We start from the raw sequence: 57,671 nt of genomic DNA on the forward strand, positions 1-57,671 counted from the left end.
GCAGGGTTAAGTATGCGCTAAATTAATTCCGCCAACGGGTTCGGTTAATCCATTCCGCAATGTCCTGCATTACTTCCGGTGCGAGCGTTTCCTCTATCTGATAATATTCGTAAAAAATCCTGGTTTCTCCAAGAGGAAAACCTTTTTTTTCTTGAAAAAGCCATGCACCCAAGTTGCTGGAACTATGGATACATGGCTTTCCTTGTTTTGAATTTATAAACCTAACCACCTATTCTAAAGTATATCACATAAGGCAAGCAGTTGAGCTCCTGCCTGATAGTTGATATCCAGACGGACAACTTCTGAAAGGAATTTCCTTGCCAGTTCCTTGTTTCCCAATCCCAGATATCCGATGCCCATGACCAGATTACAATGAATCAGATTGCGTACATTCAAGTCATCATCCCAAATCAGCAAGTCGGGCAGGGATACGGCAAAGTAATCTATTTTCACTTTGTCGAACAGATGCTTTTCTCCGTGTTTGATGAGTTTGTTGAAGCAGCTGCGTGCTTTTTCCTCTTTTCCCAGTTTGCGCCAGGCCAGTCCCTGGTAGAAAATTTTGTCCGGCTGCTGGTCGTTATAGAAAAAGGCTATGGCCGGTTCGGCAGAACCTTGGGTTGCTTTTTCAAAATACTCCCGGGCCAGCGTTGTTTCTTGAAGGCCCTCGTATGCACAAGCCATCCAATAGTGAATGTCGTTCTCTTCGGCCATCGAAAGCTTGCCTTCGCCCAGATTTTCCGGATATTTCTCTGTTTCTTTCAGCAGGCGCACGGCATCGGCATACCGCTTTTCCTTTAAAGCCTGTTTGGCCAATTCCACGCGGCAGAACACATATTGGCTTGTAATTTTTCCTTCACCGCCTTCCCACGGATGGAATTTGCGGGTGTTGATCAGATCGTATGCCGTCTGATAGTCACCAATCTGGTTGTAGAGTGTGATGCGTTCAATGCACAAATCATCCCGTTGTTCTACAACAGCAGCATGTGCGTTCAGGAAGTCCAGGCGCTGCCGGTGCGGATAACGGAGTTTTTTGTACAGCTGGTCCAGTTCCATCAGGATGCGGGCATCCGATTCATCCAGTTTATAGGCTTTTTCCAGCATGGTCCGTGCTTTTTCCGGATTATTCTGTTTGTTGTAGTAAGCCAGTGACAGATTACGCAGTACTGTCGGGTATGTGTCGTCGAGCGAAGCAGATTTTTCCCAGCAGGCAATGGCTTCGTCATATATGCGGGCTGCGTAATGGAAGTTTCCGAGATAATAGGGAGCCTTGGCCCCTTCCGGATTCAGTTTCATGGCATCCTGAAGCATCAGTACCTCTTCGAGCTTGTTCGGGAAGCAATAGTCCGGGCATACGGTTTCTGCCTTTTGGTAGAGCGAAACAGCCTCGTCTTGTTTTTCCATTCTGGAGGCGAAGTATCCCAGGGCATAATAGACCATTGGATAAGCAGCTTCTTTCTCTTCGGTCAGGAAGGAGAGCAGTTGCGTGGCCTCTTCATACATGCCTGCGGCAGCATAGTCAATGGCATACTCCAGATAACTGTGCACGGAGCCGTGTATCAGAGATTTCATTTCTGCCTTGACGGCCGATGCGGCCTCGGTATTTCCTTGCAGGCTGTTGATGAGATAAGCTTCGAAACGGCAACCCATATTGAACCGGTCCATACTCAGGGATTCCCGAATCAGTGCTTCGGCCTTGTCGTAGGCGCCGGTCTTGCGCAAGAAAGATGTTTTCAGTTGCCGTCCCTTATGATTCAGCCAGTTGCGGAACAAGGAACGGTCTATATGATCGAGTCCGTTGGCATAATCCTTGCGGATCATGTCAATCTGTGCCAGTCCCATATAGCCGGAATCCTGCCATGCCGCGTTCCAGGTTGCCTTGAAGAAAGCATCATACGCTCCATCAATATCCCCTTGCATTTTCTTGCTCCATCCCAGATTATAATACGGTTCTCCGTCGTACGGATTTGGGTTGCGTTCGGTTTGGGTTGCGATGGCACGGTCAAAATACTTCTGCGCTTCGGCAAAGCGTCCGCGGCGCATCAATAACAGACCCACGGCATTGTTGCAGCGGATGTCGCCTTCGTCGCGACTAAGTGCCTCCATATAGTAATCCATAGGGTGATAAGTGGCGTGGCGATATTGTTCCAGATGATGTCCGGTGAGGAACAGTTGCTCCATGCTGGCAATCTTTTTCGGATCGAGCGCGGCTTTAGCCGGTTCCGGAATCGGTCGGATTTCCGGTTTCTCAGCCTGGTAGCTTACCAGAACCTTTCCGTTTTCATCGAGTACCGTCAGTTTCAGTTCTTCCGTTTTCTGTGTGTCACAGGCCACGGTGTTCGTATAAGCATTGTCCGGAGCCACGGCGATATGGTCATCCAGATAAATCTTTCCGTTAATGGCATGAGTGAGCATGACGCGCACTTCGCGGTGTGCTGCGGTGGTATACAGAATCACTTTCATCTGATCCTTGCCGTCGGGAAGGAGATTGATCAGGGCGTCGCGCGTGGCGTTCTTCACCATTCCCACTTTCTGATAAGGCATGAAATACTGCACCCATGATTTCTCTTCATAAGGTTGCAGCCATGCAAAATCGGGCTGGTTGTCGCAATACATACCGGTCATCAGTTCGATATACGGTCCGTCTTCGTCTGTCAGATTGCGGTCCCAGGCCTGTCCGAAGTCCCCGTGCCCCCAGGTCCACTGTTTTTTGCCGGCATTTACGTGATGATCAGCCACATGGAGCAGTCCGGCTTCAATATGTTCCTCATATCCGCCCACAAAGTCAAACTTGGAATTTATGGCCATATAAGACGTAGGAACAGGAATGTTTTTATATCTGGAAATGTCCACTCCGGCAGAATAGTCCACCTTATAATATTCTCCTGTAGCAATCGGGAAGCTGGATACGGCCCGTTTTCCATGATCGAACACGGCATTGACATCAGGCGGGAATACCGAATAATAATCCTTGTTCACCACCACTGCCGGATTGGCCCACCACAGGAAAGTCTGCGGGAACGGAGTGCGGTTGTAAACCTTTGCTTTGATTTCGATATATGCTTTTCCGGGATAGAGCGTGAATCCGGCCATACCTTTGGTGCGGAACATGCGTTCCACTTCGCTGCACCAGATGGTTTTGCTTCCGTCGGGGAATTCTTCTATGGTGCAGTCGGTAGGCAGATAAGTGCTCGGACGGTGATGTTGCGGCCAGTTAAACTCGATACCTCCGGAAATCCAGGGACCGGTGAGTCCCACCAGAGCCGGTTTGATGACCTGGTTATAATAAACAAAGTGGCGCTTTTTTACTTTGTCGTAGGCCATCTGGATACGTCCGCCCAGTTCCGGGAGAATCATGACCTTGATATATTCATTCTCTATAAAGAAAGCTCTCCAGGGATGGTCGTGTTTTTCATCTTCTATTTTTTCAACTACGGGATAAGGATATACCGAACCGGTGCTGCCCTGATAAACCCGTTTTTCAAGAAAAACCGGATTCTTTTCCTCTTTTCCAATACCATAAGTAGGCAGCATGACGATTTCCTCCCAAGCTCTTACCTCGGAGGTGTGTACCGTACTTTGAATCAGATATTCGGTTATTTTTTCCATGATTGGGTAAAATGTTAATGGGTTATTTTATAAGTTCCTTTTCTATATTTTCCAGTGATTTGCCTTTGGTTTCCGGAATTCTTCGGAGCACGAAGATGAATCCGAAGAAACAGATTGCCGCATAGAGCATGAAGGTGCCGCCTGTGCCCAGTCCGGAATTCAGGAACGGGAAGGTGTAGGTAAGCAGGAATGAGGCTATCCATAAGGCTGCGGTGCAGACCGCCATAGCCACGCCGCGCACTTTATTCGGGAATATTTCCGAGAGCAGAACCCAAGTGATCGGTCCGAGCGACATGGCATAGAATCCGATGGCCAGAACAACAAATACAATCATGATGAAGCCCTTGAACTCAAAGAAATAGCTCAGTCCGAGCAGGGTATAGATACCGGCCAGCCCCAGGGAGCCGATGAGCATCAGGGTTTTTCGTCCCAGACGTTCCACCGTATAGATGGCAACGAAGGTAAATATCAGGTTGGCAATTCCTGTCACCACGATATTCATCAGAACATCCGAGATGCCATATCCTGCGGCCTGGAATATTTCCTGTGCGTAGTTGAAGATCACGTTCGTGCCGCTCCATTGCTGGAACATGGCGATGACGATACCGATGACCAGCACGTTTCTCATTTTAGAGGAGAAGAGCAGAGACAAGGCTCCCTTTTCGGACTGTGCGGAGGTATTCGCCTTTGCGTAGCTTTCCAGTTCGGATTTGGCATATTCCGTGCCTCCTATTGAGGTCAGAACCTTCTGTGCCTGTTCATTCTGTCCGGCGCCGACCAGCCAGCGAGGACTTTCGGGGATGAACATCGACAGCAGGAAAAAGATTCCCGAGGGGATACATACAGCCCAAAACATCCATCTCCAGCCGCTCTGTCCGTTCCATGAATTTAAAATATCGGCAGCCGTTGCTTCAGCGGCAACCGGTTCGGCTATGAGCATATTGACAATCTGTGCCCCCAAAATGCCGATGACTATGGTGAGCTGGTTCAGGGTGACCAGTTTGCCGCGGATGTGTGTTGGGGCAACCTCGGCGATATACATGGGTGAAAGGTCGGCCGCCAGTCCGATGGCAATGCCTCCGACCAGCCGGGCCAGAATAAATGTCGGAATGTTATTTGAAGCCCCTGTTCCCCAGGAAGAGACGAAAAAAACGAATGCCGAGAAGATAAGCAGCTTCTTGCGTCCGTATTTGTCGGCCAGAAATCCGGCCATTGTCGCTCCCAGAAGGCATCCCAGCAGGGCGATGCTCATGGCCAGTGCCTGCATGCCTTCATTGCCGGAGATATCGAAAAAGGCTTCATAAAATGGTTTTGCGCCACCGATAACCACCCAGTCATATCCAAAAAGCAGTCCTCCCATGGCGGATACCAGGCAGATAAAATAGATAAATATCTGATTGAACTTTTCCATGATAAAAATATTTAGGTTAATTCTTTGTTTCCGTTTCTCTTAATTTAAGGTCTTATGCTCATCCGGTTTTGCCAGATTGATACCGTTTTATACGGTCCGTCGGTTCGTTCCTGAAAGCAAAATAACAAAAATGCCCTGTCGCGTAAAATGTAATAAACAACTATAATGATGTAGAATTATATGATGCTATTGATTTTTGTTACTTTCCGTAAGCCTTCCTGTTTTCTGCTTTTGACATTCTGTCATTTTGCTTTTGATACTTCTGGAGAATCCGGTTTTTCTGACCTAAAGGACGGTTGGCTGGAAAATCGCCAGTCTCAGGAATGGCTTTTGGAAATAAAATGTTGATTGGTAGAATTTTATATGGAAAATAAGTATTTTCCCAAGCTTTCATTTAGCCGAAAAGAAGGCAAGAAAATAGGGATTTTTACCGTTTCTTGAAAACACTTTGATGTTTTGGGAGAGTTACCGTGATGCTTTTCGGCAACCACTGTGGTGTTTTCTGATGCTCACCGCATCTTCATGCTTTGAGGTTTGCGTCCTTCTTTTGCATAAATGCTGCATATATACTGTTTTTATGCTTGTTTTGTATGCATATATATGCAAGAATCTCTCTAGAATGATATGATGGTTTAAAAGGTCTGTTTCGTGAAAATGATTCTTATCAAGCAAATGGAAACTGAAAGCTTTGTATGGTTTCCATTTTGTTATGGTCAGTCCTGTACTTTAAATCAGCCTCTTTTCAGATGAAAAAAAGGCGTATACTCTCTTTTTAGGTATACTTTAGTATACTTTTCCTCAAAAACTGCCCTCAATTTTTTGGGGTGTCCTATGAATTGTTTACATTTAGGAGCATCATTTGTATGAAAGCGAGCAACTTATGTTGTTCGCCATGTTTCATCTTTAAAAGATACAGCCATGAAGAAAACAAGTCTGATGCTGCTTTTGCTTGCCGGTAGTTTCTGTCTGCCAGCTGCAGCTGAAAATAAGCAAGATGCCTGCAAGATACTGGATTTAAAGAGAGTTTCTTCGCAATTGAATCTCAATCCACAGTCAAAAGAAAAACAAATGGCTTTTCTGGAGGCTTTCCCGAATTCATGGGAAGAGTTTATAGCCGTTTACCATCATTATGATCCTTTGACCGGCTCGTATGACCGGCTGTATCAACAGGCGCCGAAGCATATCGAATCTTTGAAGTCTTTGGATCAGGTGGACGATGCGCGGCTGATACCACATTTGGTGGATCTGACTTACGGCAGTAGTTGGGATGCTGATGCTCCCAATTACTTGCAGGAGGTATTGCACGAACTGATGGCCGGGAAAAAGGACGCTTTCTTTGCGGAACTGTCTAAAAGAAGCAAGGCGGCACAGTTTGATTTCTGGGCTTTTTATTGGTCAAGCCCGGCAAAGAACGGAACGGACTCTCCTTATGAAAAAGAAAAGAAAGCACTTGAGTCTGCCATGAAAGACAAGTATCCGCAGATCGTGCGTGCCCTGTCACTGGCCTATGAATATTATTATGGGGAGGCCATGCCTCTTTAAAGGATATATGTTTTTTGAAGCAACTCCGGAAGCCGTTTGAAGATTTTTCGGGGTTGCTTTTACTTTACGCAACATGATGAAAAAGACAGTTCTTTTATTTGGGTTACTGAATTTTATACCGGCTTTGAGTAGTATCACTTTGGGAAATCCAAAACTTTCCAAAGACACTTTGTTCTTTCAGAACGATACGATTTCCCAGACTCTGATTTGGGAGAAAGTAAATGATCTGAAAATATCATTCTGGTTGTCTTCAAAAGATGCGCACCAGCAGAAAGCGTGTATCTTTCAAGGAGAAGCGGAGCGGCCGGATGGTTGGGACTTAGGTGATGAAACTGATATGGATGCGGATGGAAGCATTTATCCGGCTTCAGAATATTGGTATCACGGAAAAGATGTGGAGTTTTCCGTAAGAATCAGCCATGATCTTCAGAAAGCACGGATCTATTCCTTGAAAAACCCCTCCTTGCCGTTTATCTATACCTTGCGCAAGAAGTCTGCGCCGGCTTGTCCTCCTGCTTCGGCCTTAACGCTCTACGAATCTGTCCGGAACGTAGCTTATCAGCATTACAAATCCGGCTTTGAACCGTGGAAGGGCAAGGAGTTTTCCTTAGATCTGTTTGGCAAGGGAGGAATCAATGAGACGAATGTAGCAAGCGGTTTCGATACGCTGTTTTTGCCCAAGATGATTGATGAGGATTACGAAGGTGCCACTATCGTGCACCTGAAAGGTTCAGTCATTCCTTACAAAAATCTGGATGTAGCCTTTTTCCGTATAGATTGTGAACTGAACCACAAGGGCTGGAATTTTACGGACTACGTGATGGCCACTTATACTCCAACCGGTTTCCCGCTGGATTATCGGGTATTGGGACGCAAAGGCGTCGTCCCTTATATGGGTGGTGTATCTGATTTCCGTATGAAAGGCAACCTGGACAGCATGGTCTTTGTGTCCGATCAGGCTTCTTGTCTGAATGAACAGCAGTTGGCTGACTTTGGAAATCAGGATTTTGAAGTGCGCCGCATGCGTTATGAGATCCGTGGCGACGGCCAGATTACCGGCGTACAGACTCAGAAAGTCTGGAAGGAAATAAAGGAACGCGATGCGGAGGACGTGTCTGTTTCCTTTGCCGATTATCTGTCTCTGTTCCGTCCTTTCGGTGATCGGGACGATGTGAAGAATCTGTTTTCTTTAGAGAGCCGGAAGAAAGCATCTGCAGCAGAAGGCGGACTTTCTTCGGCCTCGGAGGAGCCGTTGAGTGTGGGTTACGTCCGTCGCTTCATTCCCGACGGAATAGACCCGACCTGTGAGAAACGAACCATTGGGTGGTATCCATTATATACTTTCCGTGCCGGTAAATATGTGGTTTGTTCCCTATACAAGTTCGGTGACGTGCCGAAATCCTATAATTATCCGAATCGGGAAGGTCTTTTGGTGGTCTATACTCCCGAAGGTAAGATTGTAGATGCCTGTCCTTTGGCACGTGAAGGAGATTTATGGTCGTATTATATTCTCCAAGGTGCCGTCCGTCCTTTCTGTCTGCAAGTACGTCAGGATTTTCGTACCGTTCTAGAAAGTTCATATAATAGCGTGTGGAGTGAATATACCTTGGATCAGGACGGACACATTCAGGTTCGTCTGATTCGGGCAGATTAGCGGATGCGCTTTATGAGAATATGATTTGATCCGTATCATTATAATGACTATTTTATTGGTTTAAGCTCTGTTTTTTTAGAAAGAACAGAGCTTTTTTGTGTAAAAATTACGATATTTGCTTGAAAAGCCGCACGAGCATAATATAGACATAGAATGAAAGAAAATTATACGATACCTTTGCTGCCTCTGAACTTTGATTTGGAATCAAAGATTGTTTTAAAGCAGTTGAACAAATCACATAGACGGCTCGCGGAATTGAAAGGAATAGCCCGAACAATTCCTAACGAACGAATCCTTATCAGTACATTGACACTACAGGAAGCAAAAGACAGTTCTGAGCTAGAGAACATAGTGACTACACAAGATGATCTTTATAAAGCCGGGCTTAATCTTCAACAGAATATAATTAATGCGTCTGCAAAGGAAGTGCTTGACTATCGTGAAGCGATAGAAAAGGGATTTTCTCTGGTTCGGGAGAACAAACTGCTGACCAATAATGTCATCAAGCAAATTCAGTTAGAATTGGAACAAAACAGTGCCGGTTTTCGGACGGTGCCAGGTACGAAACTAAAAAGGAATGACGGTGAAGTGGTATACACTCCTCCTCAGGATGGTAATCAGATTCTGAGTTATATGCAGAATCTGGAGAGGTTCATCAATGATGAGGACATGAGTGACTTAGACCCCTTGATAAAAATGGCTATTATCCATCATCAGTTTGAGAGTATTCATCCTTTTTATGATGGGAATGGACGGACCGGAAGAATCATTAATGTGTTGTATCTGGTGATATCCGGTTTATTGGATTTGCCGATATTGTATTTAAGCAGATACATAACCCATCATAAGGCTGAATATTATTATCTGATTCAGGCAATTCGTGAAAAAGGAGAGGACAATGCAGTGGAGTGGGAGAACTGGATTCTGTTTATTTTAAAAGGAGTTGAGGAAACCGCCATAGAAACAATAAGGCTTGTAAAAGGAATATCAGACTTGATGAATCAATATAAAGCGATATTAAGGCCTTTGTTCGAAAAACAATATAAGCATGAATTGCTGAATAATCTTTTTTTTCATCCCTATACGAAGATAGAATATATGGAAAGGGATATGATGGTTGAGCGACGGACGGCTTCCAAGTATTTGGATAAAATCGTCAAAGCCGGATTATTGCATAAAGAGAAAATCGGTAATTCCAATTATTATATCAATATCGGACTGGTCCATCTGTTTATGAATCATTCCGAATCGGCAAGTGAAACACCGACCATTGAATCCATAAGGGAATAGAATGTACATAAAATCATATTTTCATGCACATAGCCTAAGAGGTGTGTACATGAAAATGCTCTTTTGTGCACATACTTTGGTCTGTTTGCATATTGGAAATATAAAGTAAGGTGAATAATAACATAATGATCAATTCAAATTTATAGAAATCAATGATACGTACTTTTCATGCCAAGATAGATCCGGTCCTGTTGATCGGATGCCTGTTGCCCAGCACCGTGCTGGCCGTTGTCTTCTTTTGGATCAAGCAGCCCATTCCAGCACTGGTTTTCCTGGTGCTGATGGTTTTGATTGTAGAACGACTGATTCACACCTCGTATGTACTGACCGATGACGGTGTGCTGTGGATAGACAAGGGCCGTTTTGTCCGCAAAAAGGCCGTGCGTCTGGAAGAGATTGATCGGGTAGAGCTGTTTCAGTTGCGCTCCTTCTTTCTGATACGTCGCCGCGATGCCGTGATGCTGACACTGAAGGACGGTTCCCAACTGGTGGTCAATCCTTTTCCGGCCGAAGAGTTCTGTCATGTCTTACTGAAAAGGATGGGAAAATGAAACAGCACGTAAACCGATATCTGTTCCGTCTGTTCGGAATGCTGTGGTTGCTTGCCGTCTGTCCGCTTTCTGCGGTAGCGGCCGATGAGGAAACCGAAGAGCAGGAATGGCGCGAGGAACTGTGTCAGGAACTGGACCGCCTTTGTGCCTCTTCCTTGTTTGAGACTACCCAGCTGGGACTGTGCGTTTACGACCTTACGGCCGACACGATGCTGTATACTGTAAATGCCCGCCAGCGCATGCGTCCGGCTTCGACCATGAAACTGCTGACTTCCATTACTGCCCTGTCGGTGCTGGGAGGTTCGCATACGTTTCAGACCACGTTGTATCACACCGGAGCCGTAAATAACCGGGTGCTGCAAGGCGACCTTTATGTGGTGGGAGGCTTCGACCCCCGTTTCGGTAAGGATGACTTATATGCTTTTGCCGAGGAAGTCAAGTTGCTGGGTGTGGATTCCATAGCCGGAACCCTCTATGCCGATGTCAGTTTCAAGGACACGCTCCGTTGGGGCGAAGGCTGGTGCTGGGATGATGAGGCCGAGCGCCTGACTCCGTTGCTCTATCAGGGGAAAGACTGCTTTATGGAACAGTTTGTGCGTGCCCTCGGCGAGCAGGGTATTGCTTCGGCTGGTGTGACCGGACAGGCCGTATGTCCGGCTGATGCCTTTTATATCACCAAGCGGGCGCATGCCATAGATCAGATTCTGATGCCCATGATGAAGGAAAGCGACAATCTCTATGCCGAATCCATGTTCTACCAGCTGGCGGCCCGAAGTGGTGTGCCCTATGCTTCTGCCCGTCAGGCAGTAAACTATATCCGTACCTTGATCCGTGAATTGGGGTATGATGCCGACCTGTATCGCATTGCCGACGGTAGCGGCCTTTCCCTGTATACTTATCTCACTCCGGAGCTTGAGGTAGCTTTCCTGCGCTATGCCTATCAGCATAATCCTATTTTTACGCATCTGTATACCTCGCTCCCCATAGCCGGTCGCGACGGTACGTTGAAATCGCGCATGAAGCGAGGAAAAGCCTATAAGAACGTACGTGCCAAGACGGGTTCTGTTAGTGCCGTGGCTTCTTTGGCCGGATATGCGCAGGCTTCGAACGACCACATGCTGGCATTTTGTATCATCAACCAGGGGTTGGTCAAGCTCAAGTCGGGCCGCGACTTTCAGGATGCTGTATGCGAGGCGCTTTGCCGATGAAAACCATTCGGATGTTCTTTTGAAGAAAGAAAAAAGTAGCCGGAGCAGTCTGTTTTTCATTTTCTATTTCTTATATTTGTGAAATATAGGACACGGTTCGCCAAAGTCAAATTCTGAAAACATGTTTTGGACTTGACTTTGCGCTTGCCTTTTACTATATTTGTAAACGACAACTTTTAAAAAGAATAGGCTATGAAGTACAAATTATTGGTTCTCGATGTGGATGGAACCTTGCTGAACAAGGCAGGCGAAATCACGAAACGCACCCTGACCACTCTGCGCAAAGTACAGCAGATGGGAGTACGCATCATGTTGGCATCGGGCAGACCGACGTATGGTTTGTTACCGTTGGCCAAAATGTTGGAACTGGGCACTTACGAAGGCTATATCCTCTCTTATAACGGCGGGCAGATTATCAGTGCCCAGAACGGAGAGGTTCTGTTTGAGCGCCGCATTAACCCCGAAATGTTGCCTTATCTGGAAAAAAAGGCCAAGAAGAACGGGTTCTCTATTTTTACTTATAACGAAAACCGCATCATAACGAATAATGCCAGTGACCCTCATATTGTGGATGAAGCTTTCATCAATGATATGGAGATTCAGCAGGACGAGGAATTTTCGCTTGCCGTGGACTATCCGCCTTGCAAGGTGGTATTGGTGAGCGATGACGAGGAGTCGCTCGTGAGCCTGGAACACCATTGGAAGCGTCGCCTGAACGGTGTGCTCGATGTGTTCCGTACCGAGGATTTCTTCCTGGAAGTGGTCGGTTGTGGTATTGACAAGGCGAGTGCCTTGGCTGCTTTCATGGATAAGGCAGGTATCCGTACTGAAGAAGTGATTGCCATCGGTAATGGAGTGGCCGACGTGACGATGTTGCAGATGGCCGGACTGGGTATCGCAATGGGAAACGCTCCCGACTCCGTGAAACGATGTGTGGATTACGCCACCTTATCCAACGAAGAGGACGGTGTGGCTGTAGCTGTGGAAAAAGCCATTATTTCAGAAGTTCACTTATCAGAGATTCCGCTTGATGCCTTGAACGAACAGGCCAAGTCGACGCTGATGGGTAATCTGGGCATTCAGTATACCTTTGCATCACCCGAGCGGGTGGAGGCCACGATGCCGGTAGATCACCGCAACCGTCAGCCGTTTGGTATTCTGCATGGCGGAGCGACACTGGCTCTGGCTGAGACCGTTGCCGGACTGGGTTCCATGATTGCCGCCAAACCCGATGAATTTGTCGTGGGAATGCAGGTCAGCGGAAACCATATCTCTTCTGCTCATGAAGGAGATACCGTGCGGGCCGTGGCGACAAGTGTGCATCTGGGCCGTTCGTCTCACGTTTGGAATGTGGATGTATTTACTTCTACCGGCAAATTGGTTTCTTCCGTGCGGGTGGTCAACAGTGTGATGAAAAGAAAATGATTGAAGAAAACGAAAAAGAATGGAGTAATATAGAAAGGTGGCTGGCGCAGGGCGCTTCCTTTGCCCTGTACCGCATGCCTCAGGATGATGTCTGTCACGGACTGATGCAAAACGGGGCTGTGGAGCAGCTGGAAAATATTTCCCTACTGAATGGAAAAGCCGGATTTGTGTTTGCCCCCTTTCGAATAGATTTCCAAAATCCTTTATTATTATTGAAACCTGAGGAGCGGATCTGCTTCTCTCTGAAAGCCGAACAAGACTTCGACCGGACGATTACTGAGGAAGTATCTCCGTTATCGGAGTCTTATTCGGCTTGCTTTGCATCGTTTCTGCAGGAGCTCTGTGAAGGCGAATGCCGAAAACTGGTCCTTTCGCGTCGAGCCCGTATCGGGCGGGAGGAAGGATTTTCCGTGCTGCGCGCTTTCCGGGCGGCCTGTTGCCGTTTTGAGTTCTCTTATGTGTATTTGTTCTACACCCCCGAAACCGGTTTCTGGTTGGGCTGCACACCCGAGATTCTTCTCTCTGGCGGGCAGGGAGCTTATCATACGGTGGCACTGGCCGGAACACAGAGTCTGCAACAGGGCAAGCTGCCGCAACAGTGGGATGACAAGAACCGTGCGGAGCAGAATTATGTGACCGAATATATTCTGTCGCAATTGGCCCGAAAGGGAATCTGTGCCGAAAAGAACGGTCCTTATCCGGTACGTGCCGGAGCATTGGCGCATCTGAAAACCGATGTGCACTTTGCGTTGGCAGCAGGTGAGGGACTGGGTGATTTGCTGAAACTGCTGCATCCCACACCGGCCGTGTGCGGAGTGCCCAAGGAAAAGGCCTTTCAGTTCATCCTGGAGCATGAAACGACTCCCCGTACCTATTACACCGGCTTTTTGGGCTGGCTGGATCCGCAGGGACAGACCGATCTGTATGTGAATCTGCGCTGTATGCAGATGCTGCCGGATGCGTTTGTGCTTTATGCCGGAGGGGGAATCCTTTCTTCTTCGCAGGTGGAAGATGAATGGCAGGAAACAGAAAAGAAGATGGGAACGATGCGCTTTGTGGTGCATCATGGTTATGCAAAATAATTTATGTACTCAGAAAAAAAGAATATCCTACAGTTAGTGTCTCTGCTCGAACTGCATGGGGTGCGCACGGTAGTGCTTTGCCCTGGAAGCAGGAACACGCCGCTGATTCATACTTTTGTCACTCATAAAGCCTTTGAGTGCTTTTCGGTGACCGATGAGCGGAGCGCGGGTTTTGTGGCGCTTGGTCTGGCTCAGGAGCGGAACACTCCGGTGGTGGTTTGCTGTACCTCGGGCACCGCTTTGTTGAATATCCATCCTGCCGTGTGCGAGGCCTTTTATCAGCATCTTCCGCTGATTGTGGTTTCGGCCGACCGTCCGCAGGCCTGGATCGGACAGATGGACGGACAGACGCTGCCGCAACCGGGCGTGTTTGGTCCGTTGGTAAAGAAAAGTGTGCATCTGCCCGAAATCCTTTCCGAAGAAGACGAATGGTATTGCAACCGCATGGTGAACGAAGCGATATTGGAATGCACGCATCGCGAGTGCGGACCGGTACAGATTAATATCGCTCTGTCGGAGCCTTTGTTTCAATATGGAGCAACTGCCATGCCTGAAGTACGCTGCATCCGTCGGGTAGAAGCAGAACGGGTTTCCGATTTGACCACTGCATTTCGTACAGCCGAGCGCCGCATGCTGATTTGCGGACAGCTTACTCCGGCTCAGGCTGCCCGTCTGCAACCTTTGTTGCAGCAGTTTGACGGTGTGGTGCTCTCGGAACATCTGAGCAATTTGCATCTGAAGGACGAGAAAAGCAGTCTGCGCTATTTTGACGCTGCTCTCTCTACTTTGGGGGAGGCACAACAGAAGGAGTTTGCGCCCGATCTGCTGATTACAATGGGCGGACACATTGTGTCCAAACGGTTGAAGAAGATGTTGCGTAAATATCTGCCTCGTGAGCACTGGCATATTACACCTCAGGGCGAAGTGGTGGATCTGTTCTGTGCGCTGACTCATGTGGTGGAAATGAAGCCCGAGGACTTTCTTTGTGCCGTTTCTACAACTGCAAGTGATGAAACCTCCGCTTTCCTGAAGCAATGGGCCGACCTATGTCGGGTGTCGCAACCGGCTCCGGAAACTTTTTCCAGTCTGATGGCCGTGGGCCACTTATTGGGAGCTTTGCCCAAATCCTCCTGTCTGCATCTGGCCAACAGTTCGGCCGTGCGTCTGGCCGCTCTGTATCCGATTGCATCCGGCATCTGGGTGTTCTGCAACCGGGGTACCAGCGGAATAGAAGGGTCTCTGTCTACGGCCATCGGTTACGCTTCGGTTTCCAAGGAGCTGAACTTCGTACTGATTGGGGATTTGAGCTTCTTCTATGATATGAATGCTCTTTGGAACGGAGCCATTCGTTCGAACCTGCGCATTCTGTTGCTCAACAATCAGGGAGGTGGTATATTCCATACTTTGCCCGGTATGGATCTGGAGAGTCCGTCGTGCCGGTATGTCGAAGCTGTGCACGGAGCTACGGCCCGTGGTTGGGTCAAGGACTGCGGACTGGTTTATTTCAAGGCCGAAACCCGGGAGCAGCTGGCAGAAGGCATCCGTCTGCTTACGGACCCGCATCTGGATGCTCCGGTGCTTGTAGAGGTCTTTACGGATATTGAGCACGATACAGAGGCGTTTAAAGCCTTTTTTGATTCACTGAAAAATTAAAAACAAAATAGATTATGGCAAATAGAGAATGGAAAGTCTTGAAGACTTATGAAGACATTATTTTTGATTTCTATAACGGAATAGCCCGTATCACCATCAACCGTCCGCAGGTGCGTAACGCTTTCACACCGCTTACTACGGCCGAAATCAGTGATGCTTTGCTGGAGTGCCGTGAGCGTCAGGACGTGCGTGTAGTGGTTCTTACGGGAGCCGGTGACAAAGCCTTCTGCTCGGGAGGAGATATGCATGTAAAAGGTCGCGGTGGATACGTAGGTCGTGACGGTGTTCCTCGCCTGAACGTGCTTGATGTTCAGAAGCAGATCCGTTCGCTGCCGAAGCCGGTTATTGCCGCTGTAAACGGTTTTGCCATTGGTGGTGGTCACGTGCTTCATGTAGTGTGCGACCTGACGATTGCTTCCGACAATGCCATCTTCGGACAGACCGGTCCGCGTGTGGGTAGTTTCGATGCCGGATTCGGTTCTTCTTATCTGGCCCGTGTGGTAGGACAGAAGAAGGCGCGCGAAATCTGGTTCCTTTGTCGCAAATACAATGCTCAGGAGGCATTGGAAATGGGATTGGTCAATAAGGTCGTGCCGTTCGATCAGCTGGAAGACGAATATGTGGCCTGGAGCGAAGAGATGATGACGTTGAGTCCGCTGGCTTTGCGTATGATCAAGGCCGGATTGAATGCCGAACTCGATGGACAAGCCGGTATTCAGGAATTGGCCGGTGATGCCACCATGCTGTACTATATGACCGATGAGGCTCAGGAGGGTGGACGCGCCTTTTTGGAGAAGCGCAAGCCTAACTGGGACGATTGTCCGCAGATGCCGTAAGAGTATATACGATAATTTCGTAATAAACACATCAAAAATATGGAAAAACTTACCGTACAAGAAGAAGATGCTATGGTGCTGATCTGGCAGCACGCTCCTTGCGTGGTGCGCGATGTGCTGGCTTTTTATCCCGAACCGCGGCCTCCATACACCACTTTGGCCTCTGTTTTCAAGAATCTGGAGCGTAAAGGATATATCGAAGCCCGCAAAGTGGGTATCGTTTACGAATACACTCCTTTGTTGAGTATGCGCGAATATAAAAGTGCGTTTCTCGAAGACTGGGTACAGACTTATTGTGAGGGTTCTTACAAGCAACTGCTTGCTTTTCTGGTAAACGACCAGCGCCTGTCGCGCAAGGAACTGAAGGAGACCTATAAAATGATGGAGAAAGATGGTAAGAAATCGTAATGTTGCATCTGTACTCTCTGTGAAATACGCTTTTAAGGTTTGCCTGCTTTTCTTGTTGCTTTTCGGTGGTGGTTTTTCCGGATTATGTGCTCAGACCTCGGTAAAGGCAGAGCTTCAGTTGGAAAAGATGGATCAGGCTCCGGAATATAAAGGAGGAGAGCAACAGTTTGTAGAGTTTCTGCAAAAGGAGATTCATTATCCCGCAGATGCCCGTGCGTATGGAGTGGAAACTCAGGTTACGGTTCATTTCATCATTGATGAGTCTGGAAAAGTTCAGAATCCCGAAGCCAAGGTAGACCGTTTGAAACTGCATAAGCAACATACCGAGGTGGACGGTTATACCGGAGCTACTCAAAAGCAAGAATCTGAGCGCTGGTGGGCTCAAATCCGTAAAGAAATCGGTAGTCAGATGGAGCACGAAGTGTTGCGTGCTCTGTATAAAACCCGGAAATGGAAGCCCGGCAAGAAAGATGGAAAGAAAGTTGCGGTAAAGGCTGTCTTGAAGGTTTCTTTTCTCTATGCGGAAAACGGTAAAGAATAGATCTACTTATTTAGAAATTAGGAACTCAGAATATGAGTTCCTAATTTTATTTTTATCCCTTTGAAACAAGATTTTTCTTTGACAAAACAACCTTGTTTTCTATAAAAAGCCTTCGTTTAATCTATACCTTTGCAAAGCAGAGAATAAGAATTGAACAATTGTTTGTGAAGTAAGAATCTTTAATAAAAACCCAAAATGATGAAAGTAAGTTTAGTTTCAAAGTGGACCATGGTCCTGTGTTGTTTATTGATGCTTAGTGCTTGTTCCTTGTTTGAAAAAGAGGAGGAGGCAACAGAAGGGTCAATTTACGGAATGATAACGGATGCCGTTGATAACAAACCTATTGTAGGAGCACAAGTACAGATTACACCGACGGGTAGAACCGTTACGACAGGTTCTGACGGTAGTTATACAATAACTGATCTTCCTGTTGGTTCCTATAAGATGCAGGTTTCTGCTGTGGGATATGTCAGAGACTCAAGAAATATTGAAGTTATAGCTGGTCAGCAGGCTTCTGGTGATATGACTTTGCAGAGAACATCGGTAAATACGAAAATAGGAATAGATAAAAGTGAATTGAATTTTACTTCTGATAATCAGGAACAGATTCTGAATATTAGTAATCTGGGTAATATCGGAGCATTAAATTGGAAATTTAATAGTATTCCCGAATGGCTTGTTGTTTCTGAAACATCAGGATCTATTGCAATAGGAAAAACTAAAGCTGTAGTAGTGGCAGTTGATTATACAAAGATTACTCAGAGCATCTCTACGTATCTGATCTTGAGTAGTGATGATGAGTCTGTATCTATTAAGATAAATGTGAGCAAATCTGGTTCTTCTGAAGGTGGAAATGATGGTGGCTCTGATACAGATGGAGATGGCAATGATTCTGGTGATGGTTCTGGCAACGACGGAAATGATCCTATTTATGGAAGTGAAGAAACGGGCTTCTGCGGACCTATTTCATTTGATTCCAATTATAAGGTAGACTTTGTAAGTTGTAAAAGAAACTTAAACGAGGTTTTAATTCAATTGAAAGTGACCAGTATCGGGGCAGATCGTACTTTTAGATATTATCCTTCAATTCCTATTGCTTATGATGATATGGGATTTGATTATCGTCCAAAAGTAAAAGTGGGTAGTGATAATAGCTATTATGAAGGTTATTATACTTCTTTTACCTTTCCGAAGGATATTCCTTTGAACATGTATATTAAGGTTGAGGATCTTAATGAGGAAAGTACAAAATTCCCACGTATGATTCTGAAGTTTAACGATGAAGTTGTAATGACCCTGGAGAATCTTATTTGGGCTAAATAAAATAAATCTATAAGATTAATAGGTAAAAGTATTTGTTTTAAGCCACACTCTTAAAAGTCTAAAAGTCTTTGAGAGTGTGGCTTTTTATTTTTAAAAAGATTATCTTTTTCCAGTTTCTTTGATACTTTCTTCAAATCCTTCGATGGTATCCAGGAAGGAAATACCCATTTGGGCTGCTTTTTGATTATCAATCATCAGATTGCGAGGATGCTCCGGAAAGCGCTCCTCATCGGCCAGAATCCAGGAAGATGGCTCAGGCAGTTGCATCAGTTCGGCAAAACGGATGAAAGTTTCATAACTGTTCCGGCCATTCATGCTGCCAAAGTTATAGGCTCCTCCGGGAATATCGAGGCAAGCCTCCATGTTGCGTACTACCTCCCACACGTTGGTTATGCCCCGGTATTCGCGTACCGCTGCCTTTAGTTTTTCTCCTTTCTGGAAGGTCTGAAGCAGGTTTACTGGCAGGTTCCGGTTCAGTTTCCACGGGCTGTCCGGCAAGTCATACATCCACGTGAGCCGCAGTCCCACCGCTTCCGGAAGGATTTCTGTAATGCGCTTCTCGGCTTCCAGCTTGTCACGTCCGTAAACGCTCTGTGGGTTCACTTCATCAGTTTCTTTCCAAGGTTGCAGTCCCACATTTCCGTTATATACCTGATCCGAACTCATATAAACCAGTTGGGTCTGCTGTTCCCGACAGGCCAGAGCGATATGCACGCTGCCTAACGTATTTACCAGATAGGATTCTTCGGGATGGTTTTGAGAATAGCCCGTATCAGAGATGGCGGCTGTGTGGAACACAATGTCCGGACGTACCTCCCGGAACAGATTCTGTACGGCATCCTCCCGGCAGATGTCCAGATCCTGATGTCCCACGGCGATGACGTCATATTTTTCTTTATAGTGAGCGCACAGGCGTTGTCCGAGAAAGCCGTTGCAGCCCGTAATAAGCAGTTTTTTCATATTCGTTTATTTTTTTGAGAGTGAGGGATTCTGATTCATTTGTTTCTTCTGATAGGCTTCCATCTCCTTTCGGCTTCGGCTTACAGTAACCAGATATACTCCGCCGAAGATCAGGCAGATGGCCAAAGCCTTTGTCAGGTTAAAGGAGTCCATGCCCCAGCTTATAGCTACGATGCAGGCCACGATGGGCTGGATATAGTTATACATGCCGGCTACAGTAGGACGCAGGTTCTTCTGTCCGATTACCGTGAGCAGATAACTGCCGAAAGTGGCACCGATCACGATAAAGGCCAGCCCCAGAACCTCCATCAGTCCCAATCCCGTCCATTGCGTCTGTATCAGATCTCCGGCTGAGAACGGCAGTGTGCAGATAAAGGCGTAGGTAAACATCCACTTCATGATGGTGACGAGGGAATATTTGCTCACAAAATCCTTGTAGAGAACAATGTAGAGCGCATAGCAGAACTGTGCGGTGAGCACTAACAGATCGCCCCAGATGGCTGTATCCTTGCTAGGGCCTGCTGTGCCCGACTGACTGCTTCCCAATATCAGGAGCAAGGCGCCCGAAGCACCTGCCGCGATACCGAGCACTTTCTTTCCGGTGATCGGTTCCTTCAGAATGAAAGCCGCCAGAATCATGGCCCACAGCGGCATGCTGGTAGTAATGATCGAAGCGTCTGCCGGCGAGGTCAGGCTTACACCGAAGATGAAGCATCCCTGGTTCAGGATAATGGCCAGCAGGGCGGCAAAGAACAGATGCACCATGTCCTTATGATGTACATGCTCCGGCTTTTGGAAGAAGGAGGTAATCCAGAACAGAATCATGGCACCGCCGATGCGCAGATCGGTTACTACAAGGGGAGTGACGGCTCCCGTCAGCATAATGACTTTGGATATGGGCGACATCAGTCCCCACATGATATTGGCTCCCAGCATGGATGCGTGGCCTTTCCAATGTATTTCTTTCATTTTCTTTTTGTATTATGGAATTTGCTCTTTCGTTAAGCCTCGTTTTTTATCGGGCAGTATGTTTTCTCATAGATGCAATGCAGCAGATGCCGTCCGGTTTCTGTCCGGAAGATCTTCTCTCGTATGATTTCAAGATGCTCTTTGGGAATCCGGTCTTCGTCGATATTGACCAGAAAGTCGGCCTCAATCAGAATCTGGTGATCTGCTTCAGTGATGTTCTTGAAGGTATGATGATGTCCTACCAGCCAGCAGACGCGTTCGATTTGTGCCGGAGTATATTCGCCAATCTGTTCCAGTAGTTTTCGGGCTTCGGCCGGCCCCTCTTGTTCCTGATGCTTTCCGTCGCTCGAACCATATTTCTGTTCGGAGATGTGAATGCCGATATCGTGTACAATGGCCGCTGATTCCAAAATAAAGAGATCTTCTTCGTCCATTTTTTCCAGAGTGCCGATAGTTGCTGCCAGATTGTGCACTTTCAGCAGATGCTGGATGCGTTGTACGTCGCCGGCATCATATTCAATCATGGCACGGAGCAGTTTTGCGTGTTGTCGTTTCATGTGTTCTTTGTTTGTTTCAGTCTTGTCAGACAAAATTACGGTTTTCAGGAATAAAACGGTGTGTAAATAGCAGAAAATACATTGCTGGAAGTCAAAAAGCCTAATTCTTGTTTTATCTGTTGTCTTTTTCAGACTCCTTGGCCGAAATCTTTGTAATTTTGCAGTATCATTTTTCAGATGAACAGAATTATGGAGAGTTTACATTTTGAGATTTGTCCGCATGTGTTGCATTTCAAGCGTCCGGCGGGCACCTCGCGCGGTGTCTATACCACGCGTAAAAGCTGGTTTCTGCATCTTACAGATCCGGCCAATCCGGAGAAGGAGGCATGGGGAGAATGTGCTCCGCTGCCGAACTTGAGTTGCGATGATATTGAGGATTATGAGCGCGTTCTGGCCGATTTCTGTCAGGATGTGGCGCAGAAGGGATATATTGACTGTCCGCTTTGGCGGAATTACCCTTCCATGGTGTTTGGCATGGAGACAGCCTTGCAGCACTGGAAAACCGGTTCGTTGGCTTTCTGGAATACCCCTTTCTCACGTGGCGAACAGGGTATTCAGATTAATGGACTGATTTGGATGGGCGACTATGATTATATGTACGAACAGATTCTGAAGAAGATGGAGCTGGGCTTCCGTTGCATCAAGCTCAAGATCGGTGCCATAGACTTTGAACAGGAACTGGATTTGCTGCGCTTTATCCGTTCGCGTTTTCCGGTAGGAACCATCGAATTGCGTGTAGATGCCAACGGAGCCTTCAAGCCCGAAGATGCTTTGGACAAACTGAATCGGTTGGCTGAAATCGGTCTGCATTCCATTGAGCAACCGATACGTGCCGGACAACGCGGTGAAATGGCGCGCCTGACAGCCGAAAGCCGTCTGCCCATCGCTTTTGACGAGGAACTGATCGGTATCAACGACCGTGCGGAGAAAGCCCGCCTGCTGGACGAAACCAAACCGGCTTATATTGTGCTCAAACCTTCCCTGCACGGAGGAATGGAAGGCTCTAAGGAATGGATTGAAGAGGCCGAGAAACGCAATATCGGATGGTGGATCACTTCTGCTTTGGAATCCAATGTGGGATTGAATGCCATCGGTCAGTGGTGTGCCACTCTGAATACCACTCTTCCTCAGGGACTGGGCACCGGCCAGCTTTTCGTAGACAACGTGGATATTCCGCTCGAAGTACGTCAGGATGCCCTTTGGTTTTCCGCTCCGGAGCAGGCTAAAAAGAAAATTGTACTGAAATGATGGACCGGAGCTTTCAGTGTGACATTCGCAAACAGGTGTTGCGTGTGTCCGACCGTTGCTTTGATACCACCTCGCTGTCGGAACTTCTGGAACTGAAGAATCAGGCTCCCGAAGGGATATATCGCGATTTATATACCTTCTTGTATGCCTGGTTTTCAGAGGGGGAAACCATGAAGGTGCAGACTTCCGGTTCTACGGGAGTGCCTAAAGTGATGGAGGTTTCCAAACGCGCTATGATGAACAGCGCCTGTCGCACTTGTCGCTTTCTGGGGCTTCAGGAGGGAGATTCCCTGTTGCTTTCCATGAATCTGAAGTATATCGGGGCGCAGATGATGGTCGTGCGTGCTTTGGTAGGCGGCTTGCGGGTGCTGCTTCAGGAGCCTTGTGCTCATCCTTTGGCGGCCGTTCGGGAGCGGATAGACTTCCTGTCTATGGTGCCGATGCAGTTGGCTTCATCCTTGCAGCGTGAAGCGGAAAGAAACGTATTGCAGGCCGCTAAGGTGGTCATTGTCGGGGGAGGAGCTGTAGACAGCCTGTTGGAGGAACAGCTTCAGGCATTGTCTTGTCAGGTTTATTCCACTTATGGCATGACTGAAACCCTTTCGCATATTGCCATGCGCCCATTGAACGGTCCGAAGCGTTCTGACCGCTATTATCCCTTGGAGGGAGTTTCTTTGTCCTTGTCCGCACGCAGTACATTGGTTATTGAAGTACCCGATGTGTGTGCCGGGCAACTGGAAACGAACGATTGCGTGAGTCTTTATCCTGATGGTTCGTTTGTGGTAAAGGGACGTGTGGATAATGTGATTAACAGCGGTGGTGTGAAAATACAAATTGAGGAAGACGAGCGCCAGCTTCAGGGACTTCTTTCCTTCCCGTTTGCCATAACATCAGTGCCGGATTCTTTCTATGGGGAAAAGGTCGTTCTGCTGGCAGAGCGTCCGGAACTTTCTGCAAAAGAAACAGATGAGTATCTTGTTTTATTGAAGCAGACACTTCCCCGTTATCATGCCCCTCGTGACATTGTGTTTGTCCCTTTTCTGCCACGTACCGAGAACGGAAAGATAGACCGGAAAGGTTGTCGGGACGCCGCTTTGAGAGGACTGAAAATAAAAAAAGGAGGATGAACATTCATCCTCCTTTTCTATTAGGTTTTATCTGTTTAGTCAACGATACAGATGCTTACGCGGTTCCAGTCTGGGTTGCTGAATACGCTGCCCACACCCTTACCTTCAGTCTTGATGCGGTTCTCGTCAATGTTGTACTGCTTAACCAGAATCTTCTTCACGGCTTCAGCACGTTTCAGAGACAGCTTCTGGTTGAATTCAGCATTTCCTTCCGGAGAAGCATAACCAGAGATGGTAACTTTTGCGTTGCTGTTATCTTTCAGAGCCTGAGCCAACTTCTCGATGTTCGGCATCTGGAGAGCGTCAATAGTGCTCTTTCCCTGACGGAAGGTTACATAATAATCCTTTTCTGCAGCTACGGTTGTAGTTGTTGACTTCTTGTTTCTGCAGTCGTTCAGGTCATTCTGCAACTGGTTGATCTTAGACTGTGCGTTCTCCAGTTCGCCATCCTTAGCGGCAACTTCCTGACGCATGCTAGAGATCATAGCGTTCAGAGCCTCGATTTCATCGCGGTCGCACTCGATAGAGTAATAGTGCTTGTCAGTGCTGTTCTTGAAGTGGTAAACCACACCGGCAGTCAACTCAAAGGCAGCCTGCTTGGCGTTGAAGTTCAGGTGCTCCTGTCCCTTGATGGTCATATCCCATACTACAGCAGGTTTTACTGCGATGGTCCATGCCTTAGAATCACCAATGTTGAAGTTGAAATTCATACCTGCTTTGGCAGATACATGGTTACGATCGTATGGATCACCCTGCTTCCAGTATGGATTAGTGCTGTGTAACCATCCGAAACCACCGACTGCCTCAACTTCGAACAAAGATGGTTTGCCTTTGTAGCGAACGAACAGGTTGTTCAGGTTTACGCGGTTCAATAAACTCAGGTTATACACGTCGAATGCTGTGTAGCTGGCGTTGGTATTGATGCTGGCCATACCTTCCAAGCTCAAACCGTAGATCGGAGAAAGCTGCTTGTCGATAGTAAGACCCATTGTCGGGCGCATACTCTTAAAGAAAGGATGGTTGATCAATGGAGTTACAGTTCCAACATTCAAGCCGATTGACCAGTTGTCACTCAGTTTGTTACCAGATACGTTGTTCTGTGCTTGGGCTTGACCAAGAGCCAATGCGCCCATGAGGAATAGTAAAGATCTTTTCATAACAATATAAGTTTAGTTTGATTAAATGATTTAGTTGTTAGTGCAAATATACGTTCATTCTCTGTAAATTGTTCTTTTGTACTTCTTAATTTCAGCTTATATAACAAAAAGAGTATCTTTCCTTTTTTCTTTAATTAATTTATCAAACTCTTTTTGTTCTGTTAAGGTAAAAATACGTACAAAATAGATATATCTTATAAAATAAGCCTCAGGAAGATGATGAACGGTTCCTCCTGAGGCTGTATTTATATAATTTTTTTATACTAAATGGCTGATCAGAGTTTCACGATCTCCATAGAGCAGATCGATTACCGGAATCTCTACCATAGTGTAGCAACCAGGTTTCTGCTTCATTGAGGCACGAGCTACACAAACCAGTACCTGAGCGGTCAGAGCCGGATTGTTGATACGCATGTTGAACTCGAACAACTGGTTCTGAGTCTTTCCGGAAACACCCTTGCGAGTCAGGTTTACGCCGTGGCCCATATCCAGAAGATCGTCAACACAAGGAACCTGAATCACGTGAGTCTCGTCGTTTACAAAGTAAGCGTCAGCCTTGATAGCTGCTGCAACCTTTTCATATTCGTACCCTTCTTCTACCTCGATATATACCATACGGCGGTGAATGCCGGTTCCGGTCGGGATAGTCATTGACAAAGCAGCCTTGACACCTTCAATAGCCTTAACAGCTACAGTGTGTCCCATACTCATACCCGGACCGAAGTTGGTGTAAGTGATACCCTTCGGAGCGATAGCCTCCAACAGAGTACGTACGATAGAATCGCTTCCCGGATCCCATCCGGCAGAGATGATAGATACGGCATTTCCGGCCTGAGCGCTTTCGTTCAGAGAACGGCGCAATGAAGTGATCTGAGTGTGGATGTCGAAGCTGTCCACTGTATTGATACCCATAGCCAGAATTTCCTTGGCATATTCCTCAACCTTACGGGTTGGAGTAGCCAGAATGGCAACATCTACATTCTCTAATTCCTTGATATCTTTTACTACAGGATAGTTAGCCAGTTCTTCCGGTTTGTTTTCTGCACCGTTACGGCGTACGATACCTGCGATTTCAAAGTCTGGTGCGGCTTCCAAAGCCTGCAGGGTGTAGTGGCCGATATTGCCATAACCCACGATGGCTGCTCTGATTTTCTTCATAATCTTTGTTTTATTGATGATTTGTTGATTTGGTTGCAAATATAGAGAATATCCTCAAATATTTATTCCAAAAACATATTGTTTTATCATTTGTTTTTATCTGTTCTTACTTTTTGATATAAATATCCGGTAATCCCTTTTATTTTGCATTATCTATTCTTATTTTTGTGTTATAATGTAATTGTTTGCTTCTTGTTTACTCTTCTTTCTATATTTTTTCTGATTTTAGTCTCCCAAGGCTTACTTATTATATATAAAGAGTGATGGTGTATCTTATAGAAAAAAGGAAAATATGAACAATTCCTGTTGATATATGAATAGGAATATAATAACAGAACACTCTAATTTTGCAGCAGTTAAAAGATAAAGATTATGAGAAAACTGTTATTCATTTTTGCTATGATTGGATGTGTGTCGCAGCAGATTTCGGCACAAGATATTCTCAGTTTGGAAGAATGTATAGAAATAGGTATAGAAAATAATCTTGCCTTACAGACCAAGCGTAATGAAATCCGTAAAGGACAATATGCTTTATCGGAAAATCGGGCCCGTTTGTTACCTGCAATCAATGGCTTTGCCGGTTTTACCGATAACATAAAGCCGCCGGTTTCGGTTACCGACGGATCTTCTTATGGAGTACCATACAATGTAACGAAAACCTTGCCATATAGCGCTAATGCTGGAATTCAGTTGCAATTGCCGCTCTACAACCAGACCCTGTATACCTCTATGGATGTAGCCCGGATTATGGATCAGTTAAATCGTTTAGGCTATGAAAAAGCCCGTGAGGAACTGATGATGGAGATTTCCAAACTCTATTATCTGGGGCAGACCACCAATGAACAGCTGGAAATTCTGAAAAACAATATCGGTCGTTTAGAGGAACTGAAAAACATTACCGAGGCTTTCTATGATAATGGGATGGCAATGGATATTGATGTGAAGCGCGTACGGATTAATCTGGACAATATGAAAGTGCAGTATGACAATGCTCAGGCCATGCTCGTGCAGCAGATGAATCTGTTGAAATACATGATGGATTACCCGATGGAAAAGAACTTTGCCTTGGAGCGGGTACAGGCAGAGAAACTGTCGCATACCGAGTTGACCGGCCTGTCGGAAAACCTCTATGAAATCCAGATGCTGGAATCGCAGAAAACGCTGGCCGAGAAGCAGCGCAAACTGATTCGCAACGGATACATTCCTTCTTTGAGCCTGAGCGGAAATTTGTCTACTTCGGCTTTCACGGATAAGGTGCGCTATTGGTTTCAGGACAACCCTTCGAGCAAATGGTATACCAGTTATGGGGTTGGTGTTTCTCTCCGTGTTCCGATTTTCGACGGACTGGAAAAGCGCAATAAGGTCCGTAAGGCAGAGATGGACATCGAGAATGCCCGTCTGAATCTGGAGAATACCCGCAAGAATTTGCAGACCAAATATCTGAATGCAACCAATGATCTGATGAACAGCGAGCGTAATTTCTTCAAGCAAAAGGATAATTACCTGTTGGCAGAAGATGTGTATGCGGTGACCATTGACCGATACAAGGAAGGTATTGCTTCAATGACCGAAGTGTTGCAGGATGAGATGAGAATGAGTGAGGCTCAGAACAATTACATTACGGCCCATTATAATTATCAGCTGAACAATCTGGTATTACTCAAGCTCACTGGAAATATCGAATCTTTAATCAAATAACCAATTATAAAGAAAAAGAAATATGGAAAAGAATTTGGATAGACAGGATAAGGATATGCGTCAGGAAAAAGTTCAGAAACTCAAGAAAATGCGTCGCTGGCAGATTGTAGCCAGTGTGCTGGGAGTAGCCGTGCTGGGTGTAGGTATCTGGCAAACCGTCAGTCTCTTCTTGGATTATAAACACACCGAAGTGAGCAATGACGCTCAGGTGGAGCAGTATATTTCTCCCATCAATATGCGGGCTTCCGGATATATCAAGAAAATTTGTTTTACGGAGCATCAGGAGGTTCACAAGGGAGATACCCTGCTCATTTTGGATGACCGTGAGTATAAAATCCGGGTGATGGAGGCCGAGGCCGCCCTGAAAGATGCTCAGGCCGGGGCTACGGTAATCGATGCGTCGCTTGAAACCACCGAGAACAATGCCTCTGTGTTTGAAGCATCTTTGGCCGAAGTGGAAGTGCGTCTGGCTAAGTTGGAAAAGGATCGCCAGCGTTACCAGAACCTGGTAGCCCGTAATGCGGCCACTCCCATTCAGTTGGAACAAATTGAAACGGAGTATGCCGCTACCTTAAAGAAGAAGGAAGCCATCCAGCGTCAGCAGTGTGCTGCACGTTCCGGAGTGAAGGAAGTATCCCGTCGCCGCATGAATACCGAAGCTGCAATCCAGCGTGCCGAAGCCGCTCTGGAAATGGCCCGACTGAATCTTTCCTATACTGTGGTGGTGGCTCCTTGCGACGGAAAACTGGGTCGTCGTGCCATCGAGGAGGGGCAGATGGTCAATGCCGGACAGACCATTACCAATATCATCCCCGATACACAGAAGTGGATTATTGCCAACTATAAGGAAAAGCAAATCGAGAACCTGCATGTAGGTCAGGAAGTGGAAATAACGGTCGATGCTCTTAAAGACAAAACCTTCAAAGGGCGCATTACCGCCATTTCGGGAGCTACCGGTTCGAAATACTCACTCGTTCCTACGGACAATTCTGCCGGAAACTTTGTCAAGATACAGCAGAGAATCCCCGTACGTATTGATTTTGAAGGTCTGGCTGCCGAGGATCATGAGCGTCTGGCTGCCGGAATGATGGTTGTTGTCAAAGCTAAACTGTAAGAACTATGCCTTCCTGTCCTAAAAACTATCCGTTTTACAACTGGGTTCCCAAGCCTTTGGGCATACTCATCCTATTGTTTCTTTTCCTGCCCATCCTGACGGTAGGAGGCACCTATTCGGTGAACAGCGGTGAGATGATGAGCGGGCTGGGTATCATTTCGGAGCACATTCAGTTTGCTACCTTTGCCACTTCGGTGGGAATGGCCGCTTTCGCTCCTTTCTTTTATCAGCTGGTGTGCATCCGTAGGGAGAAGATGATGTGTCTGGTCGGTTTCTCGCTGATGTATGTACTGAGCCTGGTCTGTGCCAAGACCGACAGCATCTTTCTGCTGGCTCTGTGCAGTGTTATCATGGGATTCTTCCGTATGGTGTTGATGATGGTCAATCTCTTCACGCTCATCAAATATGCTTTCGGTATGGAAGCCACCCGTAACATTACCCCCGGTTTTGAACCTACCTCCGAAGAAGGGTGGGACAAGCTGGATGTGGAGAAGAGCAACAGCCAGCCTATGATCTATCTGTTCTTTATGATTTTGGGGCAGATGGGTACCTGGCTCACCGCATGGCTGGCTTATGAATATGAGTGGCAACATGTGTATTATTACATGATGGGAATGCTGTTGGTTTCTATTCTGCTGATATTCGTTACGATGCCCTATCACAGCTATGTGGGACCGCGCTTTCCGATCACCTTCCGCAAGTTTGGCAATGTTGTCGTGTTTTGTACCTTCTGGATGTCGGTTGTGTATATTCTGATTTACGGAAAAGTGCTCGACTGGTATTCCGATTCCACCATCTGGTGGGCCACGGGGATTGCGTTCGTCAGCGCTTTGGTGTTCATCTATATGGATGTTTACCGTAAATCGCCCTATTTCCTTTGGGATATCTTCAAGTTGCGTAATATCCGCATCGGAGTGATTCTTTATCTGTTACTGATGATCCTCAACTCCAGTTCGCTGTTTGTCAATGTGTTTACCGGTATCGGTATGAAGATAGACAACTGGCAGAACGCTTCTTTGGGCAACTGGTGTATGCTGGGTTATGCGTTGGGAATAGTCGTTATCCTGCTGATGCGCAATAAAGGTGTTCATTTTAAATATCTTTTTGCCACAGGATTCCTGTTCCTCGGTCTGTCTTCTCTGTTCATGTATTTTGAAGTGCAGAATGCCGGTATGCTGGAGCGCATGAAATATCCCATTATTATCCGTTCCATCGGTATGGTCATTCTCTATGCCCTGACGGCCGTATATGCCAATCAGCGTATGCCTTTCAAATATCTGTCTACGTGGATCTGTATCATGCTCACTGTGCGTATGGTGCTGGGACCGGCCGTAGGTACCTCACTTTATACCAACGTGCTTCAGAACCGGCAGCAGTATTATATCACTTCCTATGCCGAGAACAATGATCTCATCAGTCCTGAGGCTTCCGCCCAGTTCCGTCAGACGGTGTATGGAGCCAAGATGCAGGGACGGAGCGAGGAAGAGGGACAAATCATGGCCAGTATGACTGCTAAAGGCAAAGTACAGGTGCAGGCTACGATTTCTGCCGTGAAGGAGATGGCCGGATGGACTTTCTATGCTTGTGTTTTTTCTATGATATTTGTGCTGGTGATACGTTATCCTAAACGAAAATTGCTAACTTAGCGGATCGAAACGGTTATTACCGGAAAAGGAACCCGCATGAGTACTGCACAAGAACGACTGAATCAATTAAATGAAGCTCTTATGAGCAAGATGTATATTTGCAGTTCCGGTGGGGAGGTGAGTTCCTTCCCGCCGCTGTTGAAAGTGCCTTATCAGGTGAACGGTATCGGGCTTGTGGTGTGTCAGCAGGGTAGTTTCCGTTTCACGCTTAACCGCGACAGCTATTCGGCTCATGCCGGAGAAACTCTGTTTATTCCTGAACATTCGCTGATCAAGATTACTCAGGAGTCGGAAGACCTGGAAGTGTTCATTCTGATCTATGATATCGAACCGATACGTGATCTGATGGGAAATCTGGTGCTTTCCATGTATCCTTATTCTTTGCTTTCTACCGAGCCCTGCCATGTGTGGAATACCGGGGAGGAAGAGGAGGTGACCCGCTATATGGGACTGCTCGACAGTACGCTGACCCGAGGAGAGGATCTCTTTGCGCAGAACGAGCGCAAACTGTTGCTTATTTCGCTTACTTACCGCCTGTGCTCCATTTACAGCCGTAAGATGATGATGCAGAAGGGAGCCATCGGGCGTAAACACGAGCTCTTTATGAAGCTGGTTCATCTCATCGAGAAGCATTATATGGAAGAGCGCGGTGTGGAGTTTTATGCCGATAAGCTCTGTCTGTCGCCCAAGTATGTTTCGGCCCTGTCCAAGTCGTTGAGCGGATATACCGCTCAGGAGCTGGTGTTCAAGGCTATTGTGCGCCGGAGCATTTTTCTGTTGCTCAATACGCGAAAGAGCATCCAGGAGATTTCGGATGAGCTGCACTTTCCGAACGCGTCCTATTTCGGGACCTTTTTCAAGAAGCATATCGGGGTATCGCCGCAGCAGTACCGTGCGGTGTATGAACAGGAGTCAGAGGGGTGAGTGTCGGATGAATATGTAGTGTCACTATGAATTTATACAATATCTATGGAAATGAATAAGAAAGAAAAATATGAGGCTTTGCTGCCCAGACTGGAAGCCTTGATGGAGGGCGAACAGGACTGGACGGCCGCTATGGCCAATTTTGCGGCCGAGGTTCATGAAACATTCGGTTTCTTCTGGACCGGTTTTTACCGGGTAACCGGAGGACTCCTCCTTTTGGGACCGTTCCAAGGTCCGGTGGCCTGCACGCGCATCAAGTACGGTCGTGGCGTTTGTGGTACGGCCTGGAAGGAAAAGGTCACTCAGGTGGTGCCCGACGTGCATCTGTTTCCGGGGCATATAGCCTGTTCTTCGTTATCGGAAAGCGAGATTGTGGTGCCTGTTTTTGATGACCGGAATGAAGTGGTGGCCGTGCTGGATATTGACAGTCGTGAAAAGAATACTTTTGATGAAACGGACCGCGTGTATCTGGAGCGCGCCGTGAAGTTCCTTCCGTGGGCTTCTTCGGAGGCCGTCAGAGAGCGGGATTAAGAAATACTGTCTTCTCGGTAATGCATTACTTCCCCGTCGGTAATCGATTACTGACGGGGAAGTAATTTAGGAATACGGGTAACAAAAAAAGAGGTATCCACGGATACCTCTTTTTTGTTGTTGGACTACCAAGATTCGAACTTGGACAAACAGAACCAAAACCTGTTGTGCTACCATTACACCATAGTCCAATCCTATTCGCCTTCTTTTGGAAAGCGCTGCAAAGATAGGAATATAAATCCTATCCTGCAAGCGTTTTTATTCTTTTATTTGCAAATAATCAGGAAATAATTCTTCTTTCCACGCTGTACCAGCAAATATTTGTCATCGAGCAAATCAGCTGTTGTTACCTCCTGATCGAAGGCTGCCAATTTCTCCTTGTTCAGTGATACGCCGCCGCCTTGAGTCAGCTTGCGCATCTCGCCCTTGCTGGCAAAACACTGAGTAGCTTCGGCCATCAGATCTACGGCTTTAATGCCGTTTTCAATGACGCTGCGGCTGATTTCGAACTGAGGCACACCGGCAAATACATCGAGCAGAGTCTTCTCGTCCAGTTTGGTGAGGCTCTCTTTAGTTGCCTTTCCGAACAGGATATTGCTGGCTTCTACGGCCATGTTGTAATCTTCCTCGCTGTGTACCATGATGGTCACTTCCTTGGCCAGACGTTTCTGCAGTACGCGCTGTCCCGGATCCTGGTCGTGCTCAGCGATGAGGGCATCGATTTCCTCTTTATCCAGCACGGTAAAGATTTTGATATAGCGTTTTGCTTCGTCGTCGGCTACGTTCAACCAGAACTGATAGAAGGTGTAAGGTGAAGTATAGTTCTTGTCCAACCAGATATTTCCCTGCTCAGTCTTACCGAACTTCTTGCCGTCGGCCTTGGTGATGAGCGGGCAGGTCAGGGCATAAGCCTCGTTGCCATTGGTTCTGCGGATCAGCTCAGTACCGGTGGTGATATTACCCCACTGGTCGCTACCGCCCAGCTGCAATTTACAGTTCTTGTGCTGGTTCAGATACAGGAAATCGTATCCCTGCAACAACTGGTAAGTAAACTCTGTGAAAGACAAACCGTCGCGGGCCTCACCGTTCAGGCGTTTCTGTACGCTGTCTTTAGCCATCATATAGTTCACGGTGATGTGCTTTCCTACCGTACGTGCGAAGTCCAGGAAAGTAAAGTCCTTCATCCAGTCGTAGTTGTTCACCAGTTCGGCATGGTTTGGTGCGTCACTGTCAAAATCCAGGAACTTGGCCAACTGCTTTTTGATGCAGGCTACATTATGACGCAGAGTCTCCTCGTCCAGCAGGTTTCTCTCCTGGCTTTTTCCAGACGGGTCGCCAATCATACCTGTTGCACCACCTACCAGTGCCAGAGGCTTGTGGCCGCAACGCTGGAAATGTTTCAGCATCATGACGCCACACAAGTGACCGATATGTAAAGAGTCTGCCGTCGGGTCGATACCCAGATAGGCGGTAACTTGTTCTTTGTTCAACAATTCTTCAGTTCCTGGCATGATGGTGTGGATCATGCCTCTCCATGTCAATTCTTCTACAAAGTTCATCGTATGAATCTGCTTATTTATTAATTTGTTTATGATGTGTTTGCACAAAAGTACGACCTTTAGCGCAAACATGCAACTAAAAGCTTTTTAATTTTCAAGGATTTGGCGCCTGGTTTTTGAATTTTAGCAGTTGCCTCAGGTTTTCGGCTTGTTCTTTTTTCAGACTTTCCACATCGGTGGCGCGGATTGCTGCAAGATGCTGATAAATATCGGCTATGGGGATGTCGAATTCGTCAGTTTCGATAAAGAAGCGGTCGGCCGGACAGACCGCTGCGGATTCCGGATTGTAAAGTTTCCCGAAGCTGACATAAAAGCCCAAACGAAGCAGTGCCTGTAATTGTTGAGGCTTGCCGCGGAATCCATGAATCACCCATGGTGCGTGGGGGTGCAGTCGTTTGTGCTGGGCGATAATCGGATCAAAAGCTTTCACACAATGCAGTATCATGGGCATGTTTTGTTGCACGGCCCATTCAGCTTGCGCGCAGAAGACTTCCTCTTGCAGGGACATGGGGTGACTGCTGTTCGGGTCCATACCGCATTCGCCCACAAACAGGGTCTGAGGCTGTCGCCACAGGGATTCCAGTTCCTTGAGGTCATCTTTCCACTGTGGAGTGATGAACCACGGGTGGATGCCACACGCCAGAAAACTGTGTTCAGGGATGCTGTCCGAAAGAGCGGTTGCATCCAGAGAAAAAACATTCCATTCGCCTTGCTGGCGTTCCCGGTGCGAGTGGATGTTGAGAAAAGGATTTTCCGACTTCATGGCACAGGATCATAACCCGATCCGCCCCACGGATGACAGCGCAGTATGCGTCGGATGGCCAGATAAAGTCCTTTAAAGGGGCCGTGCTTGCGGATAGCTTCCAGAGCATATTGCGAGCATGTCGGTGTGAACCGGCAGGAAGGAGGCGTGCAGGGTGAGATTACATTGCGGTAAAATTGGATAGGTACGATCAGGCAGATCGTGAGCAGCTTATTCAGCAGGCTCCACAACCGTTTCAGGATTTCCATATTCTTTGTGGATGTATTCGGCTATGCGGTGCAACAGGCTCCGCATCTTGGATTCTACAACAGAGGTGAGCATCAGCTCGTCAGCTTGCCAGAGGAAAGCTATGGCGATGTGCTTGGGGGCACTGGCATTTGATTCCAATACCTCATAAATCAGGCTTTTGTTTTTCCGGTAGGCTTCGCGGATCTGACGTTTGGCCCGATTCCTTTTTACGGCACGCTTGAAATGCTTTTTCGATACGGAAACCAATACCGATACCAGTTCCTGATCAGTTTCCGTCGGTATGGAGCGGAAAACGGCGCGCAACGGATAGGCGGAAAAAGACTTGCTTCCTCCGTCAAAGAGCGTGTCGATGATGCGCTTGCTGCAAAGACGCTCTTTCTTTTGGAATGAATAGGGATGCTGTTGGGTATTGGTCATGGCTCGATATTGTGAAAAACAGAAATGAACGCACGGAAAGTGTGCGTTCATTCTTCTGATTAGTATTTATTTCTGATTGGTTTCCTTGATGAAAGCGTCCAACGCTGCAGTGATGGATGGGAATTGAGGGCTTGGAGCTTCCATATCCAGACGCAGGCCGGCTTCTTTTACAGCCTTGGCGGTGGTAGGACCGAAGCAGCCGATGGCAATCTTGTCCTGCTTGAAGTCCGGGAAGTTCTTGAGCAGGGATTGTACTCCCGAAGGGCTGAAGAAAATGAGCATGTCATAATCAAACAGTTCTCCTTCCTCGAAATCATTGCTCACTGTGCGATACATCACACCTTCTGTATGTTGCAGTTTCTTGGAGTCAAAGAGCTCTTTCAACTCGTCGTTGTGAACATCCGACAGCGGTACAAAGTACTTTTCTGTTTTGTGCTTGACCATTGCCGGCAGCAGATCGTTGATTTTTCCTGTCGCTCCGAAGAACACCTTGCGTTTTCTGTACTGCACATATTTCTGAATATACAGGGCTACTGTCTCAGTGATGCAGAAATACTTCATGTCTTCCGGTATTGTGATGCGCATTTCCTTGCAGAGTTGGAAGAAATGGTCTATGGCATGACGTGAAGTAAATACCACAGCCGTATGATCCAGAATGGAAATCTTTTGCTGACGGAATTCTTTTGCAGACAAACCTTCTACCTTAATAAAGGGTCTGAAAACAAGTTCTACGTCATATTTAGAAGCAATCTCATAATATGGAGATTTTTCTGAAGACGGTTTTGGTTGCGAAACCAGAATCTTCTTGATCATAATAAATGTCCTAAATTTTTATAACAAAATTATTATTGATAAAAGCCAAAACCCTGCACAATATAAGCAGAGGTGTAATTTCAAGGGCACAAAAGTACACAATTAAATGCAAAAATCCATGTATTTTCGGGAAAAAGATTATATATGTCTCATATAACAAGATAATCCTTGTCAAAAGCACCACAAACCCCAGACAAAACAGCGTATGTATTGTATTCAGGTCAAAATAAACCGTTAATAGCAATATCGGAAAAAGAAACATTCCTTCTGCCGCATAGACAAAAGAATAGGTTTCCTGCCATTTCTTATTTTTTGTTTTGTCAAAAAATATCCAATTCACAAAGTGGTAGGATACCTTCTTGAAGAAGTAGTAAATCACGACCACCAGCAGATTGGACAGCAGAGTCAGGTAGGGCTGTTCCGGACTGATGAAATAGCTGTTCGTAAGCTTGTTGAAGCTGAAGAGCAGCAGGGAAAGCGTCAGTAAGGCGAGACTCACGAAAAAGCTCATGGTGCGTTGCTGGTCGCCAGGTTCATCATTAAACAGGCTGTGGTATTCCCGGGGAGGATTGAATAGTTCTTTGGCTTGTTTCAGCAAAGACTTCTTGCTTTTTGAGAAGGTCACCAGCATGAGCATCAGTACAAGGAGCAGAAGGGCGGTTATGCCGTCGTCTCTCCGTAACTGATAGGGGAGCGGAGTTTCCTGAATACCCAGACGGGCATCGCTTACCTCCGGGTGCATAAAATGATTACCGTCAAAGAATGTTTGGCGGTAATGACTGGTGAGTTCTGATAATGATTTGGATTTTTTTGCCGGAATTCCCGGTATTTCAAGTGTGTCGGGACGAGTGGACCGGATTCGTACTCTTTCCGGAAGATTGGCCTGAATGGCTGAATCCTGTTGTGCCGGTGTTGCATCTGCCGGCAGTGCATCAATGATTCTGGCGGCATTGAATGGAAGTTTTCCCTTGTGCGATACGGCGCTGACTGGCTTTGCGCTGACCGGTTGGGTGGATATGGAGTCGGTCTGTGTCATTATATTGCTGCAAATTTGCGTACTTCTTTGTTCCACATGGGGATTTCCTCAAGTAAGTCCAGCGCCTCTTCCGGCGTATGGGCCACGTGCCAGATGGCCTGATGTTCCGGCCGCATGAAATGCTCTTCTACGGCCTTTTCCAGCATCTGGAGCAACGGATCATAGTATCCGTTGATGTTCAGGATGACAACGGGCTTCAGATATATGCCCAGCTGTTTCCAGGTAATGATTTCAAGCAACTCTTCCAGAGTGCCGCATCCGCCGGGCAAGGCAATGGCTGCGTCGGAAAGGCGCGCCATTGTCTGCTTGCGGGTGTGCATGTCTTCTGTAATGATCAGTTCGGTCAGTCCCGTGTGGTGCCATCCCTGTTCAATCATAAACCGGGGAATGACTCCGGTTACCTGTCCGCCTTCTGCCAGACAGGCGTCGGCACAGGCACACATCAGTCCCAGGCATCCGGCACCGTTTACCAGACGCATTTGCCGTTGGGCCAGCAACTGGCCGAGTTGGCGTGCAGCCTGAAAATAGTCCTCGCTGATTTTTGTACTGGAGGCACTGTAAACACAAACTGATTTAATATGATTCATTACAAGCTAAATTCTTTTTTGATTTGATCAACATAGTCCAGTTTCTCCCAAGTGAACAGTTCCACTTCAACGGTTTTCGGTTCCATGTATCTGCTCTGGAAAGTCTTGGTTACTGTCTGAGGCTTGCGGCCCATATGACCATAAGCGGCAGTTTCCTCATAGATCGGATTGCGCAGTTTCAGTCTTTCTTCGATAGCTTTCGGGCGCAGGTCGAACAATTTTCCAACGACTTTGGCAATCTCGCCGTCGCTCATGTTTACACGGCTCTTGCCATAGGTGTTGACATAGATATTAATCGGTTCAGCCACACCGATGGCATAACTGATCTGTACGAGCATCTCGTCGGCCACTCCGGCTGCTACCATGTTCTTGGCGATATGGCGTGCGGCATAAGCGGCTGAGCGGTCTACCTTTGAAGGGTCCTTGCCTGAGAAGGCACCGCCACCGTGTGCTCCCTTGCCACCGTAAGTGTCTACGATAATCTTGCGTCCGGTCAGACCGGTATCTCCGTGCGGACCACCGATAACAAACTTGCCGGTAGGGTTGACATGATAAGTAATCTGGTCATTGAACAGCTTCAGGATTTCCGGATTGTGAATACCGGCGATTACCCGAGGCATCAGGATTTCAATGACATCCTTGCGGATCTGTGCCAGCATCTGGCGGTCAGCCTCTTCCTCGCTCAGCGTAGCGGACGGCTGGATAAAGTCGTCATGCTGGGTAGAAACGACGATGGTGTCTACTCTTACCGGTTTGCCCTGATCGTCATATTCAATGGTCACCTGGCTCTTGGCATCCGGACGGAGGTAAGTCATTTCCTTGCCTTCCTTGCGGATTTCTGACAGAACAAGCAGAATGTTGTGTGCCAGATCCAATGACAGCGGCATGAAGTTCTCGGTTTCGTTGGTTGCGTATCCGAACATCATTCCCTGATCACCGGCTCCCTGATTCATCGGATCTTCTCTTTCCACACCGCGGTTGATATCTGCGCTCTGCTCATGGATGGCCGACAGCACACCGCAGCTTTCAGCTTCGAATTTGTATTCCGCCTTGGTGTATCCGATGCGCTGGATGGTTTTTCTGGCCACCTCCTGCAAGTCTACATAAGCCTGTGATTTCACTTCGCCGGCAATGATAACCTGTCCTGTTGTGACCATTGTTTCGCAAGCCACTTTTGAGGATGGATCAAAAGCCAACAATTCATCCAAGACAGCGTCCGAAATCTGATCGGCTACTTTGTCAGGATGTCCCTCTGATACTGATTCTGAAGTAAATAAATAACCCATTTTTATAATATTTATAAGATAAAAAACAAGAATGGGGTTTCATTGGGTAGGAATGCGTTCAGCACTAAGATGTCTGTATTTAGCATTTTTTACCGTGGTTGCAAGCCGCCCAAATCTATCCACATTTATAATTATTGCAAAGATAGTGACTTTTCAATCAATACTCATATTTCGGGTATTAATAAACATAAAATCACTGTTTATTTAACATTCTCAACGTCCTTCCCGTTCGTTTAATTGTTGCCAAAGTTCTCTGACAGTGCATGTTAGCAGAGGATGATGCAGGTCGGGTGCTATTTCTACGAGCGGCTTCAGGACAAAGTCTCTTTCGTGCAGCAGTTTGTGCGGAAGTGTCAGCTGTTGCCGACTGCCATCCGGTAATTCAATCACTTGGTCGATGCAACAGTTGCCATAGAAAAGCAAATCGATGTCAATGGGCCGATCCTGATAGGCACCACCGTGGCTTTTTGTTTTCCTGCCCAGCTGTTTTTCGATTTCTTGCGTTATCGCCAGAATCTCGGCCGGTGTTTTAGCTGTTTTCAGATGGACAGCAGCATTTAAGAACGGGTGGTCTGAAACAAATCCCCAGGGGGCTGTTTCATAAAACTCGGATAGGGCGCACACGCGCCCTATCCGAGTTTCCAATCCCTGAACTGCCTTCTGAAGCAATTCTTTTCGGTTTCCCTGATTGCTTCCCAGGCTTAAATATAAGTCAGTCATTAATCATTCAAAATTAACATGGCATCGCCATAAGTTCCGAAACGATAGCCTTCCTTGAGTGCCTGGTTATAAGCCTCCATAACCAGTTCGTAGCCACCATAAGCAGCTGTCAGCATCAGCAGGGTGCTGTAAGGCAGATAGAAGTTAGCTACCATAGAGTCGGCAACACTGAATTCGTAAGGAGGGAAAATGAACTTGTTGGTCCATCCCTGGAACTCCTTCAGATGGCAGTCGGTACCTACGGCAGATTCGATGGTACGCTGCACGGTAGTACCTACGGCACATACCTTGTGGCCGGTATCTTTTGCCTGGTTGACGATGCGGCAAGCCTCGGCACTGACGAACATCTCTTCGCTGTCCATCTTATGTTTGGTAAGGTCCTCCACATCAATTTCACGGAAGTTGCCCAAACCGCAATGCATCGTAACGAAAGCAAAGTCAATGCCCTTGATTTCCATTCTCTTCATCAGCTCGCGTGAGAAGTGCAGACCTGAAGTAGGAGCTGTTACGGCACCTTCGTTCTTGGCAAAGATACACTGGAAGCGTTCCATATCCTCTTTCTCCGTTTCGCGCTTGATGAAACGTGGCAGCGGAGCCTCTCCCAAAGCATAGAGAGCAGCTTTGAACTCATCGTGCGGTCCGTCATAAAGGAAGCGCAGGGTTCTTCCTCTTGAGGTGGTATTGTCGATAACCTCGGCAACCATAGAGTCGTCATCTCCGAAATAGAGTTTGTTTCCGATTCGGATTTTGCGGGCCGGATCTACCAATACATCCCACAGACGTAGTTCCTGATTCAGTTCGCGTAACAAAAATACCTCAATGCGTGCGCCGGTTTTTTCCTTGTTTCCATAGAGACGTGCCGGGAATACCTTGGTATCATTAAAGATGAACACATCTTTGTCGTCGAAGTAATCCAGAATATCCTTGAAGTATTCACGGTGTTCTATGGTTCCGCTCTTTTTGTGAAGCACCATAAGTCTGGACTCATCGCGGTGAAACGTAGGGTATAAGGCGATACGATCTTCGGGAAGTTTAAATTTAAAATCAGATAATTTCATTTCAAATACTCTCCTTAAATATTTTTAGATACACGATTATTTCTCTTCTGGTGTAGCGATTGTCTGCTGGCTGAGCCATTCTGAAAACTCATCCAGTTTCAGGCAATCCTCCACTTTATAGTCACCGATGCGCGTGCGGCGCAGTGCGGTGAGATGTCCTCCGCTGTTCAGGGCCTCGCCGATGTCACGGGCCAGTGCGCGGATGTAAGTACCTTTACTGCATACCACGCGGATTTCGATGTCCGGCAGATTGCAGTTCAACAGTTCAATTTCGTCAATGACCAGAGTTTTGGCTTTCAGTTCCACGGTTTCTCCCTTACGGGCCAGGTCATAGGCCCGGTCTCCGTTCACCTTGCAGGCAGAGAAGGCTGGGGGTACCTGTTCAATGGTTCCGACGAATTTTTTCAGCGTTTCCTCCACTAGTTCACGGGTGATATGCTCTGTGGGGTATGTGGCATCAATTTCTTTTTCCAAATCATACGAAGGGGTGGTTGCTCCCAAACGGATGGTAGCGATGTACTCTTTGGTATGAGCCTGCAGTTCCATGATTTTTTTTGTAGCCTTTCCGGTGCAGATAATCAGCACTCCGGTGGCCAAAGGGTCCAAAGTTCCTGCGTGGCCTACTTTGAGTTTCTTGACCTTCAGTTTCTTGCAAAGCTCATATCTTGCTTTGGCAACCAGACCGAAAGAAGTCCATTCGTAAGGCTTGTCAAAGCAGAGGATTTCCCCCTCTTTGAAGTCATATACTTTAGAATGCATGTGAGATAATGAGGGTAAGGCCTACTAAGGCACAGTAAATGGCAAAATAAATCAGTTTTCCTTTTTTGACGATATTGATCATCCATTTGCAGGCCATGCATCCGGAGATGAAAGCTGCCAAAAATCCGATGCAAAGGGCGCTGATAGACAGATCGCCGATAGCTGCCTCGGCTCCTTCCTTGGCTGCTTTTATCAGATCGAGCAGTGCTTCACCCAAGATAGGCGGAATAACCATCAGGAAAGAGAACTGGGCCAGTGTCTCTTTTTTGTTTCCCAGAATCAGACCGGTGGCAATGGTAGAACCGGAGCGTGACACACCCGGCAGTACGGCAAAGGCCTGAGCAAGTCCGATGATGAAGGCATCCTTCATGGAGATGGTCTCCTTCTGGCGAGGTTTGGCAAAGTAAGAGAAAGTAAGGAGCGAAGCAGTGATCAGCAGGCAGAAACCTACTACCAGCAAGCCGCTTCCGAAAATTTCTTCTACATAATCCTTGAAGAACACACCCACAATACCCACTGGAATCATGGAAATGATGATGTTCAGCACATATTTCTGTTCCTTATTGATTCCTGTAGATCCAATGGGGTGAAACAATCCTTTGAAGATCCATACAATTTCTTTAAAAAGAATTACAAGTGTGCTTAGTACTGTAGCTACGTGAACAGCTACTGTAAATGTCAGATTTGATTCACCATCAACTCCTAAAAGATTTGAGGCGATGGCTAAATGACCACTACTACTTACTGGCAAATATTCTGTCAGTCCTTGCAACAATCCCATTAATAAAGCATCTGTGTTAGTCATTTTTTAGTCGTTGTTTTTAGGTTTATACAAAATTCCGTAAACGATGAACAGGAATCCGAAAAGACAAGTCAGGGGAGCCACCTTAATGCGCTGAGCGCTGAAAATATCCGGATTGAAGGTTGTCTCAGTACTTCCCGGGCCGGACATGAGGATAAAGCCGGCAATCACGATAATCATTCCTATCGCCAGCAAGATGAAGTTCATCTTACCGAATGCAAAGTTTCTTTTGTCCATAATATTGTTTTTTGTTACATTTCATGAAGTTCTCCTGCTTTCATTTTCAGGAATTTATTGACAGAAAAGTATGAGCAGGTCAAAGTCAGCAGGATTCCTGCTAGCAGTACCGCACCGCCCATGATGGCAACCATGTGCAGGGTGATGATATTTTCCAGCACCGGATCGTAATGCACAAACAGGTGAATTCCGGCAATCAGCACTCCATTGGCCAGGATGGCCGAGACCAGTCCGATCCAGAAACTTCGGGCCAGAAATGGCCGGCGGATGAAACTCCAACGCGCTCCGACCAGTTTCATGGTGTGAATCAGGAACCGGTTGGCATAAAGGCTCATCTTTACGGTGCTGTTTATCAGTCCAAATGAGACAAATGTGAGCAGGGCCGCCAGAATCAGCAATACCAGGCTTACCTTTTGCAGGTTCTGGTTCAGGCTGTCAATCAAATCTTTCTGATAAACCACGTTGAGTACGATGGGCTGTGATTTGATGTCGCGTGTAATCCACGACAGACTGTCGGAATTGGCATAGTCGGCTTTCAGATGCACCTCCAGCGAGGGAGAGAACGGGTTGGAGCCCAGAAATTCTTCGGGATCGGTACCCATTTCTTCAATATGTTCTTTCAGAGCCTGCTCTTTGCTGATGTAATCCAGCTGTTTGATGTAGGTCTTCTGTTGCATCTCCCGGGTATAAGTCTGAATGGCGTCCTGTCCTGCTTCGTCAGACAGCAGAACCGAAACCACCAGATCCTCCTTCACGGAGTCTGACAGACGGTGGGCAACCTGCACAAAGAACACAACCAGTCCGAACAGAACCAGTACCAGAGCCGTGCTGATGCACGAGGTAAAGATCTGCATGCCCGATAGGCTTCTTTTTCTTTTGCCTTTTTTCATGGTTACTGACTGTTTAGTTGAGAACAATTCCCTTCAGGGTAGCCGAAGAACTTTCGGTGATCTGCACCTGAATGAAATCGCCGATGCGATGGTTTCCGCGGTCGAACACAACCACTTTATTCTGTTCCGTACGGCCGAACAACTGGTCTTTAGAGCGTTTGCTGACGCCTTCCACCAGCACTTCATAAGTCTTTCCGATGCATTTCCGGTTGCTTTCGGCAGAAAGTTCGTTCTGCAGGGCAATCAGTTCGTTCAGGCGGCGCACTTTGGTATCCTCGTCAATATCGTCCTTGAAATGCTTGGAAGCGTAGGTGCCCGGTCTTTCCGAATATTTGAACATAAAGGCGCTGTCATAGGCGCATTCGCGCATCAGCGAGAGCGATTCCTGATGGTCTTCTTCCGTTTCGGTGCAGTATCCGGCAAAAATGTCGGTGCTGAGACCGCAGTCGGGGATGATGCGACGGATTGCTGCCACGCGCTCCAGATACCATTCACGGGTATATTTGCGGTTCATCAGTTTCAGGATGCGGTTGCTTCCGCTCTGTACCGGCAGATGAATGTTGCGGCATACATTCGGTTCCTCGGCAATGACATGCAAGGTCTCATCACTCATGTCTTTGGGGTGAGAGGTGGTGAAGCGCACACGCATTCCCTGAGCCTCATGGGCTACCATGCGGAGCAGGGTCGGGAAGTTCACTTCCTTTTCGCTGTTTTCATCCTTCCACAGATAAGAGTTCACGTTCTGACCGAGCAGAGTCACTTCCTTGAAGCCTCTGTCCCTCAGGTCGCGCACCTCGTTGAGGATGCTCTCCACATCGCGGCTTCTTTCGCGTCCTCGGGTATAAGGCACGATGCAGTAGTGGCAGAAGTTGTTGCAGCCACGCATGATGCTCACGAATCCTCCAATCTGTTTGCCGCAGATGCGCTGTGGAATCACGTCGCGGTAGGTTTCTGTTGTAGACAGTTCCACATTGATGGCCTTGTGGCCCATTTCCACCTGAGCGATGAGGTCGGGCAGCGACATATAGGCATCCGGTCCCACCACGATATCTACATGATGTTCTTCGATAAGTTTCTCTTTGACACGCTCGGCCATACAGCCCAAGACACCGATAATCAGTTTTCTTCCTTTCTTCTTCTGTGAATGGAAGAACTCCAGGCGGTTGATGATTTTCTGTTCGGCGTTGTCTCTCACGGAGCAGGTATTCAGGAATACGGCATCAGCCTCGTCGAGCGACTCGCATATATCATAGCCTGCCATTTTCATGACTGAGGCCACCACTTCACTGTCGGCCACATTCATCTGGCAACCATAAGTTTCAATAAAGAGTTTTTTCATTGATCAGTTGTATAAATCGAATTTTGACTGCAAAGATAGCCAATTTAAAAGAGACATGCCTATAGATGCCCGCTCTAAAGATTCAAATAATCTTTAGATTGGCGTTAAATAAATATAAATACTTATTTTTCTGCCTTTTATATATTGTGCTTTTGGAAAATTATTCGGAATTTTGTGCACCGAATAAAAAACATTAGATTTTTTCATAGTTAAGGTTTAGTTTAAGGAAAAAGGGAGCTGTGAAGCCCCCTTTTTTTATTTCCATCCGTTGAAGCCTTCTCCGGCTGTTTTTTCATTTTTACTTTATGCAGGTTTGTTGTAAATATTAATTACAAATTGTCTTTTTCTTTATCATAAATCTATCTTTTTTTTCGGGAATGTCTTTTTTGCAGGATTTTTTGTTATTTTTGCATGGATATCTTAAAACCAATTTATTAAACCATGAAACAATTTTTATTATCGACCTTATTGCTTGGGGCATCTTTAGGTATGAGTGTTCCGTCTCAAGCTCAAAAGGTTACCGTATCTCCAATTCCTCAGGAGATTGTTTGGGGAGAGAAGGCTTTCGGGCAAAATATTTCCTTTAAGATGATCGGTGAAGCAACAGCCGATCAGGATGCTGTTGATGTTTTGAAAGGGCATATCCAGACTGCTGCCGACGCTGCCGTTGAATTGATTGTCGGAGAGCGGGGCGATGCTGTTGTTGCAGAATATGAAAGTCTGATTCCTGAAAAGACAGAGGGTTATTATTTGAAAGTGGAGCCCAATAAAGTGATTATTGCCGGAAACGACAGTGTGGGAACCTTTTATGGAGTGCAGTCGTTCCTGCAAATCCTGTCACAGCCGGAGGTCATGCAGGTGGAGATCAAGGACTATCCGGACCTGACCGACCGCGGAGTGATTGAAGGCTTTTATGGAAATCCCTGGAGCAAGCAGGACCGAATCCGTCAGTTCGAGTTCTACGGAGCCAACAAGATGAATGTGTATATTTATGGTCCGAAGGACGATCCATATCATCGTGCCCAGTGGCGTGTGCCTTATCCGACAGAAAAGGGTAAGGAGATTACGGACCTGGCTTTGGCCGCACAGAAAAATAAAGTGCAGTTTGTCTGGGCACTGCATCCGGGTGGCGACATCCAGTGGACTGATGCCGACCGTCAGAAGGTTATCGACAAACTGGAGAGCGTATATGCCCTGGGAGTCCGTGCTTTTGCCATATTCTTTGACGATATCAGTGGCAATGGAGGCAGCGGACAGGGTCAGGCTGAGTTGCTGAACTATGTTACCGACCATTTTATCAAGGCTCATCCGGGGCTTCCTCCTTTGATTCATTGTCCTACAGCCTATAACCGGGCTTATGTGGGCGATGAAAGTTATCTGACTGCCATTGGCCAGATGTATCCCGAAATCCGAATCATGTGGACAGGAAATTCGGTGGTCGATATGATCAATCAGTCTGATTTGGACTGGATTAACCCGCGCATCAACCGAAATGCCTATATCTGGCTGAATTATCCGGTGACAGATTATTGCGACCGTCATTTGCTGATGGGACCGACCTTTGGCAACGACAATACGATTGCTTCTTCATTGGCGGGCTTTACTTCAAATCCGATGGAGTATGCAGAGGCTTCAAAGGTATCTCTCTATAGCATTGCCGATTACAGTTGGAATCTGAGCGATTATGATGCCGATGCTTCATGGGAGCGCTCCATTCCGTATCTGATGCCGAAGTATGCGGAACAGTTCAAGGTGTTCTGTGAGAATAATGTGGATTTGGGCAGTAATGCACACGGATTGCGCCGCACCGAAGGAGAATCCGTTAAGTTCAAGGCTGCCAAAGCCGAATACGACGAGGCAATGAAGGATGGCTATAATGAGGCAGCCGTGCAGAAGATGGCTTTGCAGTTTGACACGCTGGTATGGGCCGCCGATGAGCTGCTCAAGGCCGACACGTTGGCCAAAGAAAACCAGGATGCTTCGGTAAATACCGCTTTGCTGGATGAAATCACCCCATGGCTTCAGGTAATGCGCCTGATGGGACAGCGCGGACAGAACATCATGAAGATGAAGACGATGCTGCAAAAACGCGACAGTGTGGAATTTATCAACCTCTATCTGGATTGCGTCAAGAAGGAGCAGGAGCAGAAGGAAATCCGTTCGCGTAATTTTGCAGGTTCCATCAAATCGCCGAATCCGGTGGTGGCCGATGTCGCTGTGGGACCATTCCTGAAGACAGCCTTGGCCGAATGCATTCAGGAATATAAGAAAGAGTTCAACTACCGCACAGATGTGTTCCCGGCTGTTTTGCTGGAGGACGGAACTTACTACATCAAGTATAACGGACAGTATCTCACCAATCCGAATCCGAACGGTACCGGCGGTTCGCCAAACTATTCTTCAACCATTGATGCGGCCAATCCGCAGAAGCAGGAGTGGATTATCTCTTTGGATTACACCACAGAACGCTATAAGATTGTCAATGCTTATGATCAGCGTTATATCAATGAGTTAGGTAACTTTACAACCAATGCAACGACCAATCCGTATGAGTCAGCATGGCACTCTTACAACATTTACCGTTTCAATGACAAGTATGCCATTCAGAATGCGGGTAGTGCCGGTGACAAATATTGGCAGTCAAGCAGCAGCAAGATTTCTCCGAGCAGCAACAACCAGCTGAAGCCGGAAGTGTTCATCTTTGAGATTGTTCCGGTTGACGAGGCTTTGAGAGAGCAGCATTCGATGATAGAAAGCGGCAGTCAGTATTATATCATCAATGCGGAAAACAAGTATCTTACCAATCAGACTCCGGGTGCAGGCCGTGTGGGCGACCGTCCGGTGTTTGCGGACAAGATGCCTGTGGATGTCCTGAAGAAACAGCTGTGGACCGTAAATCTGGATAACCAGACTAACCGCTACAATATCAAGAGTGCCGCCGATAAGCGCTACGTAAACGAGAAGGGAACCTTTGCCGAGAATGCAAATCTGAATCCTTATGATGCCACTTGGCATACTTATGTTCTGGCCGAGATGGACAGCCTGTTTGCCATTAAGAATGCCGGTTCGGCTGGAGATAAGTTCTGGACAATTTCCGGCAAGAATATCGAAATGGGAGGCACAAGCATCAGCGGAAGCTATCTGTTTAAGTTTGTTCAGGCTGAAAGTCTGCCTTCAGGTATGGGCAGTTTGCAGGAAGATGCTTCTGTAAGCTATCAGCTGAACGGTAACCGCTTGCTCGTCACTGCCAACAGTGCGATAGAATATATCAGCCTGTTCTCACTCGATGGCAAAGTGGTGGCCGAGGTGAAAGGTAAGAACGTATTGGAGTGTAATGGCCGCTTGCATGGCAACTATGTGCTGGCTGTGAAAACAGAAAGCGGCATGAAGATTTTCAAGGTATTGCTGAACTGATTTCTGATTATCTGAAAATATAAAAACACAAACCGTCTGTGGAATGGGAAGTTCCACGGACGGTTTGTGTTTTATGCCCTTTATCCCTTGTTTTTTGTGTTTTCTTCCTTTTGCAAAATGTAAGTCTCCAAGTCATTTTGAGGGCTCTTTTTCCACTTTTTCTTTTATAAGACCTCTGGCTGTGTTGCCGAAAAAGAAAGAAATAGAGTTTAAGGAAAGAATATTTATGCATTTCGCACCGTTTTCCGGAGTATATATATTGGGCATATTGCATGAATATTCATTTTTTCCCTTTTCAATCGGCAGCAGAAAGAAGCATACCGTATCGGAAAAGATTCAAAATGGTCCCGATCATTTGAGAGCATCATCAGCATGAAAGGAACATTTCATCCTGATCAGTTCCGGATGTCTTTGAGAAAGGCGTGCTGAGCCATCCGGTTTTCTTCGGCAGAAAAAGCCGATCCGGTTATTGGTCTTTGTAAATCAGACGATTATTTCTCTTGACCTGTCTGAAACTATTGATTTTGGCCTTCCACCTTTATGTTTCCTGTATATTTTCGAGTCTGAGCGGGGGATATGTGGCAAAGTGTCATTCTGTCAAATCCTGATCAGGGCGATTCATGGCTCGGATATTACGCATCAGTCCCTCGTATTTGGCCCGTTTCACGGCCGATCCCCGAAACAGTTTCCGATAATCCTCAACAGACAACTGTTGCCACTGCTGGCGTGTCATTTGTTTCAATTCTTCCCGAAGATGGAATTCCGTTTCTTGTGTCGGTCGGGCGAAACGGAGATGTGGGCAGGAAGCCTGACAGCGGTCGCAGCCATAGAAGCAGGGTTCCATGTGGGTGGCGGCCCATTGGGGAATTTCATCACGGTTCTCTATGGTGAGGTAACTCAAGCAGCGGCGTGCATCAAATCCCTCCGCAGTCAGTGCCCGGGTGGGGCAGGCATCGAGGCACTTCCGGCAATGACCGCAGCGGTTTTTCTGTGGGCTATCGTAGGAATCAACGGGCAGGGTAAGGAAAATCTCGCCCAAAAAGAACGTACTTCCCGCCTGAGGGATGATGAGCTGGTGGTTGCGTCCGATCCATCCCAGACCGGCTTTCCAGGCCCAATAGCGCTCCAAGACGGGCGCTGTGTCGCAGAATACGCGTCCGGGCAGTATTTCCGCCTGTGCGTCTTCGGGCACCAGATTCAGGATGTAGGCCATCAGACGGCGCAGTTTGTCTTTCATCACCTCGTGATAGTCCTTGCCGTAGGCATACCACGACAGGCAACCTTCCTGTTCGTCCATAAATTCAGAAGGATAATAGTTCAGGGCCACGCAGACAATGCTCCGGGTGCCGGGTACCAGTTCGCGCGGGTCGAAACGCATCGCAGCATGGTTGGCCAGATAGTCCATAGAGCCATAGGCTCCCTGTTGAAGCCAGTCTTCGAAATATCGGCGGTGCTCTTCCGCTACCGGCTCTGCCGGGGCTATCCCACAAGAATAAAAGCCGAGACGCTGGGCCTCGGCTTTTATCTCTGTTGCAGAAAGTATGATTTCTGTTTGTTTCATTGATTCTGATAATAATGTGTCAGTCGAATGTTCGGAATTCATATCCCTGATCCTTGAGCCACTGTATGGACTGGGGCAGTGCTGTGCGCAGCTTGTCTATGCTTTTCAGTGAATCGTGAAAAGTGATAATCGAGCCGTTGCGGGTATATTTGCGCACGTTGCGGAACACATCATCGGCGGTAAGCCATTTGCTGTAGTCGCGTGTGACAAGATCCCACATCACAATCTGATACTTCTTTCTGAGCCGGAAATACTGCGACCAGCGCATCCAGCCGTGGGGTGGACGGAACAGATTGGTCTGCAAGGCCTCGTTGGCCTTGTCTGTATTGGCCAGATAGTTTTTGCTCAGATACTTGAATCCGCCGATATGGTTGTAAGTGTGGTTGCCGATGCGGTGGCCGCGTTCCACAACCATACGGAACACATCGGGGTGTTTGCGCACATTGTCGCCCACCATGAAGAAGGTGGCTTTTATCTGAAAATGATCAAGAATATCCAGCACAAACGGCGTGGCTTCGGGAATGGGTCCGTCATCGAAGGTCAGATAAACGACCTTCTCATGACGGTTCATTCTCCATAAGGCTCGCGGATAAATCCATCTCAGAAATATGGATGGTTGTTCTATGATCATTTCCGTGCGATTAGTACAGACTCACACCGCGGTTGAGACACTGCTCGGCATAGGTGTTCAGAGCGGTGGTGTAGCTGCTGGTTTTTGCGGACTTGATCTGATCCAGTACGCGGCTCACCTCATTCAGAATATAAAGGTGGAAGCTGCATTCGCTGCTTGACTGCATCAGACGGTTGTTGCTCAGGCTCAGATACCAGGACAGGTACTCCTTGGAGTTATCACCCACAGAGGTGAGGATTCTCTCTGCCTCGGCTTTCTTGTTCAAGGCTGCATAGGCCTTGGCCATTTCCACCGAACCGCTCTGGTAGTTATCCGGCACATTGTAGCTTGGCAATTCCTTTTCGGCTTTGTTCAGCACCTGAAGGGCTTTCTGAGGCTTGTTTTCCTTGATGAGCTCCAATGCCAGCTGAGCCAGTACACGACGGTGGGTGTAGCACATACGCATCACGGTTTCATCCAGATAGATGCCCGGAGTGTTGGCACCGCCGAACTTGAACTTGTTCATCACATTATTGTACATGCGCTCTGTGTCTACGCGCTTGCCGGTCTTGTTGGTATTGAACGGAGTGACGCGGTAGGCCAGACCTTCCTGTACGAAGTGGTCGCCCAGATTTCCGTAGTTATCCGATCCCACAGTCATGGCGATGTAGAGCGGACGCTCCCAGTTGGTCTGTGCCAGCATGTCGAGCATCATCAGTTCGCTCTTGTAGATGGCACGTTTGCCTTTGAGCGAGATGCTCATCACGTCTGGAATAGAGTCGCCGGCAACCATCATGCCTGAACGCTTCACGGCTTCCTTGTCGATGGTGATGACCACACTGTCGGTCGGGATGATCTGAAGATCCGGATTGTCGTTCAGCACCCAATGCTTCATGATGTTCTTCAACTCGTACGGATTCTCACCCAGCATCTGTTTCATTTCTTCCGGATTGTCCTTGTACAGGGCAATTACCTGTTCCAATGCATCCGGATGAACCTGAATACCTTCGCGCACACCGCCTACATACTGCAGTCTGCTCCAGCTGATCGGAATAGAAGGTGAGTCGTAGGCCGGACGCTTCATCTGGTCGATGTACCAGTCGGTTTGCAGATAACTCAGGTTGCAGACACGGGCATCGGTGCGGAAGCCTTCGGTTTCCTGCAAGTACCACAATGGGAAGGTATCGTTATCACCGTTGGTGAAGATAATCGGATTGCCTTTCTCGTCGAGCGACTGCAAATAGTTCTTACCGAAATCCGGACAAGTATAACGGCCGCTGCGGTCGTGGTCGTCCCAAGTCTGGCTGGCCATTTGGATAGGAACCATCAGCGCTACCAGTGAGATGACGCTTGCCAGCACGGTTTCGTTGGCCTTGATGTATTTGCTCAACCACTCGGTCAGGGCAGCTACACCCATGCCAATCCAGATGGCAAAGGCATAGAATGAACCGGCGTAAGCATAGTCACGCTCACGAGGCTGCATCGGAGTCTGGTTCAGATAGATCACGATGGCAATACCGGTCATGAAAAACAGGAAGAACACCACCCAGAACTGCTGAACGCCCTTGTCGTTCTTGTAAATCTGCCACAGCAAGCCCAGAATACCCAGAATAAGCGGCAGACAGTAGAACACGTTGTGTCCCTTGTTTTCCTTCAGTTCGGTAGGCAGCTTGCTCTGGTCGCCCAGTCGCATATTGTCCAGGAACGAGATACCGGTAATCCAGTTTCCGTGTTCGGCCTCACCGTTACCCTGAATATCGTTCTGACGACCGGCAAAGTTCCACATAAAGTAGCGCCAGTACATGAAGTTCAGCTGATAGCTGAAGAAGAAGCGCAGGTTTTCCAACTGGGTCGGAACCTTTACGTTCACCATTTCGCCGCAACGATCAAAGAGCTCGGTCTTGCCGTCTACACCGCCCATCCAGCTTTCGTAAGCCTGAGCGTGACGGTCGGAATACATACGCGGGAAGAACATGTTCTGTGCATATACGTATTCCAGATCATGACGTACGATTTCGTAAGCGTCCTTCTCATCCTTGCTGTGTTTCTCCACACGCTGATATACCGGAGCACCTTCCTTGGTTACCGGAACACAGTAGCCTTCGTTGGTGGTCTTGAGCTTCATCTGCGAAGTATAGGCCTGACCGTAGAACAAAGGACGAGAACCATACTGCTCACGGTTCAGATACTGTCCCAGAGTAAACACATCCTCCGGAGAGTTCTGGTCCATCGGCGGGTTGGCGCTCGAACGGATCACAATCAGCGCATAGCTGGAATATCCGATCATGATCATCAGCATGCAAAGCAGCGAGGTGTTCATCACACGGGCGCTGATTACATGCAGGTCTTCCTTCTTATAGTAGAGCACAAAGGCCAGAATTGCCAATACCACGATACCGATTACGAGGCTGCTCCAGCCATAGCCGTAGAACGGAATACCCAGCATGGCTACTGCAAGCAGATAGGCAATGTTCATGCGCTTGCGGCTTATCTGGCGCTGTGTTTCCCAGATTGCCCAAAGCACTACGGCGATGAGGCAGAAAATATACACGATCAAACCTGTGTTGAATGAGAAACCCAGTGTGTTGACAAACAGTAATTCAAACCATCCGCCTACTTTTACGATACCCGGTACGATACCGTAGAGCACGGCAGCAACGAGAACCATAGAACCGATCAGTGCCAACAGGGAACCTTTCAGGTTGGCTTGCGGATTGCGCTTGTAGTACCATACCAATACGAGGGCAGGCACGCACAACAGGTTCAACAGATGCACACCGATAGAGATACCGGTCATGTAGGAGATAAGTACCAGCCAGCGGTCGCTGTGCGGCTCGTCGGCGTGTTCTTCCCATTTCAGAATGAGCCAGAACACCATGGCGGTGAACAATGAAGAGTAGGCATAAACCTCGCCTTCTACAGCACTGAACCAGAAGGTGTCGCTGAAAGTATAGGCCAGAGCACCTACCAGACCGCTACCCTGAATGGTGATGAGCTGCGAGAGCGACATCTCGTTCGGGTTGCTGCATACCAGTTTACGGGTGAGATGTGTGATGCTCCAGAACAGGAACAGGATACATCCGGCACTGAACAGCGCCGACATGATGTTGACCATGCGGGCCACTTGTGTTGGATCACTGGCAAACTGGGTAAACAGGTTTGCGGTTAACATGAAGAACGGGTTGCCGGGAGGATGGCCCACCTCCAGCTTGTAGGCCGAGGTGATGAACTCCGGACAGTCCCAAAAGCTTGCGGTCGGCTCAATCGTGCTGCAATACACGAAAGCGGCGATGGCAAACGTAATCCACCCCATGATGGTGTTTACTGTTTTGAACTGTTTCATTGTTTTCTATTTGATTTTATAAAAATATTTGCTTTGTTGGGCAAAAATACGAACTTTTTTGCGTTTCCTTTTCTATTTAGGTTACTTTAATTCGCAAGGCTTTTTATTTTAACGGTGCGCGTGTTGTTTCAGAACGCGGTGGGGCATGTCGCCGTGTCCCAGCAGGTCGATGGGGCAGCTGGTCTTGGCCTGAAGCCACTCTTCGGTGATTTCTTCCTGCGCATGATAGTCCAGAGTGTGGTTCACACAGGCTATGTTTTTCACATTCTGAACCACGGAACCTACATCATGACTGATGAGGATTATGGCGCTGGTGTGGTTGATCTCGTCCAGCAGTTCGTAAAGCTGGGCTTCAAAGCGCTTGTCAATGTAGGTATTCGGTTCGTCGAGAATCACCACGTCGGGCTCGGAAATGATGGCCCGTCCCAACAGGGCGCGCTGGGCCTGTCCGCCGCTCAGACTTCCTATCGGGCGTTTCTCCATTCCGGTAAGTCCCATGCGTTGAATCATCTCGGCTACCCGTTCCTTTTGTTCTGAGGTCACCCGGTGCCAGATGGAAGCTCCGTTTTCCAGTCCGGAGAGAATGACATCGAACACCGATATGGGGAATTTCTTGTCTATCTGGTTATATTGTGGCAGATAGCCGATGCCGATGTGATGAACAGGCTGGTTGTTCCGATAATACTGAATCGTTCCGCTGTGAATGTCCTTCAGGCCGAGAATGGTCTTGACCAAAGTGGTCTTGCCGCCTCCGTTCGGACCGATAATTCCCAAAAAGTCTTTTTCATATACCGTTAGGGACACCTGCTCCAATACCGTTTTGGAATCGTAGCGCACCTCAACATCGGTCAGTTTAATGATTGGATTCTGTTTCATGGCTCAATGTTTTGGCTATCTGAATCAGTTCGCGGGTACATTCATAATCCAGCGGATTGATTTCAACAATTTGTGTCTGCGTTTCGCGGGCAATGACTTCGGCATTGCGGCGGTCGAATTCCTTTTGCAGGAATACCGTATGGGCATTCTTTTCGCGACAGGTGCGGATCAGCTGTTGCAAATGAGCCGGAGAGGGGGATTTGCCGTCTTCTTCGATGACCAGCTGCTCCAGTCCGTATTCACGGGCAAAATAGCTCAGTGTGGGATGATAGATCAGGAAACTTCTCTTCTCCTTGCCGGAAAGCAATTGGCGGATTTCACGGTCTGTGGCATCCAGACTGTCTTCCAACGCTTTCAGATTCCTGGCAAACACTTCATGGTCTTCCGGATAAGTCTTGCTCAGTCCGGCTGCAATGTTGCGGGCCATGACTTTCAGGTTGGCCGGAGTGGTCCATACATGCGGGTCAACACCTTCGTGAGCATGGTCGCCATGCTGATGGGTGGAGGTGATGTATTTGATGCCCTCCGAAGCACATACGAATGAGGTTTGTGGCGCATTCTTTTCCATACGCTCAAGCCAGGTCTGCTCGAATCCGAGGTGCCCTACATAAAAATAGATCCTGCTGTTACTGAGGCGTACCAACTGCTGCGGGGCGGGTTCATAAGTTTCCGGACTGCTGCCGTTGGGAACAAATGTTTCGATGCGGTAGTCGTCTCCGGCAATTTTTTCCGTAAGGAAGGCCAGAGGGGCAATGGTTACCGTAATGGTTTTGCTTTCGTCTTTAGCCTTCCGGGTGCACGACAGCAGAGTGCCGGCAAGCAGGCAGACAACGAGCGAAACAAACAAAAGATCGTGACGTTTCATTTTGAGAGTTATATTAGTGATACAAAATAAACCAGAATGGCATAGCGGACGGCCTTGCCGATCAGAATGGAGATAAAACTGATATATACGTTGGCGCGCATATAGCCCATGGTTACGGCGATGACACTGCCTAGAATCGGCAGAAAGCATAAAACGCCCATCCAGGCACCTTTCTGCTCCATAAACCGTTGGGTCTTCTCAACCTTTTCTTTTTTTACATGGAGGTATTTCTCAATCCATTCCATCTTTCCCAAACTGCCGATCCAGTAGTTGAACATGCTTCCGGCAACATTTCCCACGGTTCCCCAAATAAACAGGGGCAGCGGTGCCAGTCCGGCCAGTTGCAGTCCGGCCATGACGGCCTCGGAACTGAAGGGAAAAACACTTCCGGCAATGAAGGCTGCGATGAACATGCCCCAGTAACCGTAATCAATCAGAAGATCTGTGATAGTGTTAAAGAACTGATCCATAAACTAGAAAATGCAATGAATAGATAGATAAATATCGAAAGAATAAACAGTAGATTGGTAATCCGATAGGAGGTCAGTGCAAAGAAATGGGCAATGACCGGAGCCGAAGTCAGGGTGAGCAGAGCCATAAACAAGTCAAACTGTTTCGGTTGCACCAACAAAAACAGCAGGATGACCGCCTCAAACAAAATCAGGGTGTAGAACTGCATGCGGGTGCGTATCTTGTCGTTGTAGCTCGTTTTGAGAGCGTGTATGGTGCTGATCAGTCCTATGATCAGGATGAAAAGAAGTGCCGACAAGCGGGTGATGTCAAGCGACAGGTAATCTGTCAGAGCAGGATGGGCAAAGTCTATGAATTTCTGGGCGTACATTCTGAGCGGAGCATAGTCCTGTGTATAAATAAGGTATGCACCATAGAACCAGAATGGGGTGAAGAGTCCCAGCAGACTGGCACAAAAACTTTTGAATGACAGGGAGCGCAGGTAAACGGCCATGCTCCAATAAACAAAAGGTACAAGTCCTAAAAGGATGGGGTGAATCAGGCTGGCTATTCCTAACGAGACAAAGGCATGGTAAATATTTGAGGAACTGTTGCTCTCCTGATAGGAGCGGAACAGAAAGAAATAGCATCCCAATACAAAGAAGGTCACAGCCATCGGGGCTATGGAATCGTGTAAAAAGGTGAAGCAACCCACACCAAACAAAAACGTGGAAGTGGTAAGACGGCTCCGGATACGAAGCAGAGCGTTGGAGTTGTTGAATTCCACCAGAAGATAAGAACAGACGGCGCAACAAAGCCAGCACAGGGCCTTGCTTTGAGACATGGGGCCGACAGCTGCCCAAAGTAGGGTAGCAACAAGAGCGGCGACAGGCAGTGTAAAACTGCTTGTCGCCACTTTATTTTGAAACCTGTTATTTCTCATTATAGGTCTTTTCCAATATCAGAACGGAAGTATTTCTTGTTAAACTGGATTTTCTGAGCCTGAGAGAAGGACTGCTGCAGGGCTTCTTCCTTATTGCTTCCGTAAGAACTTACGGCAATAACGCGTCCGCCGCTGGTTACAATCTGACCGTCTTTAACGGCTGTTCCGGCATGGAACACGATGCTGTTCTCCACCTCGTCGATACCGGTAATCGGGAATCCTTTTTCGTAAGCCTCTGGATAACCGCCGGATACCAGCATCACACACACTGCGCTGCGCTCGTCAAATTCCAGAGTCTTTTCGTCCAGATTGCCTGCTGCTACGCCTTCGAACAGCTCGACAAGGTCGCTCTTGATACGAAGCATCACAGATTCGGTTTCCGGATCTCCCATACGTACATTGTATTCAATAATCATCGGCTCACCGGCTACGTTGATCAAACCGAAGAAGATAAAGCCTTTGTAGTCGATGTTCTCGGCACGGAGTCCCTCAACCGTTGGACGGATGATGCGGTCTTCCACCTTCTTCATCCATTCCGGAGTGGCAAAAGGAACCGGAGAAACACTACCCATACCGCCGGTATTCAGACCGGTGTCGTGCTCGCCAATGCGCTTGTAGTCTTTTGCTTCAGGCAGAATCTTGTAGTTCTTTCCGTCGGTCAGTACGAATACAGAGCATTCAATACCGCTCAGGAACTCTTCGATAACGACAGAAGAAGAAGCGTCGCCGAACATACCGCCCAGCATCTCCTTCAGTTCTTTCTTGGCTTCGTCCAAAGTGTCCAGAATCAGAACACCTTTTCCGGCACACAGACCGTCGGCCTTCAGTACATAAGGGGCCTTCAGTGTTTCGAGGAACTTCAGACCTTCTTCCAACTGATCCGCGCGGAAAGTCTGATAAGCAGCTGTCGGGATGTTGTGGCGCTGCATGAATCCCTTGGCAAAATCCTTGCTGCCTTCCAGTACGGCACCCTGCTTTGACGGACCGATAACCGGAATGTTCTTCAGAGCTTCATCGTTTTTGAAGAAGTCATAAACTCCCTTTACCAGCGGATCTTCCGGACCTACAACCACCATATTGATCTGATTGTCCAGAACAAACTGACGGATACCGGCAAAATCATCGGCTTTGATGTTTACGTTTTCTCCTACTGACGCTGTACCGGCATTTCCCGGAGCGATATATAATTTCTCAATTTTGGGGCTCTGGGCGATTTTCCATGCCAAGGCATGCTCGCGTCCGCCGCTTCCTAACAATAAAAGTTTCATATCGTATGCTGCTTTATGTTTATTTTAAGAAATCATCAAAATACTGGCTGATCCGCTCGTGCAGATGAATCTGGTCACGTCCGAACATGTTGTGCTCGCCGCCCGGATATACAAAGTAATCTACCTGTTTGCCGGCATCAATGCAGGCACGCAGGAAAGACAGACTGTGCTGTGGAACACAAACCGGGTCGTTGTAACCGATGATAA

At 47.5% G+C, this 57,671-nt stretch carries 52 protein-coding genes and 1 tRNA gene (1 of these 53 running past the window's edge); 21 read left to right on the forward strand and 32 right to left on the reverse strand.

What is annotated here, in order from left to right:
• Positions 1 to 234: 234 nt before the first annotated feature.
• The gene (locus DXA74_RS03860; protein ID WP_118525519.1) at positions 235 to 3,606 is read right to left on the reverse strand and encodes a DUF5107 domain-containing protein; all 3,372 of its coding nucleotides are present in this window, start codon (positions 3,604 to 3,606) and stop codon (positions 235 to 237) included.
• 22 nt (positions 3,607 to 3,628) lie between these two features.
• A complete protein-coding gene (locus DXA74_RS03865; RefSeq protein WP_118525520.1) occupies positions 3,629 to 5,017 on the reverse strand; it encodes a sugar porter family MFS transporter in 1,389 nt (462 codons plus the stop codon).
• Between the two features lie 918 nt (positions 5,018 to 5,935).
• Here DXA74_RS03865 and DXA74_RS03875 point away from each other — a divergent pair.
• The 12 genes from DXA74_RS03875 to DXA74_RS03930 all read left to right on the forward strand — a co-directional run bounded on the left by DXA74_RS03875 (position 5,936) and on the right by DXA74_RS03930 (position 18,530).
• On the forward strand, positions 5,936 to 6,559 hold the full coding sequence (locus DXA74_RS03875) for a hypothetical protein (protein ID WP_147401028.1): 624 nt from the start codon (positions 5,936 to 5,938) through the stop codon (positions 6,557 to 6,559).
• Between the two features lie 73 nt (positions 6,560 to 6,632).
• On the forward strand, positions 6,633 to 8,213 hold the full coding sequence (locus tag DXA74_RS03880) for a hypothetical protein (protein WP_199666077.1): 1,581 nt from the start codon (positions 6,633 to 6,635) through the stop codon (positions 8,211 to 8,213).
• 153 nt (positions 8,214 to 8,366) lie between these two features.
• Positions 8,367 to 9,503 carry a Fic family protein gene (locus DXA74_RS03885; RefSeq protein ID WP_118525524.1) on the forward strand — a complete coding sequence of 379 codons (1,137 nt, stop codon included), beginning with the start codon at positions 8,367 to 8,369 and terminating at the stop codon, positions 9,501 to 9,503.
• Positions 9,504 to 9,655: 152 nt separating this feature from the next.
• Positions 9,656 to 10,054: a hypothetical protein gene (locus DXA74_RS03890; protein WP_118525525.1), complete on the forward strand. Its 399-nt coding sequence runs from the start codon at positions 9,656 to 9,658 to the stop codon at positions 10,052 to 10,054.
• Entirely contained in the window at positions 10,051 to 11,262 is a 1,212-nt protein-coding gene (gene dacB, locus DXA74_RS03895; RefSeq protein WP_118525526.1) for a D-alanyl-D-alanine carboxypeptidase/D-alanyl-D-alanine-endopeptidase, read from the forward strand. Before DXA74_RS03890 ends, dacB begins: the two co-directional genes overlap by 4 nt.
• 192 nt (positions 11,263 to 11,454) lie before the next feature.
• A complete protein-coding gene (locus DXA74_RS03900; protein ID WP_118525527.1) occupies positions 11,455 to 12,687 on the forward strand; it encodes a Cof-type HAD-IIB family hydrolase in 1,233 nt (410 codons plus the stop codon).
• A complete protein-coding gene (locus DXA74_RS03905) occupies positions 12,684 to 13,769 on the forward strand; it encodes an isochorismate synthase (protein WP_118525528.1) in 1,086 nt (361 codons plus the stop codon). The genes DXA74_RS03900 and DXA74_RS03905 overlap by 4 nt, the downstream gene beginning before the upstream one ends.
• Positions 13,770 to 13,772: 3 nt before the next feature.
• Positions 13,773 to 15,422: a 2-succinyl-5-enolpyruvyl-6-hydroxy-3-cyclohexene-1-carboxylic-acid synthase gene (gene menD, locus DXA74_RS03910; protein WP_118525529.1), complete on the forward strand. Its 1,650-nt coding sequence runs from the start codon at positions 13,773 to 13,775 to the stop codon at positions 15,420 to 15,422.
• An 11-nt stretch (positions 15,423 to 15,433) separates the two neighbouring features.
• The gene (gene menB, locus DXA74_RS03915) at positions 15,434 to 16,258 is read left to right on the forward strand and encodes a 1,4-dihydroxy-2-naphthoyl-CoA synthase (RefSeq protein ID WP_199666079.1); all 825 of its coding nucleotides are present in this window, start codon (positions 15,434 to 15,436) and stop codon (positions 16,256 to 16,258) included.
• 39 nt (positions 16,259 to 16,297) lie between these two features.
• Positions 16,298 to 16,666, forward strand: coding sequence for a BlaI/MecI/CopY family transcriptional regulator (locus DXA74_RS03920; protein ID WP_118525531.1), 369 nt, complete (start codon positions 16,298 to 16,300; stop codon positions 16,664 to 16,666).
• On the forward strand, positions 16,650 to 17,207 hold the full coding sequence (locus DXA74_RS03925; RefSeq protein ID WP_118525532.1) for a hypothetical protein: 558 nt from the start codon (positions 16,650 to 16,652) through the stop codon (positions 17,205 to 17,207). Before DXA74_RS03920 ends, DXA74_RS03925 begins: the two co-directional genes overlap by 17 nt.
• Before the next feature lie 195 nt (positions 17,208 to 17,402).
• Positions 17,403 to 18,530 (forward strand): carboxypeptidase regulatory-like domain-containing protein, encoded by a 1,128-nt coding sequence (locus DXA74_RS03930; RefSeq protein WP_118525533.1) that lies wholly within the window; start codon positions 17,403 to 17,405, stop codon positions 18,528 to 18,530.
• Between the two features lie 99 nt (positions 18,531 to 18,629).
• Here the strand turns inward: DXA74_RS03930 and DXA74_RS03935 are convergent, their stop codons facing one another.
• Genes DXA74_RS03935 through DXA74_RS03945 form a run of 3 tightly spaced genes read right to left on the reverse strand, consistent with a single transcriptional unit; the run spans position 18,630 to position 21,016 of the window.
• Positions 18,630 to 19,490, reverse strand: coding sequence for a sugar nucleotide-binding protein (locus DXA74_RS03935; RefSeq protein WP_118525534.1), 861 nt, complete (start codon positions 19,488 to 19,490; stop codon positions 18,630 to 18,632).
• 6 nt (positions 19,491 to 19,496) lie between these two features.
• Positions 19,497 to 20,459 carry a DMT family transporter gene (locus DXA74_RS03940; RefSeq protein WP_118525535.1) on the reverse strand — a complete coding sequence of 321 codons (963 nt, stop codon included), beginning with the start codon at positions 20,457 to 20,459 and terminating at the stop codon, positions 19,497 to 19,499.
• Positions 20,460 to 20,491: 32 nt separating this feature from the next.
• Positions 20,492 to 21,016: an HD domain-containing protein gene (locus tag DXA74_RS03945; RefSeq protein ID WP_118525617.1), complete on the reverse strand. Its 525-nt coding sequence runs from the start codon at positions 21,014 to 21,016 to the stop codon at positions 20,492 to 20,494.
• 189 nt (positions 21,017 to 21,205) lie between these two features.
• On the opposite strand from DXA74_RS03945, the gene menC reads away from it, so the two are divergent.
• Together menC and DXA74_RS03955 are read left to right on the forward strand one after the other, a co-directional pair.
• Complete coding sequence (gene menC / locus DXA74_RS03950; RefSeq protein WP_118525536.1) at positions 21,206 to 22,264, forward strand: o-succinylbenzoate synthase; 1,059 nt, start codon at positions 21,206 to 21,208, stop codon at positions 22,262 to 22,264.
• Positions 22,261 to 23,391, forward strand: coding sequence for an AMP-binding protein (locus tag DXA74_RS03955; RefSeq protein ID WP_233550456.1), 1,131 nt, complete (start codon positions 22,261 to 22,263; stop codon positions 23,389 to 23,391). Before menC ends, DXA74_RS03955 begins: the two co-directional genes overlap by 4 nt.
• Positions 23,392 to 23,426: 35 nt before the next feature.
• On the opposite strand, the gene DXA74_RS03960 is transcribed toward DXA74_RS03955, so the two are convergent.
• The gene (locus DXA74_RS03960; protein WP_118525537.1) at positions 23,427 to 24,548 is read right to left on the reverse strand and encodes an OmpA family protein; all 1,122 of its coding nucleotides are present in this window, start codon (positions 24,546 to 24,548) and stop codon (positions 23,427 to 23,429) included.
• 258 nt (positions 24,549 to 24,806) lie between these two features.
• Positions 24,807 to 25,706, reverse strand: a complete 900-nt coding sequence (locus DXA74_RS03965; RefSeq protein WP_118525538.1) for a diaminopimelate dehydrogenase — start codon at positions 25,704 to 25,706, stop codon at positions 24,807 to 24,809.
• 372 nt (positions 25,707 to 26,078) lie between these two features.
• Between DXA74_RS03965 and DXA74_RS03970 the strand changes: the two genes are divergently transcribed.
• From DXA74_RS03970 to DXA74_RS03990, 5 genes are read left to right on the forward strand one after another with little or no spacing between them, the layout of a single operon-like run.
• On the forward strand, positions 26,079 to 27,404 hold the full coding sequence (locus DXA74_RS03970) for a TolC family protein (protein WP_118525539.1): 1,326 nt from the start codon (positions 26,079 to 26,081) through the stop codon (positions 27,402 to 27,404).
• 22 nt (positions 27,405 to 27,426) lie between these two features.
• Complete coding sequence (locus DXA74_RS03975) at positions 27,427 to 28,518, forward strand: HlyD family secretion protein (protein WP_118525540.1); 1,092 nt, start codon at positions 27,427 to 27,429, stop codon at positions 28,516 to 28,518.
• Between the two features lie 5 nt (positions 28,519 to 28,523).
• Positions 28,524 to 30,164: an MFS transporter gene (locus DXA74_RS03980; RefSeq protein WP_118525541.1), complete on the forward strand. Its 1,641-nt coding sequence runs from the start codon at positions 28,524 to 28,526 to the stop codon at positions 30,162 to 30,164.
• A gap of 36 nt (positions 30,165 to 30,200) precedes the next feature.
• The gene (locus DXA74_RS03985) at positions 30,201 to 31,088 is read left to right on the forward strand and encodes an AraC family transcriptional regulator (protein ID WP_118525542.1); all 888 of its coding nucleotides are present in this window, start codon (positions 30,201 to 30,203) and stop codon (positions 31,086 to 31,088) included.
• Between the two features lie 51 nt (positions 31,089 to 31,139).
• Positions 31,140 to 31,619 (forward strand): GAF domain-containing protein, encoded by a 480-nt coding sequence (locus DXA74_RS03990; protein ID WP_118525619.1) that lies wholly within the window; start codon positions 31,140 to 31,142, stop codon positions 31,617 to 31,619.
• Between the two features lie 120 nt (positions 31,620 to 31,739).
• Here the strand turns inward: DXA74_RS03990 and DXA74_RS03995 are convergent.
• From DXA74_RS03995 to miaB, 16 genes are all read right to left on the reverse strand, one after another.
• Positions 31,740 to 31,810: transfer RNA gene (locus DXA74_RS03995), tRNA-Gln, on the reverse strand.
• A 75-nt stretch (positions 31,811 to 31,885) separates the two neighbouring features.
• Complete coding sequence (gene tyrS / locus DXA74_RS04000; RefSeq protein ID WP_118525543.1) at positions 31,886 to 33,178, reverse strand: tyrosine--tRNA ligase; 1,293 nt, start codon at positions 33,176 to 33,178, stop codon at positions 31,886 to 31,888.
• A gap of 94 nt (positions 33,179 to 33,272) precedes the next feature.
• Entirely contained in the window at positions 33,273 to 33,941 is a 669-nt protein-coding gene (locus DXA74_RS04005) for a TatD family hydrolase (RefSeq protein WP_118525544.1), read from the reverse strand.
• The gene (gene yidD / locus DXA74_RS04010; RefSeq protein ID WP_370448486.1) at positions 33,938 to 34,189 is read right to left on the reverse strand and encodes a membrane protein insertion efficiency factor YidD; all 252 of its coding nucleotides are present in this window, start codon (positions 34,187 to 34,189) and stop codon (positions 33,938 to 33,940) included. Before yidD ends, DXA74_RS04005 begins: the two co-directional genes overlap by 4 nt.
• Positions 34,152 to 34,607 (reverse strand): ribonuclease P protein component, encoded by a 456-nt coding sequence (gene rnpA / locus DXA74_RS04015; protein ID WP_118525545.1) that lies wholly within the window; start codon positions 34,605 to 34,607, stop codon positions 34,152 to 34,154. The genes yidD and rnpA overlap by 38 nt, the downstream gene beginning before the upstream one ends.
• 66 nt (positions 34,608 to 34,673) lie before the next feature.
• Positions 34,674 to 35,423 (reverse strand): uroporphyrinogen-III synthase, encoded by a 750-nt coding sequence (locus DXA74_RS04020; protein ID WP_118525546.1) that lies wholly within the window; start codon positions 35,421 to 35,423, stop codon positions 34,674 to 34,676.
• A 7-nt stretch (positions 35,424 to 35,430) separates the two neighbouring features.
• Positions 35,431 to 36,456, reverse strand: coding sequence for a DUF4271 domain-containing protein (locus tag DXA74_RS04025; RefSeq protein WP_118525547.1), 1,026 nt, complete (start codon positions 36,454 to 36,456; stop codon positions 35,431 to 35,433).
• On the reverse strand, positions 36,456 to 37,043 hold the full coding sequence (locus tag DXA74_RS04030; protein ID WP_118525548.1) for a TIGR00730 family Rossman fold protein: 588 nt from the start codon (positions 37,041 to 37,043) through the stop codon (positions 36,456 to 36,458). Before DXA74_RS04030 ends, DXA74_RS04025 begins: the two co-directional genes overlap by 1 nt.
• Positions 37,043 to 38,329 (reverse strand): methionine adenosyltransferase, encoded by a 1,287-nt coding sequence (gene metK / locus DXA74_RS04035; RefSeq protein ID WP_118525549.1) that lies wholly within the window; start codon positions 38,327 to 38,329, stop codon positions 37,043 to 37,045. The genes DXA74_RS04030 and metK overlap by 1 nt, the downstream gene beginning before the upstream one ends.
• 213 nt (positions 38,330 to 38,542) lie before the next feature.
• Positions 38,543 to 39,049, reverse strand: coding sequence for a 2-amino-4-hydroxy-6-hydroxymethyldihydropteridine diphosphokinase (folK, locus tag DXA74_RS04040; RefSeq protein WP_118525550.1), 507 nt, complete (start codon positions 39,047 to 39,049; stop codon positions 38,543 to 38,545).
• Entirely contained in the window at positions 39,049 to 40,107 is a 1,059-nt protein-coding gene (queA, locus tag DXA74_RS04045; protein WP_118525551.1) for a tRNA preQ1(34) S-adenosylmethionine ribosyltransferase-isomerase QueA, read from the reverse strand. Before queA ends, folK begins: the two co-directional genes overlap by 1 nt.
• A 36-nt stretch (positions 40,108 to 40,143) precedes the next feature.
• On the reverse strand, positions 40,144 to 40,866 hold the full coding sequence (gene truB / locus DXA74_RS04050; protein WP_118525552.1) for a tRNA pseudouridine(55) synthase TruB: 723 nt from the start codon (positions 40,864 to 40,866) through the stop codon (positions 40,144 to 40,146).
• Entirely contained in the window at positions 40,856 to 41,671 is an 816-nt protein-coding gene (locus DXA74_RS04055) for an undecaprenyl-diphosphate phosphatase (RefSeq protein WP_118525553.1), read from the reverse strand. Before DXA74_RS04055 ends, truB begins: the two co-directional genes overlap by 11 nt.
• 3 nt (positions 41,672 to 41,674) lie before the next feature.
• Positions 41,675 to 41,905 carry a DUF3098 domain-containing protein gene (locus DXA74_RS04060; protein ID WP_118525554.1) on the reverse strand — a complete coding sequence of 77 codons (231 nt, stop codon included), beginning with the start codon at positions 41,903 to 41,905 and terminating at the stop codon, positions 41,675 to 41,677.
• Between the two features lie 14 nt (positions 41,906 to 41,919).
• Entirely contained in the window at positions 41,920 to 42,795 is an 876-nt protein-coding gene (locus DXA74_RS04065; RefSeq protein WP_118525555.1) for an ABC transporter permease, read from the reverse strand.
• Positions 42,796 to 42,808: 13 nt separating this feature from the next.
• A complete protein-coding gene (gene miaB / locus DXA74_RS04070) occupies positions 42,809 to 44,134 on the reverse strand; it encodes a tRNA (N6-isopentenyl adenosine(37)-C2)-methylthiotransferase MiaB (RefSeq protein WP_118525556.1) in 1,326 nt (441 codons plus the stop codon).
• 441 nt (positions 44,135 to 44,575) lie between these two features.
• Between miaB and DXA74_RS04075 the strand changes: the two genes are divergently transcribed.
• Complete coding sequence (locus tag DXA74_RS04075; protein ID WP_118525557.1) at positions 44,576 to 47,548, forward strand: beta-N-acetylglucosaminidase domain-containing protein; 2,973 nt, start codon at positions 44,576 to 44,578, stop codon at positions 47,546 to 47,548.
• A 43-nt stretch (positions 47,549 to 47,591) separates the two neighbouring features.
• The gene (locus DXA74_RS16280; protein ID WP_158576013.1) at positions 47,592 to 47,924 is read left to right on the forward strand and encodes a hypothetical protein; all 333 of its coding nucleotides are present in this window, start codon (positions 47,592 to 47,594) and stop codon (positions 47,922 to 47,924) included.
• Positions 47,925 to 48,137: 213 nt separating this feature from the next.
• On the opposite strand, the gene queG is transcribed toward DXA74_RS16280, so the two are convergent.
• From queG to DXA74_RS04120, 9 genes are all read right to left on the reverse strand, one after another.
• A complete protein-coding gene (gene queG / locus DXA74_RS04080; protein WP_118525558.1) occupies positions 48,138 to 49,109 on the reverse strand; it encodes a tRNA epoxyqueuosine(34) reductase QueG in 972 nt (323 codons plus the stop codon).
• Between the two features lie 19 nt (positions 49,110 to 49,128).
• Positions 49,129 to 49,740: a polysaccharide deacetylase family protein gene (locus DXA74_RS04085; protein ID WP_118525559.1), complete on the reverse strand. Its 612-nt coding sequence runs from the start codon at positions 49,738 to 49,740 to the stop codon at positions 49,129 to 49,131.
• Between the two features lie 10 nt (positions 49,741 to 49,750).
• Positions 49,751 to 53,062, reverse strand: coding sequence for a DUF2723 domain-containing protein (locus DXA74_RS04090; protein ID WP_118525560.1), 3,312 nt, complete (start codon positions 53,060 to 53,062; stop codon positions 49,751 to 49,753).
• A gap of 108 nt (positions 53,063 to 53,170) precedes the next feature.
• Positions 53,171 to 53,938 (reverse strand): metal ABC transporter ATP-binding protein, encoded by a 768-nt coding sequence (locus DXA74_RS04095; protein WP_118525561.1) that lies wholly within the window; start codon positions 53,936 to 53,938, stop codon positions 53,171 to 53,173.
• Complete coding sequence (locus DXA74_RS04100; RefSeq protein ID WP_118525562.1) at positions 53,916 to 54,803, reverse strand: metal ABC transporter solute-binding protein, Zn/Mn family; 888 nt, start codon at positions 54,801 to 54,803, stop codon at positions 53,916 to 53,918. The genes DXA74_RS04095 and DXA74_RS04100 overlap by 23 nt, the downstream gene beginning before the upstream one ends.
• Before the next feature lie 8 nt (positions 54,804 to 54,811).
• A complete protein-coding gene (locus DXA74_RS04105; RefSeq protein WP_118525563.1) occupies positions 54,812 to 55,273 on the reverse strand; it encodes a YqaA family protein in 462 nt (153 codons plus the stop codon).
• Entirely contained in the window at positions 55,237 to 56,169 is a 933-nt protein-coding gene (locus DXA74_RS04110) for a hypothetical protein (RefSeq protein ID WP_147401030.1), read from the reverse strand. The genes DXA74_RS04105 and DXA74_RS04110 overlap by 37 nt, the downstream gene beginning before the upstream one ends.
• A 26-nt stretch (positions 56,170 to 56,195) precedes the next feature.
• Entirely contained in the window at positions 56,196 to 57,464 is a 1,269-nt protein-coding gene (purD, locus tag DXA74_RS04115; protein ID WP_118525565.1) for a phosphoribosylamine--glycine ligase, read from the reverse strand.
• A gap of 19 nt (positions 57,465 to 57,483) precedes the next feature.
• Positions 57,484 to 57,671: the 3' end of a S9 family peptidase gene (locus tag DXA74_RS04120; protein ID WP_118525566.1), read on the reverse strand. It continues 2,011 nt past the right edge of the window; the window shows 188 of its 2,199 coding nt (coding positions 2,012–2,199); its start codon lies off the right edge, out of view — the gene reads right to left on this strand; the stop codon is at positions 57,484 to 57,486.

The organism is Bacteroides sp. OF04-15BH (assembly GCF_003477995.1).
In the GTDB taxonomy this organism is placed as follows: domain Bacteria; phylum Bacteroidota; class Bacteroidia; order Bacteroidales; family Bacteroidaceae; genus Paraprevotella.

Coding starts and splice junctions, on each gene's coding strand:
- queG (WP_118525558.1), bottom strand. CDS start 49,109: ATGAAACAAACAGAAATCATACTTTCTGCAACAGAGATAAAAGCCGAG.
- DXA74_RS04065 (WP_118525555.1), bottom strand. CDS start 42,795: ATGAAAAAAGGCAAAAGAAAAAGAAGCCTATCGGGCATGCAGATCTTT.
- DXA74_RS03885 (WP_118525524.1), top strand. CDS start 8,367: ATGAAAGAAAATTATACGATACCTTTGCTGCCTCTGAACTTTGATTTG.
- dacB (WP_118525526.1), top strand. CDS start 10,051: ATGAAACAGCACGTAAACCGATATCTGTTCCGTCTGTTCGGAATGCTG.
- DXA74_RS03865 (WP_118525520.1), bottom strand. CDS start 5,017: ATGGAAAAGTTCAATCAGATATTTATCTATTTTATCTGCCTGGTATCC.
- queA (WP_118525551.1), bottom strand. CDS start 40,107: ATGAAATTATCTGATTTTAAATTTAAACTTCCCGAAGATCGTATCGCC.
- DXA74_RS04075 (WP_118525557.1), top strand. CDS start 44,576: ATGAAACAATTTTTATTATCGACCTTATTGCTTGGGGCATCTTTAGGT.
- DXA74_RS03880 (WP_199666077.1), top strand. CDS start 6,633: ATGATGAAAAAGACAGTTCTTTTATTTGGGTTACTGAATTTTATACCG.
- DXA74_RS04025 (WP_118525547.1), bottom strand. CDS start 36,456: ATGACACAGACCGACTCCATATCCACCCAACCGGTCAGCGCAAAGCCA.
- menC (WP_118525536.1), top strand. CDS start 21,206: ATGGAGAGTTTACATTTTGAGATTTGTCCGCATGTGTTGCATTTCAAG.
- DXA74_RS04060 (WP_118525554.1), bottom strand. CDS start 41,905: ATGGACAAAAGAAACTTTGCATTCGGTAAGATGAACTTCATCTTGCTG.
- metK (WP_118525549.1), bottom strand. CDS start 38,329: ATGGGTTATTTATTTACTTCAGAATCAGTATCAGAGGGACATCCTGAC.
- menD (WP_118525529.1), top strand. CDS start 13,773: ATGTACTCAGAAAAAAAGAATATCCTACAGTTAGTGTCTCTGCTCGAA.
- rnpA (WP_118525545.1), bottom strand. CDS start 34,607: ATGACCAATACCCAACAGCATCCCTATTCATTCCAAAAGAAAGAGCGT.
- DXA74_RS03985 (WP_118525542.1), top strand. CDS start 30,201: ATGAGTACTGCACAAGAACGACTGAATCAATTAAATGAAGCTCTTATG.
- DXA74_RS03930 (WP_118525533.1), top strand. CDS start 17,403: ATGATGAAAGTAAGTTTAGTTTCAAAGTGGACCATGGTCCTGTGTTGT.
- DXA74_RS04100 (WP_118525562.1), bottom strand. CDS start 54,803: ATGAAACGTCACGATCTTTTGTTTGTTTCGCTCGTTGTCTGCCTGCTT.
- tyrS (WP_118525543.1), bottom strand. CDS start 33,178: ATGAACTTTGTAGAAGAATTGACATGGAGAGGCATGATCCACACCATC.
- DXA74_RS03990 (WP_118525619.1), top strand. CDS start 31,140: ATGAATAAGAAAGAAAAATATGAGGCTTTGCTGCCCAGACTGGAAGCC.
- DXA74_RS03945 (WP_118525617.1), bottom strand. CDS start 21,016: ATGAAACGACAACACGCAAAACTGCTCCGTGCCATGATTGAATATGAT.
- DXA74_RS03940 (WP_118525535.1), bottom strand. CDS start 20,459: ATGAAAGAAATACATTGGAAAGGCCACGCATCCATGCTGGGAGCCAAT.
- DXA74_RS03925 (WP_118525532.1), top strand. CDS start 16,650: ATGGTAAGAAATCGTAATGTTGCATCTGTACTCTCTGTGAAATACGCT.
- DXA74_RS03905 (WP_118525528.1), top strand. CDS start 12,684: ATGATTGAAGAAAACGAAAAAGAATGGAGTAATATAGAAAGGTGGCTG.
- DXA74_RS03935 (WP_118525534.1), bottom strand. CDS start 19,490: ATGAAAAAACTGCTTATTACGGGCTGCAACGGCTTTCTCGGACAACGC.
- DXA74_RS04055 (WP_118525553.1), bottom strand. CDS start 41,671: ATGACTAACACAGATGCTTTATTAATGGGATTGTTGCAAGGACTGACA.
- DXA74_RS04090 (WP_118525560.1), bottom strand. CDS start 53,062: ATGAAACAGTTCAAAACAGTAAACACCATCATGGGGTGGATTACGTTT.
- DXA74_RS03860 (WP_118525519.1), bottom strand. CDS start 3,606: ATGGAAAAAATAACCGAATATCTGATTCAAAGTACGGTACACACCTCC.
- DXA74_RS04030 (WP_118525548.1), bottom strand. CDS start 37,043: ATGAATCATATTAAATCAGTTTGTGTTTACAGTGCCTCCAGTACAAAA.
- yidD (WP_370448486.1), bottom strand. CDS start 34,189: ATGGAAATCCTGAAACGGTTGTGGAGCCTGCTGAATAAGCTGCTCACG.
- DXA74_RS03980 (WP_118525541.1), top strand. CDS start 28,524: ATGCCTTCCTGTCCTAAAAACTATCCGTTTTACAACTGGGTTCCCAAG.
- DXA74_RS03965 (WP_118525538.1), bottom strand. CDS start 25,706: ATGAAGAAAATCAGAGCAGCCATCGTGGGTTATGGCAATATCGGCCAC.
- DXA74_RS03900 (WP_118525527.1), top strand. CDS start 11,455: ATGAAGTACAAATTATTGGTTCTCGATGTGGATGGAACCTTGCTGAAC.
- DXA74_RS03975 (WP_118525540.1), top strand. CDS start 27,427: ATGGAAAAGAATTTGGATAGACAGGATAAGGATATGCGTCAGGAAAAA.
- purD (WP_118525565.1), bottom strand. CDS start 57,464: ATGAAACTTTTATTGTTAGGAAGCGGCGGACGCGAGCATGCCTTGGCA.
- DXA74_RS03955 (WP_233550456.1), top strand. CDS start 22,261: ATGATGGACCGGAGCTTTCAGTGTGACATTCGCAAACAGGTGTTGCGT.
- DXA74_RS03960 (WP_118525537.1), bottom strand. CDS start 24,548: ATGAAAAGATCTTTACTATTCCTCATGGGCGCATTGGCTCTTGGTCAA.
- DXA74_RS04105 (WP_118525563.1), bottom strand. CDS start 55,273: ATGGATCAGTTCTTTAACACTATCACAGATCTTCTGATTGATTACGGT.
- truB (WP_118525552.1), bottom strand. CDS start 40,866: ATGCATTCTAAAGTATATGACTTCAAAGAGGGGGAAATCCTCTGCTTT.
- DXA74_RS04085 (WP_118525559.1), bottom strand. CDS start 49,740: ATGATCATAGAACAACCATCCATATTTCTGAGATGGATTTATCCGCGA.
- DXA74_RS03890 (WP_118525525.1), top strand. CDS start 9,656: ATGATACGTACTTTTCATGCCAAGATAGATCCGGTCCTGTTGATCGGA.
- DXA74_RS03970 (WP_118525539.1), top strand. CDS start 26,079: ATGAGAAAACTGTTATTCATTTTTGCTATGATTGGATGTGTGTCGCAG.
- DXA74_RS03920 (WP_118525531.1), top strand. CDS start 16,298: ATGGAAAAACTTACCGTACAAGAAGAAGATGCTATGGTGCTGATCTGG.
- DXA74_RS03875 (WP_147401028.1), top strand. CDS start 5,936: ATGAAGAAAACAAGTCTGATGCTGCTTTTGCTTGCCGGTAGTTTCTGT.
- DXA74_RS04005 (WP_118525544.1), bottom strand. CDS start 33,941: ATGAAGTCGGAAAATCCTTTTCTCAACATCCACTCGCACCGGGAACGC.
- DXA74_RS04095 (WP_118525561.1), bottom strand. CDS start 53,938: ATGAAACAGAATCCAATCATTAAACTGACCGATGTTGAGGTGCGCTAC.
- miaB (WP_118525556.1), bottom strand. CDS start 44,134: ATGAAAAAACTCTTTATTGAAACTTATGGTTGCCAGATGAATGTGGCC.
- folK (WP_118525550.1), bottom strand. CDS start 39,049: ATGACTGACTTATATTTAAGCCTGGGAAGCAATCAGGGAAACCGAAAA.
- DXA74_RS16280 (WP_158576013.1), top strand. CDS start 47,592: ATGGGAAGTTCCACGGACGGTTTGTGTTTTATGCCCTTTATCCCTTGT.